The sequence below is a fragment of the Streptomyces albofaciens JCM 4342 genome (assembly GCF_008634025.1).
GTDB lineage: Bacteria > Actinomycetota > Actinomycetes > Streptomycetales > Streptomycetaceae > Streptomyces > Streptomyces albofaciens.
On record NZ_PDCM01000002.1, the window covers coordinates 3,251,013 to 3,306,877 of the forward strand.

The window sequence follows — 55,865 nt, forward strand, 5'->3', positions numbered from 1 at the left end:
GAAGAGACCGGGCGCCCGCACCCGGCCACCGCACTTCGGGCAACTGGGTTCGCCCCTCATAGAGCCCCACGGTCCTCCGGGCCGGGCGCCGCGTCAAGGACGATCACCCATCCGGAGCCGCGGCCGGGCCTTCACCGCGTTAGTTGTAGCTTGCACTCTTTAGATGAGCTAACTTATTGTGTGTATACAGCAACGTTTCCTCGGGCCCCGGCCCGTTGGAGCGGGAAGCCCACGAGCAGGAAGGGACAGCGGCATGCGGTCAAGCGACACCGGCGGCCACGGCGGCGCCGGAGAGGATCCGTTCGACGAGGGCGGCCGAAGCATCCTGCGCCAGCCGATGGCCGTCTGGGCCACGGCGGGCGCCTCGGTCGTCGCGTTCATGGGCATCGGCCTCGTCGACCCGATCCTCCCCTCGATCGCCAAGGGACTGCACGCCTCCAACAGCCAGGTCTCCCTGCTGTTCACCTCCTACTTCCTGATCACCGCGATCGCGATGCTGGTCACCGGCTTCGTCTCCAGCCGGATCGGCGGCCGCAAGACGCTGCTGGCCGGACTGGCGCTGGTGGTCGTCTTCGCGGCCCTGTCCGGCACGTCCTCCTCGGTGGGCGAACTGGTCGGCTTCCGGGCCGGCTGGGGCCTCGGCAACGCGCTGTTCGTCTCCACCGCGCTCGCCGTCATCGTGGGCGCGGCGCATCCCATAGGGGCATCGCGAAGCGATTCGGCTCGGGGCGGTGGCGAGCGACGGGAGGGCGGAAGCGCCGCGGCGATCCTGCTGTACGAGTCGGCGCTCGGCCTCGGCATGGCCTGCGGGCCGCTGCTCGGCGCGGTCCTCGGCGACATGAAGTGGCGCTACCCCTTCTTCGGCACCGCCGTCCTGATGGCCATCGGCTTCGTCGCGATCACCGCGTTCCTCAAGGAGCAGCCCCGCCCGGCCCGCAAGACGTCCGTACTGGACCCGGTCAAGGCGCTCGGCCACGGCGGCCTGGCCTCCACCGCCGTCTCCGCTTTCTTCTACAACTACGCGTTCTTCACGGTGCTGGCCTTCACGCCGTTCGTGCTGGACATGAGCCCGTACAAGTCCGGCGGTGTGTTCTTCGCCTGGGGCGTGCTGCTCGCCGTCTTCTCCGTGCTGGTGGCGCCGCGCGTCCAGGAGCGCTTCGGGTCGCTGAAGGTGCTGGGCGGCTCGCTGGTGCTGCTCGCCGTGGACCTGCTGGTGCTCGGGTACGGCAACCACACCACCGCCGTCGTCTGCACGATCCTGTCCGGCGCCTTCATCGGCCTGAACAACACCGTCTTCACCGAGCTGGCCCTCGGCGTCTCCGACGCGCCGCGGCCGGTGGCGAGCGCGGGCTACAACTTCGTGCGCTGGTTCGCCGCGGCGGCGGCGCCGTTCCTGGCGCCGAAGATCGAGGAGTGGACCGACGCGCATGTCCCGTTCGTGGTCGCGGCGCTGGCGGCGCTGGTCGGCGCGGCCATCGTGGCCGTACGGCGCCGGGCGCTGACCCTGCGGGCGCACGAGCTGGCGCCGCGGCACGCCACCGAGGACGGGGTGTCCGCCTTCGCCGGCTGACGGGCCTTCAGCACCACGGTACGGTGCGCCGCCCACCCGGGCGGCGCGCCGCACGCCGTCACGCCGCCCGTACGCCGTCACGCCCGCCCGTACGCCGGAGCGCCCGCCCCACGGCACGCCGGTCCTGTCCCTGCCAGCCCCAGGCAGCGCCGATCCTGTAAACCTCCGCCCCGCCCCCGCCCGCGCCGATCCCGTACGGCACCCGCCCTACGCCAGCGAAACCCCCGCACGCAGCGGATCGCGCAGATCCGTCCCGCTCTTGAGCCACCGCTCCTGGAGCGCCTCCGCGCCGTGCACCCGCTTCCAGGCGGCCTCGTTGGGCGTCATCGGCAGCAGCGGCAGGAAGCGGACCGGGTCCAGCGGCTCGTCCAGCTCCAGGTCCTCGATCAGGCCGCCGGACTCCGCGACCAGTACGGATGTGAACGGCGCGCCCGGCCACAGCGGCTCCCCCACGTCCAGTGCCGCGCCCGGCGCCACGATCACGCCCTCGACCTGCGGGGACGCGGCGAGCACGGCGAGCGCGCGGAGCGCCTTGTCGGTGTCGGCGCGGCCGGCCCGCACCGAGAGGACCAGTTCGGCGCGCGGGCCGCGCACCGGGTCGGCCAGTACCGCCGTGGGGTCGGTCATCGGCCGGTCCGACATTCCGAGGGTGACATAGCGCACGAGATCACCGTCCGGGCCGCCGCCGAGGAAGCGCAGCACCTCGATCCGGTCGGTGCCGAGGAAGGTGACGGCGGCGCGCGCGTCCGGCTCGCCCAGGGTCGTACGCAAACGGGCTTCGACCAGCTCAAGAACGTCAGACATGCCGCGAGCATAGGCCGGGGCGCGGGCCCGGCCGCCGCCGCCCGGCGAACGGGCGTACGCGTCGCCGGGACGTGCGCGGGGGCGTTCGTATGGAACGGGCAAAGGCGCGCCGGATCGGTTCCGACGGCTGATAGCCTTGCCGTCTGGTCAGGGAATGACGTTCGTCCCCCAGCGGGGACCGGCCGGAGGAGGTGGGGCTGCGGTGGATCCAAGTCGACCGTGCAGTACCGACAGTTCTCCCGTCATCTCCCCGCGCGCCCAGCGGCTTTCTTGATCCAGGGGCTTCCGTACCCCCGCCGCCCGCGGTGAAACCCGCGAAGTGCCTTCGCGCCGGAAGCAGATGACGGAAGAGCGCCTTCGACTCTCGTTTCCGTGTTTTCTGCGAACTGCCGTCAGACCTGCGCACGGAGCGCCGCCCGCTTTGCGGACGTATGGCCAGCGCCGACGCGTACGTCCACGTTCCGGGCAGCGTTACGCCGCGCGCCCGCGGCTGGCGGCCGGCCCGTGAAGGAGCCTGCCCATGTCGATGATCCGCGACCTGCGTGCCGCCGTCCGCCCGTCCCGGCGGCGCGAGGACTCCCCGTCGTACAAGTACGAGGCCGGCCCCCGCCAGGCCGCCCACGCCAACAGCGCCATCGTGGACTGCGGCGTCTACCGCGACGGCCGGCGCGTCAGCGACCACGTCACCCCGTCCCAGGCGATGACCTCCGTCCGCGCCGACGGCGGCTTCGCGTGGATCGGGCTGCACGAGCCCACCGAAGCGGAATTCGCCGAGATCGCGCGGGAGTTCGGGCTGCACCCGCTGGCGGTGGAGGACGCCGTCCACGCCCACCAGCGGCCCAAGCTGGAGCGCTACGACGACACCCTGTTCACCGTCTTCAAGACGGTCCACTACGTGGAGCACGCGGAGCTGACCGCCACCAGCGAGGTGGTGGAGACCGGCGAGGTGATGTGCTTCACCGGCCGGGACTTCATCGTGACCGTGCGGCACGGCGGCCAGGGCTCGCTGCGCGCGCTGCGCCACCGCCTCCAGGACGACCCCGAGCTGCTCGGCAAGGGCCCCTCCGCGGTGCTGCACGCCATCGCCGACCAGGTCGTGGACGGCTACATCGCGGTGGCCGGGGCGATGCAGGACGACATCGACGAGGTGGAGATCGACGTCTTCAGCTCCGGGTCGGACGGCAAGGGCACGGGCGGCAAGGGCTCGGCGAAGGGCGGCGACGCCGGGCGGATCTACCAACTCAAGCGCGAGGTACTGGAGTTCAAGCGGGCCGTGTCGCCGCTGCTGCGGCCGATGCAGGTGCTCAGCGAGCGGCCGATGCGGCTGATCGACACCGACATCCAGAAGTACTTCCGGGACGTGGCCGACCACCTGGCCCGGGTCACCGAGCAGGTGCTCTCCTTCGACGACCTGCTCAACTCGATCCTCCAGGCCAACCTGGCGCAGGCGACGGTGGCGCAGAACGAGGACATGCGCAAGATCACCTCATGGGCGGCGATCTTCGCGGTGCCCACGATGATCGCCGGGATCTACGGCATGAACTTCGAGTACATGCCCGAGCTGAAGTGGAAGTACGGCTACCCGCTCGTCCTCCTGGTCACGGTCGCCATCTGCTTCGGCATCCACCGCGGCTTCAAGCGCAACGGCTGGCTGTGACGCCCGGCGGTCCGGGCGGCCCGCCCGGACCCCGTCGACCCCATTAGGCTGGCCCCATGACGGAGACCGTGTCACAGGCGCTGCTGGACCGCGCGCTCATCGAAGAGGCCACGAAGAAGTCCGGCCTCATCTGGGTACAGGGCGCGAGCGGCCCGGCGCGGGCGCTGTGGCACGTCTGGCACGACGGCGCCGCGTGCGTCGTCGGCACCGCCTCCGGCCGTGCGGACCGGGCCGCCGACCCCGCCGACGAGCAGCCGCTGCACGACCTCGGCCTGGTGGACGGCGGCACCGCGACCGTCACCGTACGCAGCAAGGACAAGGGCGGCCGGCTGGTCAGCTGGCAGGCCCGGGTCGGCGAGCTGGCCCCGGACGGCGAGGCGTGGCAGGCCGCCGTGGAGGACCTCAAGGGCAAGCGGCTGAACGCGCCGGACGCGGAGACGATGCCGGAGCGCTGGGCACGCGAATGCCGCGTCCTGAAGCTGACCCCGGTCGCGGAGGCCGCGGCCCACACGGATTTCGACGGCTCCTCCCAGGCGGCCACGCCCCTCCCCACCCCGGCCACCACACGTCAGCCGATCCCCGCGGCCCTTCCGAAGCTTCTCCGGAGGAAGCGGAAGGGGTGAGGGCCGGCGGGCCCCCTGGCCCGGGCTTGCGGCGCCCGGCTGATCCGGAGGACGACGTCCGGCTGTTCCGGAAGATCCGCCCTAGTCGCCGATCGTGATCGACTTGCCGTAGTCGATCACTTGGCCCGCCTCCGGCGCCCGCAGGTCCACCGGCTTGTCCCAGTCGGTGAGCCGCACCTCCCCGGCGCCGCCCGCGCGGCGCAGCCGCAGCGGGTACGGCTTGCCTTCGAGGGAGACGTCGAGCGTGCCGCCGGAACCCTGGGCGGCGGCGATGCGGATGGAGCGGGTGCCGTCGACGGTGCCGCGCTCGCCGGTGGTCAGCTTGCCGTGCAGGCCCAGCAGGCTGCTCAGGAGCGTGCTCTTGTCCGTGAAGCCGCTGAAGCGCTGGTAGACCGGGTCGGAGGCGGGCACCTTCACGTACTTGCCGATGAGCTTGGAGGCGGCCGTCCCGTCGCTCTTCGACGGGTCGGCGCTCTTCTCGCGCTCCCAGAAGCCGGCGTCCGCCTTCAGGTACAGCGCGTCGCCGACCCGCAGCAGCTGGAAGGTGGCGGCCTTGGTGGACAGCTGGCCCTGGGCGCCGTTCCGCCCGAGCCGCATGTCGAACTTGTACGTACGGCCCTGGCTGACCAGGTTGCCGGCCAGCCGTACCGTTCCGGCACCGCGGGCGGCCGTCTGCGCCTTGGTCTGGATCTGGTCGGCGGGCAGCTTGCCGACCCCGTTCGTGCCGGCGTCCGGGTCCTCGGCCGCACAGCCCGCCAGCACCCCGGCGAGCACCGCGCACACCGCCGCCGTCAGCGCCGCCCCGCGCCTGCGGTGCGGTACGGCCGGGCGGCGGGAGCAGGCCCGGGCGGGGCCTGCCGGGGGGAATGTGGTCACGACGGCTCTGCTTCCTGGTGCGGATGACCTCGGCGGCAGTACGGCAGCGTACCCGGGGCGGGCACGCCGTACGGCGGAGTACGTGGTGGACACCGTACGGCCCTTCCCACCCGGGCGGCACCGGCCGGTGCACGTTAGCCTGAATTCGGATCAAGGCTCCGCGGGAGGCTTCACCTGCGGCGAAGCGGCAACACGTAACGCGAGGCAGGAACGGGCGCGACCGTGGCGACGCGGCGGCCCGGACACGGCGGCGGCGGAACGGAAGCGGAGGCACTCGGCATGGCGGTGGTCACCCCCCGGGTGTTCGTCTCGCACCTCTCGGGCATCGCCGTCTTCGACCCCAACGGCGACCAGGTCGGCCGGGTACGCGACCTGGTGGCGCTGCTGCGGGTCGGCGGCCGGCCGCCCCGGCTGCTGGGCCTGGTCGTCGAGGTGATCAGCCGGCGCCGGATCTTCCTGCCGATGACCCGGGTGACGGGTGTGGAGTCCGGCCAGGTCATCACCACCGGCGTGGTCAACATGCGGCGCTTCGAACAGCGCGCCTCGGAGACGCTGGTCCTCGGCGAGCTGCTGGACCGCCGGGTGCGCCTGGTCGAGACGGGCGAGGAGGCCACCGTCCTCGACATCGGCATCACCCAGCTGCCGGCCCGCCGCGACTGGGAGATCGAGAAGGTCTTCGTGCGGAAGGGGAAGGGCGGGGCGCTGCGTCGCAAGGGAGAGGTGCTGACGGTCGAGTGGTCGGCGGTCACCGGTTTCTCGCTGGAGGAGCACGGGCAGGGCGCGGAGAACCTGCTCGCCACCTTCGACCAGCTGCGCCCGGCCGACCTGGCGAGCGCCCTGCACCACCTGACGCCGAAGCGGCGCGGCGAGGTGGCGGCCGCGCTGGACGACGCCCGGCTGGCGGACGTCCTGGAGGAGCTGCCGGAGGACGACCGGGTCGAGATCATGGGCAAGCTCGCGGAGGAGCGGGCCGCCGACGTCCTGGAGGCGATGGACCCGGACGACGCCGCCGACCTGCTCTCCGAGCTGCCGGAGGAGGAGAAGGAACGTTTGCTCGGTCTGATGCGGCCGGACGACGCGGCGGACGTACGGCGCCTGATGGCGTACGAGGAGCGCACCGCGGGCGGCCTGATGACGACCGAGCCGATCGTGCTGCGGCCGGACGCGACGATCGCGGACGCGCTGGCCCGGGTGCGCGACCCGGACCTCTCGCCGTCACTGGCCGCGCAGGTGTACGTGTGCCGGCCGCCGGACGAGACGCCGACCGGCAAGTACCTGGGCCTGGTGCACTTCCAGCGGCTGCTGCGCGACCCGCCGTTCACGCTCGTCAGCTCCGTCGCCGACACCGACCTGCCACCGCTTCCGCCGGACACCCCGCTGAACGACGTGACCAGCTATCTGGCCACCTACAACATGGTCGCGGCGCCCGTCGTGGACGAGAGCGGCTCCCTGCTGGGCGCGGTGACCGTCGACGACGTACTGGACCACCTGCTGCCCGAGGACTGGCGCGAGGCGGAGATGCACGGCCCGCCCGGCGCAGCGGCGGACCGGGAGGGAGAGCCGGACGATGGGCGCTGAGGAACGGGACGGTGTCAAGGAGCGCGCGCGGGCGCTGAGCGCGACGCCCGGGTCCGGAGTGGGCGGCGGGCGCCCCCGCGTGCGCCTGGACCAGCCGCGCGCGCCGCGCCGCAGCCTGCTGCCGGAGTACGACCCGGAGGCGTTCGGGCGGCTGTCGGAGAAGATCGCCCGCTTCCTGGGGACCGGCCGCTTCATCGTCTGGATGACGGTGATCATCGTGGTGTGGATCATCTGGAACGTCGCCGCGCCCGACCATCTGCGCTTCGACAAGTACCCGTTCATCTTCCTGACGCTGATGCTCTCGCTCCAGGCGTCCTACGCGGCCCCGCTGATCCTGCTCGCGCAGAACCGGCAGGACGACCGGGACCGGGTCACCCGCGAACAGGACCGCAAGCAGAACGAGCGCGCCATCGCCGACACCGAGTACCTGACCCGGGAGATCGCGGCGCTCCGGCTGGGCCTGGGCGAGGTGGCCACCCGCGACTGGATCCGCTCCGAACTCCAGGACGTGCTCAAGGAGCTGGAGCTGCGTCAGCTGGTGGACGCGGAGAGCGAGGGGGAGTACCGGCGGCGGGAGTAGCCGGGGGCGGGCCGAGGAGGGGACCGGCACGCCGGGAGTGACGAACACGACCGCCGACCGGCCTTTCCGGAGGCCCCCTCAAGCGCCGTACCCTTGGCACATGGCTACCGACACGCCCCGAAGCGCAGCGCCCAGCGAGGACGCGGTCCGCGCCGCGCTCGCCACGGTGAACGACCCCGAGATCCACCGCCCCATCACCGACCTCGGCATGGTCAAATCGGTGGAGATCGCGGCGGACGGCACGGTCGCGGTGGCGGTCTATCTGACGGTCGCGGGCTGCCCGATGCGCGAGACGATCACCGCGAACGTGCGGGACGCCGTGACGCGCGTCGAGGGCGTCACCGGCGTCCAGGTCGAGCTGGACGTGATGAGCGACGAGCAGCGCAAGGAGCTGGCCTCCGCGCTGCGCGGCGGCACCGCCGAGCGCGAGGTGCCGTTCGCCAAGCCCGGCTCGCTGACCCGGGTGTACGCGGTCGCCTCCGGCAAGGGCGGCGTCGGCAAGTCCTCGGTGACGGTCAACCTGGCCGCGGCGATGGCCGCCGACGGCCTGAAGGTCGGTGTGGTGGACGCCGACATCTACGGCCACTCGGTGCCCCGGATGCTGGGCGCGGACGGCCGGCCCACCCAGGTCGAGAACATGATCATGCCGCCGTCGGCCAACGGCGTGAAGGTCATCTCCATCGGCATGTTCACCCCGGGCAACGCCCCGGTGGTCTGGCGCGGCCCGATGCTGCACCGCGCGCTCCAGCAGTTCCTGGCCGACGTGTACTGGGGCGACCTGGACGTGCTGCTGCTCGACCTGCCCCCGGGCACCGGTGACATCGCCATCTCGGTGGCGCAGCTGATCCCGAACGCGGAGATCCTGGTCGTCACCACCCCGCAGCAGGCCGCGGCGGAGGTCGCCGAGCGGGCCGGCTCCATCGCCGTACAGACCCACCAGAAGATCGTCGGCGTGGTGGAGAACATGTCCGGGCTGCCCTGCCCGCACTGTGACGAGATGGTGGACGTGTTCGGCACCGGCGGCGGCGAGCGGGTCGCCGAGGGCCTGACGAAGACGACCGGCACACAGGTGCCGGTGCTGGGCGCCATCCCGATCGACGTCCGGCTGCGCGAGGGCGGCGACGAGGGCAGGCCGGTGGTGCTGACCGATCCGGAGTCCCCCGCCGGCGCGGCGATCCGCGCCATCGCGGGCAAGCTGGGCGGCCGGCAGCGCGGCCTGGCGGGCATGTCGCTGGGCATCACGCCGCGCAACAAGTTCTGAGCCGGTCCGGGCGCCGCGCGACGCGGTGGCCGGAACGCGCGGAGGGGCGGGCCCGACGGGCTCGCCCCTTCTCGGTGCTGCCGTCCGGGCCGGCCGGGCCGGTCTCCGGCCGCTCGGGTGGCCTCCGGCCCCGCCCTCAGTCCGCGGTCACGCCCTCCGCGGGCACGTCGTCCGCCCGCGCGTCCTCCCTGGCCGCGCCGCGCCTGCCGTGCTCGTACACGCTCAGGTCCTTGACCACGGCGAAGCCCAGCCCGTACGCGCTCATCCCGCGCCCGTACGCCCCGATGTGCACGCCCCCGGGGCCGTCACCGGCCGAGCCGGCCAGCACCCAGCCGTACTCCGACTCGCGGTAGCGGAACGGTGTCGGCACGCCGTCCACCGGCAGCGTCAGCGCGCTCCAGCCCTCGCCGCCGAGGTCGTCGGCCAGCTCCCAGGCGAGCATCGTCTGCTGGTCCAGCCAGTCCTGGCGCAGCGAGCGGTCCATCTGCGTCGGCCACGTACGGGAGAGCAGGCCCGACCCGGCGAGCCAGGCCGCCGTGGCGACGGAGGTGGCCTCCAGGACTCCCGTGCCGTCGGCGCTGCGCCGCACCGGCCGGCTCGCGACGGTCACCACGATCGCGAAGCGTTCCGCGTCCGGCGCGGTCTCCACCCTTATGGTGGGTTCCTGGCCGTGGCCGGTGGCGCCGTGCTCGACCGTGCCGTCCGCCGCCGCGCCGACCTGCATCAGCCAGCGGGGGCCGGTGAACGCCTCGTCGAGTCCGTACCACGGGAACGCGGCCATCAGATAGCCGTCCACCTTGCGCGCGGCGTCGGCGGTGACCGCCTGCACTCCTGCCCGACCCGTCGTCTCCATCTGCGCGGAGCCTCCTAGTTGCCCAATGTCGTGGGCGGCCCGCCCCCCTCAGGCGACCTCACCCCGGACACGGGGAGCATAGTCAACCCGGTCGGCACCAGCAGGCATAAGGCTTGCATAAGACGAGTCAGGTGGCATCAGGGTCGAACGGCGGGCGCTCGCCCGGCGAGGACTTCGCGCCCTTCTTGAACAGGTCGGGCGCCGCGGACCCGCCGCCGGAGCCCGTGTCCGGCCCGCCCTTGTCGAAGCTCACCCGGGACGCGGACCCCCGGTCGGCGGAGGAGGCGCTGTCGGTGCCGTGCACGGCGTCCGTGACCTCGGCCATCTCCTTCTTCAGGTCGAAGCCGTTACGGATCTCCTGAAGGCCGTACTGGTCGTTCTCCAGCACGTGCTTGCGCACGAAGTTGCGCGGCTTGAGGTCCTCGAACTCGAAGTCCTTGAACTCCGGCCCCAGCTCGCTGCGGATGTCCTCCTTGGCGTTGTCCGAGAACGCCCGCACCTTGCGCACGAACCCCATGACATCCGAGATCACCTTGGGCAGCTTGTCCGGCCCGAAGATCAGAACCGCAAGGATCACGAGCGCGACCAGCTCTAGGGGTCCTATGTCGAAGAACACCTTGCAGCTCCTTGGGGTAATCCGCGGCCTACCGGGACCTGAGGGTCGAGGGGGACATGTCCGGCCTATGGGCCAGGCCGCCTATCACGGTACCTGGCCCCGGGCGTCCGGCGGGAGTCGCCCGCCCCAACACCGCGCAAACGCTCCCGGCGGGTGCCCGGGGCCGCGCTCATTCCTGGCTGGAGGCGCCCAGCGTGAGCTGCGCGGTCTGCTCCCTGCCGTCCCGGCGCAGGGTCAGCGTGAGCCGGTCGCCCGGCCGGTGGCTGCGGATCTTGATGATCAGCTCCTCGCCGCTGTGCACGGGCTGCCCGTCCACCTTGGTGATCACGTCGCGTGGCTGGATGCCCGCCTTGGCGCCCGGGCCGCCGGGGGTGACGGGGGCCCCGCCGTCCTTGCTCTTGGAGCTGACCCGCGCGCCGTCGCCCGCGTACTCCATCTCCAGCGTGACCCCGATCACCGGGTGCATGACCTTGCCCTTGTTGATCAGCTGTTCGGCCACCCACTTGCCCTGGTTGATCGGTATGGCGAAGCCCAGGCCGATGCTGCCGCCCTGGCCGCCGCCCTCCAGGCCGCCGCCGGAGTTGCCGGCCGCGCGGATGGCGCTGTTGATGCCGATCACCCGGGCCCGGGAGTCGACGAGCGGGCCGCCGGAGTTGCCCGGGTTGATCGGGGCGTCGGTCTGCAGGGCGTCCACGTACGAGACGTCGCTGCCGTCGCCCTTCTTGCCGCCCGCGGTGATGGGCCGCTGCTTGGCGCTGATGATGCCCGCGGTCACCGTGTTGGCCAGGTCGTACGGGGCGCCGATGGCCACGACCGGGTCGCCGACCCGTACGGAGTCGGAGTCGCCGAGGGCCAGCGGGCGCAGCCCGGAGACGCCCTGGACCTGCACGACGGCCAGGTCGTAGCCGCCGTCCCGGCCGATGACCTTGGCCTTGGCGGTCTCGCCGCCGCTGAAGGAGACCGATATCTCGCCGCCGGTGCCGGCCGGCTCGACGACATGGTTGTTGGTGAGGATGTGGCCCTGCTTGTCGAGGACGAAGCCGGTGCCGGTGCCCTGCTCGGCGTTGCCGCGGACGTGCAGGGTGACCACGCTAGGCAGGGCCGCCTGAGCGATGCCGGCGACGCTGTCCGGCTTGCGGCCGCCGCCCTGGTCGCCGGTGTCCTGCGGCAGCTCGATGGAGCCCAGGCCGCCGTTGCGCTCGATGTACGCGCCGACGCCGCCGCCGACGCCGCCCGCCAGCAGCGCCAGCGCGACCGCTCCGGCGGCCAGCGCGCCGCGGCGGCTGCGCCGGGGAGGCGCCGGGGGCGGGGGCGGCGTGCCCAGCGGCATCGCCGCGCCGTGCTGCGGCGTGCGCCACGGGTCGTACTGCTGCCAGTGGCCCGTCGCCCCGCCCTGCTGGTGCATCCCCGGCGGCGGTACGGGCGGCGGCCCCGGGTGGGTCCCGCTATGCGCCTCGGGCGGGAGCGGCGCACCGGACGCGTCGTGCGCCACGGCGGGCAGCCGCGCGCCGTCGCCCTTGGCGAGCACGGTGGTGTCCGTGCCGGAGGACGGGGTGGCCGCGGGATCGTACGGGGCGGCCGTGGCGTGCGCGGAAGGGTCGTGCGCGGTCGGCTCGGCCTGCGGCATCGGCGTACGGACGGAGTCGGCGTACGGCTGGGGCTGGGCCGCCGCCGGGGCCGCGGCAGGCTGCGGCTGGGCCGGGTACGGCTGCTGGGGCGGTACGGGCGCGGCGGTGCCGTGGGCCGGGGTGGCCGTCGGGCGCTGCACCGGCGGCGCGGGTGCCCAGGGCCCGGGGTCGCCGTACGGAGGCGTGCCGTACGGGTCCTGGGGGTGCAGCGGCTGCCGCGGCGGGGCGGACGGCGGCGCGGGGACCCGGTCGGCCGGCGGCGGTACGTCGGAGGGCGCGCCGGAGGCGGCCGGTCCCGATGCCGCGCCAGGGCCGGACGCACCGCCCGGTGCGGGCGCATCACCCGACGTCACATCATCCCCCGAAGCCCCGGGCACCTCACCGCTTCCGCCCCCAGCCCCCGCCGGGAACTCCCGCGTCGGGGCGTCCCGTTCGGGACCCGGCGCCGCGTCACCGGGCACGGCCCCGGAGTCCGCCGCCGGATGCGCGGGCCGCTGCCCCGGCCGGCTCCACCAGTTCCGCTTCGGCCCGGCGGCCGTCCCCTCGTCCATGATCTCCCCACCGATTCGCCCGCTGTGTCACGCGGGCATCGCCACCTCACCGGCGGCGCGTCCGGCAAGAGCCCGGCGAAAAGCGCCACCCGGACAGCGATTCAACCAGGTCCGCGCGGCCGCGCGCAGGGTCCGGTCAGCGCGGGGCGGGGCGGTGGGCGGTCAGCGCCTCCCGGGAGGCGGGGGCGGGCGGTCCGAAGGCCCCGGCCAGGGGGCGCCCGGCGTCCGCGGACGGCGACGGCGGGCCTTCGGCACGGGCGCCGGGCGGCGGGGACGCGACGGCCGGTGCGAGGTACGGCAGGCTCTGACCGCTCAGCACCGTCAGGGCGGAGCGGCCGTCGGACGGCCGGACGGGCAGCGGTGGGGCGGGGCGCGCGGCCGCCGGCGCGGACGGCCCGGTCAGCCCCAGTGAGCTGGGCGCCGGCTCCGCGGTGATGCCCGCGACCGGGAGCGTACGGGACCAGGGGGTGCCGGTGGCGGACATCGGCGCGCCCTGGCCCGGGCCGGGCCGGCCGTAGAGGCCCGGGGTGGCGCTGAGCGGTGTCGTCTGGCTGCCCGTACCGTCCGTACGGCCGCCAGGGGTGTCGACCGCGGCCTCCAGCGGCAGCGCGCCGCCGAGCGCGAACGCCGCCAGCGAGACCGCGCCGGCCGCCGCGGCGGCGAACCGGCGGCGCTGCGGCGCGGACCGCTCCGCCTCGTGGATACGGAACCCCCGCGAGCGCGGCTGCCGCGGCACCGCGCCGATGGCGTGGGCGCCGGACGGGGCGTAGCGGATCGAGCCGCCGCGCGCCTCGAAGTCGCCGCCCGCGGCGAGGTCACCGCCGAACGCGCCGCCGCCGAGGCCGCCGCGGCCCAGCCGCCTTCCATAGCCGTCGGCATCACCTCCGGGCAGGCCCTGGAGACGCGCCAGCAGCCCCTCGGAGGGTCCGGGGGGCGCGGTTTCCGCGAAGACGTTCTTCAGCTGTCGCTGGTCGTCGGCCTCCGCCTTGCACTTTCCACACGTAGCGAGATGCGCGAGCACCCGCTCGCGCGCGTCATGCCCCAACTCCCCGTCGACCAGAGCCGCGAGGCGGTCGCCGAGATGATGCTCGGCGGGGGACGGACCGCCTGTACCGCTCACGCGATTCCGACCTCCCCTGTAGTGAGCGAAGTGAGCGTCCGCTGTTCGCGCTCGCGCTCCTCGGCGCGGGCGGCCGGGGAGCGGTGCTTGAGCGCCTTGCGCAGGTGGGAGCGGCCGCGGTGGATCCGGCTGCGGACCGTGCCCAGCTTGACGCCAAGGGTGGCGGCGATCTCCTCGTACGACAGGCCCTCGATGTCGCAGAGCACCACGGCGGCGCGGAACTCGGGCGCGAGGGTGTCCAGCGCCTGCTGCACGTCGGCGTCGAAGTGGGTGTCGTTGAAGTGCTGCTGCGGGGAGGGCTCGCGGCTGGGGAGCCGCTCGGCCGCGTCGTCGCCGAGCGCGTCGAAGCGGATGCGCTGGCGGCGGCGGACCATGTCCAGGAAGAGGTTGGTCGTGATGCGGTGCAGCCAGCCCTCGAAGGTGCCGGGGGTGTACGTCGACAGCGAGCGGAAGACGCGGACGAACACCTCCTGCGTCAGGTCCTCGGCGTCGTGCTGGTTGCCGGTGAGGCGGTAGGCGAGCCGGTAGACACGGGTGCTGTGGGTGCTGACGATCTCCTCCCAGCTGGGCGGGGACCAGACCTGCGCGTCCGCTTCGGCGGCGAAGGTCGCTGTCGTAGCGGTGTCGGCGGCCCCTGCCCGGCCCTTGAGGCCGTGGGAGCGGGAACGGTCAGCGGTGTCTGTCACGGATTTCGGCTCGACGGCCGACCGCCTGAAGCGCCTGCGCGCCCATCGGTCACCCGTCGCAGCCGCACCTCCCCTGGTGGCTCTGGTGGTGTCCAGTAGAGCCCCTACCATATCCACCTCGCCCGTTAGCTCCGGATAAGCAGATTTGACCTGCTTTTGGTCTGGCTTCGTGTCATCCCGCACATCTCGCTGGGTCTTCACCGACGCATCCCCCCTGCAGTGCCTCAACGCCCGGTCCCATCTGCGGGTTCCCGCACGCAGCGGATACAGTCACGGTTGCGTCAACTACGGGGACAGGAGAGGGCCATTACCGGCAACCGGCAGACGAGCTTGGCATTCGCCGAGGCGTACGGCGCCGGGACCATCGACGACAAGGCCGACGCCGCCCTGCACTGGTCCCGCGAGCGCGCGCGGGAGGCGGGCATCCGCGCGGTCTCCACGGGCACCGGCACCGCCCTGCGCCTGCTGGCCGCGACGGCGGACGCCAAGGCGGTCGCCGAGATCGGCACCGGCACCGGAGTGTCGGGTATCTACCTTTTGCACGGTATGCGGCCGGACGGCGTCCTGACGACGGTCGATCTGGAACCGGAACGGCAGCAGTTCGCGAAGCAGGCGTTCCGGGAGGCGGGCTTCGCCGGCAACCGCGCGCGCTTCATCCCCGGCCGCGCCCTGGACGTCCTGCCCCGGCTCGCGGACGGCGGCTACGACCTCGTCTTCTGCGACGGCGACCGCATGGAGTGCCTCGACTACCTCGCTGAATCGTTGCGGCTGCTGCGCCCCGGCGGCCTGGTCTGCTTCGAGGGCGTCTTCGCCGACGGCCGTACCGTCGACTCCGCGGCCCAGCCCGCCGAGGTGCTGCACCTGCGGGAGCTGCTGCGGACGCTGCGCGAGAGCGACGCGCTGGTCTCGTCCCTGCTGCCGGTGGGCGACGGGCTGCTGTGCGCGGTCAAGCGCGGATGATCACGGGCGGGCGGCGGGCGGGCGGCGCCCTGGAACGAAAACGGCCCCGGCAGGCGTCGCGCATGCGCGCGAGCACCGGCCGGGGCCCGGGTATTCGGCTGGGGGTCCAGGGGTCAGCCCCGGGAAACCGCAGCATCAGGGCGGCTGCCCTGTCAGACGGTGACCTTTTCCAGGGCCTCGCCCAGGGCCTTGGCTTCGTCGGGAGTCAGCTCGACGACGAGTCGACCGCCGCCTTCGAGCGGAACGCGCATGACGATGCCCCGCCCCTCCTTGGTCACCTCGAGCGGGCCGTCGCCCGTCCGCGGCTTCATGGCCGCCATGCTCGTTCCCCTTCCTGAAACCAGCTCACGCAGCCGACAACCCAGGTGTCACCGGCATCGAACACATTGCTTCCAGGCCATTATCCCGCATCGCACGACCCGATGACCAACATCGGGGAGCATCCCTTCGGCAACGCGCTCTCGCAAAACCACCCAATTCGGGGAGTGGGCTGCGATACTTCGCCATCGACCGGTGTCCGGTCCCGGCCGGTTGTTTGACGTACGTCACATGACGGGCGCCGATGATCTCCGGCATCCTGAGCGACGGCTGCCACAGCCGGGCAGCCCGAGCCGCGACGGAGGGACCCCTCACCATGGCCGACACCGTGCTCTACGACGTCACCGACGGCGTCGGGACGATCACCCTCAACCGTCCCGACGCGATGAACGCGATGAACACGGAGGCCAAGGCCGCCCTGCGGGACACGCTGCGGGAGGCCGCCGCCGACCCGGCCGTACGGGCCGTCCTGCTGACCGCCACCGGGCGGGCCTTCTGCGTGGGACAGGACCTCAAGGAGCACGTCGGGCTGCTGGCCGAGGACCGCGCGACCGGCTCCGGGCAGACCATGAGCACCGTGCGCGAGCACTACAACCCCATCGTCACGGCGCTCGCCGGGATGCCGAAGCCGGTGGTGGCGGGGGTGAACGGGGTCGCGGCGGGCGCCGGCGCCGGCTTCGCGCTGGCCGCCGACTTCCGGGTGGTCGCCGACACCGCCTCCTTCAACACCTCCTTCGCGGGCGTCGCGCTCACCGCCGACTCCGGGATCTCCTGGACGCTGCCCCGCCTCGTCGGCCACGGCCGCGCCGCCGACCTGCTGCTCTTCCCGCGCAGCATCACCGCCCAGGAGGCCTACGGCCTGGGCATCGCCAACAAGGTCGTCCCGGCGGCGGACTTGGCGGCCGAGGCGGCGGCGGTGGCGCGCACGCTGGCCGCGGGGCCGACCGCCGCCTACGCCGCGATCAAGGAGTCCCTGGCGTACGGGGCCGCGCACACCCTCACCGAGACGCTCGCCAAGGAGGAGGAACTCCAGACGCGGGCCGGCGCCTCGGAAGATCACCACATCGCGGTGGAGGCCTTCGTGAAGAAGGAGAAGCCGCGCTTCCTGGGGCGCTAGCCGGGAGAAACCCCGGGCCCGGCAGCCCGGCCGGACCGCGGTTCCCGTACGGCCCGGCCGGACGCCCGCCGCCCGGCCGGGTCATGGCACGGGCTCTCAGCCCACCGCCGCCGCCTCCACCGCGTCCCGCACATGGCAGTCCGCGAGGTGGTCGTTGACCAGGCCGCACGCCTGCATGGTGGCGTACGCCGTGGTGGGGCCGACGAAGCGGAAACCGCGCTTCTTCAGATCCTTGGCCAGCGCCGTGGACTCCGGGGTGACCGGCGCGACGTCGGCGAGGGTGCGCGGCGCGGGCCGGGCGGCGCGCTCGGGAGCGTACGACCAGATCACCCGGTCCAGCTCGCCCGGGGCCAGTCCGGCCGCCACCCGGGCGTTGTTGATCACCGCATGGATCTTGGCGCGGTTGCGCACGATCCGGGGGTCGGTGAGCAGCCGCTCGGCATCCGCCTCGGTGAACCGGGCGACCGCCTCGATCCGGAAGTCCGCGAACGCGGCCCGGAAGCCCTCGCGGCGGCGCAGGATCGTGATCCAGGACAGCCCGGACTGGAACGCCTCCAGGCTCATCCGCTCGAACAGCGCGTCGTCGCCGTGGACCGGCAGGCCCCACTCGGTGTCGTGGTACGTGCGGTAGTCGGCCATCTTCTCCGACTCCATGCCCCAGGGGCAGCGCGGCACCCCGTCCGGGGCCGTGATCACTGAAGTCATCGGGTGGTCTTCCCCTCTTCCTCGTCCCCGGACGCCGGGGCCTCCCCCTGGGCCGGCCGCTCCCCGGACGGGCCGGCGGGCCCGCCCTCGACCAGGCCGGGCGCGCCCATCGCCGCGGCGTGCGCCCCCGCGAGGGCGGACTCCAGCTCGGCGATCCGCGCGTCCCGCTCGGCCAGCTCGGCGCCGAGCCGGTCCAGGACGTCGTCGACGTCGTTCATCCGGTAGCCGCGCACGCACACCGCCAGGCGCAGCGCCTCCACGTCGGCCCGGGAGGCGGGCCGGTCGGCGGGCAGCGGGTCGTACAGCCGGTCCGGCGCGGCCTCGCCGAGACCGCCTTGCGCACCGCCGCCGACCACGGCGAGCGTGACCGCGGCGACCACCGCGACCATCGCGATCAGCAGGAACCAGAACACGACCATCTCCCCGAACTATGTGTTGCCCCTGATCGTGCCATGCGGGTGTGACGGTTAGGGTCGCTGCCGGACCACGAAGAGGGAGAAGCGATGCTGCGGCTGGGCCATCGGGAATTCACTGCGCACGAACCGGTGATCATGGCGATCGTGAACAGGACCCCGGACTCCTTCTACGACCAGGGGGCCACCTTCAGCGACGAGCCCGCGCTCGCCCGGGTGGAGCAGGCGGTGGCCGAGGGCGCCGCGATCATCGACATCGGCGGGGTCAAGGCGGGACCGGGCGCGGAGGTCAGCGCCGAGGAGGAGGCCCGGCGCACGGTCGGCTTCGTGGCCGAGGTGCGCCGGCGCCACCCGGACGTGGTGATCAGCGTGGACACCTGGCGGCACGACGTGGCCGAGGCGGTCTGCGAGGCCGGCGCCGATGTGCTGAACGACGCCTGGGGCGGGGTGGACCCGAAGCTGGCCGAGGTCGCGGCCCGCTACGGCGCCGGCCTGGTGTGCACCCATGCGGGTGGTGTGCAGCCGCGGACCCGCCCGCACCGGGTGGCGTACGAGGACGTGATGGCGGACATCCTCCGGGTGACGCTGGGCCTGGCCGAGCGCGCGGTGGAGCTGGGCGTCCGCCGGGACGCGATCATGATCGACCCGGGGCACGACTTCGGGAAGAACACCCGGCACAGCCTGGAGGCGACGCGCCGGCTCGGCGAGATGACCGCCGCCGTCCCCGGCGACCTCGGCTTCGACCGGGCGGGGAACACCCCGTTCCCGGTGCTGGTCTCGCTGTCGAACAAGGACTTCGTCGGCGAGACGCTGGACAAGCCGGTCAAGGAGCGGCTGCTCGGCACGCTGGCGACGACCGCGGTGTCGGCGTGGCTGGGCGCGCAGGTCTACCGCGTCCACGAGGTCGCCGAGACCCGGCAGGTGCTGGAGATGGTGGCCTCGATCGCCGGACACCGGCCCCCGGCGGTGGCCCGCCGGGGACTCGCCTGACCCGTACGGGCGTGTCGCCCGTACGGCTACTTCCCGGTCTCCTTGGAGACCAGCGCGACCGCCTCTTCCACGTCGTCGGTGACGTGGAAGAGCAGCAGGTCGTGCTCGGAGGCCTTGCCCTGGGCGACGACCGTGTCGCGGAGCCAGTCGACCAGGCCGCTCCAGTACTGCGTGCCGAAGAGCACGATCGGGAAGCGGGTCACCTTGCGCGTCTGGACGAGGGTCAGCGCCTCGAACAGCTCGTCGAGGGTGCCCATGCCGCCGGGCAGGACGACGAACCCTTGCGCGTACTTCACGAACATCGTCTTGCGGACGAAGAAGTAGCGGAAGTTCACGCCGATGTCGACGTGCGGGTTCATGCCCTGTTCGAAGGGCAGCTCGATGCCCAGGCCGACGGAGACGCCCTTGGCCTCCCTGGCGCCCCGGTTCGCGGCCTCCATCACACCGGGCCCGCCACCGGTGATCACCGCGAAGCCGGCCTCCACCAGCGCCCGGCCGAGGGCCACGCCCGTCTCGTACTCGGGCGAGCCGACGGGCGTACGGGCCGAGCCGAAGACGCTGATGGCGCTCGGGAGTTCGGCCAGCGCGCCGAAGCCCTCCACGAACTCCGACTGGATGCGCATGACCCGCCAGGGGTCGGTGTGCACCCAGTCCGTGTCGCCCTCGGCGGTGTCCAGCAGCCGCTGGTCCGTCGTCCCCCGCTGCACCTGATCGCGCCGGCGCACCACCGGTCCCAGCCGCTGTTCCTCCCACGCCCGCTCTTCCTCGGGGATGGCCATATCGTGCTCCCTCCGCTGCCGGTCGGTGTCCGGCAAGGGTAGATCGACACAGGTGACGGGCAGGGCAATTCCGGCTGCCGGGAGCCGGCCGCGACAGGTGTGCCGCCCGGGTCAGGCGGTGAGCCAGGCCCGCAGGCGCTCCTCGCAGTGCCGGATACGGTCGGTGGCGACCCTTTCGTCCTTCTTGTGCGCCAGCAGCGCGTCCCCGGGGCCGTAGTTGACGGCGGGCACGCCCAGCGCGCTGAACCGCGAGACGTCCGTCCAGCCGAACTTGGGCTTCGCGGTGCCGCCGACCGCCTCCATGAACGCGACGGCCGCGGGGTGCGACAGCCCCGGCAGCGCACCCGGCGAGTGGTCGTCGACGATCATCTCGGCGACGCCGCAGTCCGCGAAGACCTCGCGGACGTGGTCGAGCGCCTCCTGCTCGGAGCGGTCGGGCGCGTAGCGGAAGTTGACGGTGACCGTGCAGGCGTCGGGGATGACGTTGCCGGCCACGCCACCCTCGATCCCCACCGCGTTCAGGCCCTCGCGGTATTCGAGCCCGTCGATCACCGCGCGCCGCGGCTCGTAGGCGGCCAGGCGGGCCAGGATCGGCGCCGCCGCGTGGACGGCGTTGCTGCCCATCCAGCTGCGCGCCGAGTGGGCCCGCTCGCCCGCGGTGCGCAGCAGCACCCGCAGCGTGCCCTGGCAGCCGCCCTCGACCTGGGTGTCCGAGGGCTCCAGCAGGACGGCGAAGTCGCCCGCCAGCCAGTCCGGGTGGTCCTCGGCCAGCCGCCCGAGCCCGTTGAACTCGGCGGCGATCTCCTCCGCGTCGTAGAAGACGAAGGTCAGGTCGCGGTTGGGCGCGGGGACGGTGGCGGCGATGCGCAGCTGTACGGCGACGCCGGACTTCATGTCGGTGGTGCCGCAGCCCCACAGGACGCCGTCCTCGTCGAGCCGCGAGGGCACGTTGCCGGCGATCGGCACGGTGTCCAGGTGGCCCGCCAGCACGACCCGCTCGGCGTGGCCCTGGTGCGTGCGCGCGACCACGCAGTTGCCGTCCCGCTCCACCGTCAGGTGCGGGAGCGCGCGCAGGGCGTTCTCGACGGCGTCCGCGAGGACCTTCTCGTCCTGGCTGACCGACGGGATGTCGACGAGCTGCGCGGTCAGCTCGGCCGCGTCGCGGGAGAGGTCCAGTGCGGGGGTCTGCGTAGCGGGCTGCATGGGTCCGACCCTACCGGCGGCCCTCCAGTACCGTTGGGGCGTGTCCCCCCAGCCCACCGCTCCCGCCCGCAGCAAGCGCCTCCTGCGTATCGGCGCCGCCTTCGCCGTGCTCGTCGGGCTGGCCGTGTACCTCGTCGTCCAGTACGTCACCGGCGGCCCGGGGGCGCCCCGCTGTTCGGTGCGGTCCGCGGACGGCGGCGCCCCGTACGAGATCTCGCCCGAGCAGGCCGCGAACGCCGCCACCATCGCGGCCGTCGGCTCCGCGCGGAAGCTGCCGGAACGGGCCGTGACGATCGCGCTGGCGACCGCGATGCAGGAGTCCGGGCTGCGCAACATCGGCTTCGGCGACCGGGATTCGGTCGGCCTCTTCCAGCAGCGCCCCTCCCAGGACTGGGGCACGGTCGAGCAGATCATGGACCCGGTCTATTCGGCCGGGGAGTTCTACACCCACCTGGTCAAGGTGCCGGGCTATTCGCGGCTGCCGCTGACGGTGGCCGCGCAGAAGGTGCAGCGCAGCGGCTACCCGCAGGCGTACGCCAAGCACGAGCCGAACGCCGCGCTGCTGACCGGCGCGCTCACCGGGCGCGACGGGGCCGCGATGACCTGTTCGGTGAACCGCCCGGCGGACGGGAAGCACCCGGGCGGCACGGCCCAGGTGCGCGAGAAGCTGGTGCGCGAGTTCGGTCCGGACGTGCTGCCGCGCACGGACGGGACCGCGCCGGGCGGCGGCCGGGGCGACGAGGACGGCGGCCGGGTGCTGACGGTGCCCGCGCTGCCGGGCCCGTCCGGCGGCGAAGGGGACGAGGACGCGGTGACGCGCCGCACGCCGGGCGCCGGGCAGGCCGGCGGGGCGGCGTCGGACGCGATCGGCGCCGGCGGCGAGCGCCGCGGCTGGGAGCTGGCCACCTGGGCGATGGCCCACTCCGGCGAATTGGGCATCGAGCAGATTTCCTACGCCGGGAAGATGTGGTCCGCGGCCGATTCCGGGAAGGGCTGGCAGCAGGCGACCGGCGCGGCGGCGCGGGCTTCGGGTACGGACGTACGGATCGTCACCGGGCGGTGAGTGCGGCGGCGCGGTGCCGCCGGGGCCGGGACGCGGCCGTGACGCGGCCGTCCGGCGGTCGCGGGAGCCGTTGCCGTGCGCCGCGCCGGTAACCCGGACGGCCGTCCCGCCGTCAGCCCCGGCGTCACCGAGCAGCCGTCCGGCGGGTCGCTCGTTCGCGTTAACGCCGTCAATCCGGCGCAGAGGTACGACATCGCCGTGGACGGGGTCACCCGATCGGCGTGGAAGCCGCTTGAACACGGGGGCGTGACGTTTCCGCACCGTACTGCGTACGGCGGCCTTTGCCCGGTTTCCTCCGGAGCAGATTATGTGACACCCCACCGATTCTTTACCGGCGGCGCCGCAACCTTCCCGGGGCTGGCGCGGTAGTCACGTCGTGCGCCCGGCAGCCTCCGCGCCCCGCCCGGCGGACACGGCACGTCTGTCAGAAGAACCAGTCCCTCTCCGACAAGGAGCACCATGTCCCTCCCCCTTCGCCGGATCGCCCGAGCCGCGCTGCTGGTCGCCGCCGGCGCAGCCCCCGTGGTCGGTGCGGCAGGCTCCGCGAGCGCCGTGGAACTGCCGAAGGCCACCGAGCTGGGCGGTCTGACCGCGGTGGACACCGCCAGCCTCGCCGACGCCGCGGACGGCGCGGTGCAGGGTGCCGGCGACCTCGCCGGCGAGACCGGCGGGAACGCCGCCGAGGCGGGCAGCAAGGTCGTCCGCAAGGCCGTCCCGGCGCTGAGCAAGTCGGCCGGCAAGACCACCGGCAAGACGCTCAAGGAGACCGCCCCGGCCGCGAAGGAGGCGGCGAGCAACGCCGCCGGCGACACCGCGGACAGCGCGGGGGACATCCTCACCGACACCCTGCACACGGCCACCGAGGACGGCCTGCCGACCGACGGCCTCACCGAGACGCTGCCCGGCGACGGCCTGTCCACCGACGGTCTGACCGACTCGGTGTCCGCCGACGGCCTGGCCCAGGGCATCAGCGACAGCGGTCTGGCCTCGGACCTGCTGCCGTCGAACGGGCTGCCGATCAGCTGACGAGCCGCAGCGCACGAAGCCCGGGGCGGACGCCGTACGGAAGGCGTCCGCCCCGGGCTTTCGTGCGCGCGGGGTCCTCGTACGCGCAGGGCTTCCCGCGTACGCGCGCTTACTGCGCCAGGCGCCGTACGGCCGCGTCCACCCGCTCGTCGGTGGCCGTGAAGGCGACCCGTACGAACCGCTCCCCCGCCGTGCCGTAGAAGTCGCCGGGCGCGACGAGGATACCGCGCTTGGCGAGGTCGGCGACGGTGTCCCAGCACGACTCGTCGCGCGTGGCCCACAGGTAGAGGGACGCCTCGCTGTGCTCGATGCGGAAGCCGGCGGCCTCCAGGGCCTCGCGCAGGGCCGTACGGCGGCGGGCGTAGCGCTCGCGCTGCTCGCCGACGTGCTCGGTGTCGCCGAGCGCCGCGACCGTGGCGGCCTGCACGGGCGCGGGGATCATCATGCCGCCGTGCTTGCGGATCTGGAGCAGCTCGCCGAGGACGGCGGCGTCGCCCGCGAGGAACGCGGCGCGGTAGCCGGCCAGGTTGGAGCGCTTGGACAGCGAGTGGACGGAGACGATGCCGTCGTACGAGCCGCCGCAGACGTCCGGGTGCAGGACGGAGACCGGGTCGGTCTCCCAGCCCAGCTCGATGTAGCACTCGTCGCTGAAGACCAGGACGCCGTGCTCGCGTGCCCAGGCGACGGTGCGGCGCAGTTCCTCGGCGCCGAGCACGCGGCCGGTGGGGTTGGACGGCGAGTTGAGCCACAGCAGCTTGAGGCCGGCCGGGTCCAGGTCCCAGGGGTCGTCGTAGACGACGGGCTCGGCGCCGGCCAGGCGCGCGCCGACCTCGTACGTCGGGTAGGCCAGGCGCGGGTGGGCGACGCGGTCGCCGGCGCCCAGGCCGAGCTGGGTCGGCAGCCAGGCGACCAGTTCCTTGGAGCCGACGACCGGCAGGACGTTCGTGTGGGCCAGGCCGGTGGCGCCCAGGCGCCGCTCCGCCCAGCCGGTGAGCGCGTCGCGCAGCGCTGCGGTGCCCCAGACCGTCGGATAGCCGGGGCTGTCGGCGGCGTCCGTGAGGGCCTTTCGGACCAGCGCGGGCACGGGATCGACCGGAGTGCCCACGGACAGGTCCACGATGCCGTCGGCATGCGCGGCCGCCGTGGTCTTGTACGGCTCCAGCCGGTCCCAGGGGAAGACCGGAAGACGGGACGAAACGGTGCCCACGTTGCTCTCTTTCCTCACGTTCCTCAGGACCCACAGGGCCGAAAACGCCTCGGCCCCGTGCGGCGTCGGCACCCCGTCGCGCGTCCTACGCGCGGGGGCGGCCGGCCGTACGGGACCGGGGCGGCGCCATGCGGCCGCTCAGCCGTTCTGCGGCGGCAGCGCTGCGATGAAGGGGTGGTCGCGCTCGATCAGGCCCAGCTTGCTGGCACCACCGGGCGAGCCGAGCTCGTCGAAGAACTCCACGTTCGCCTTGTAGTAGTCCTTCCACTCCTCCGGGGTGTCGTCCTCGTAGAAGATCGCCTCGACCGGGCAGACCGGCTCGCAGGCGCCGCAGTCGACGCATTCGTCCGGGTGGATGTACAAGGACCGGGAGCCCTCGTAGATGCAGTCGACGGGGCACTCCTCGATGCATGCCTTGTCCTTGACGTCGACACAAGGCTGCGCGATGACGTAGGTCACGCTGTCGTTCCTCCTCGGTAGGGCTGGCGGACCGATTGGCAGTTCCGCCGCGGGGCGCGCGGGAGCGCGGCGTCGTCGATGCCCGCACCTAGTATCTCCGTTCCCGGGCACGAGACGAACAAGAGGGGCGGGTAGAGCCGTGGAATTCACTACCGGCGGACGGCTGGAGGTCCACATCACCCGTGCTGACGTGGGCAAAAGGGTATCTGTCCGGCGTCTGGACGGTGCCGGCGAGGGGTCCGCGAAGTTCACCGACACGGTGGGTGTTCTCACATCCTGGGACAAGGGTGTGCTGAGCATCACACGCCGGAACGGAGAGACCGTCCGGATTCCCGAGGCCACGCTGGTCGCGGGCAAAACGGTGCCCGCCGCTCCGGCCCGCCGCCGCTCCCCCGCGACGAGCGCCCCGGAGCTGGAGCGGGTGGCCGCCCGCGGCTGGCCGCCGGTGGAGAGCGCGTGGCTGGGCGAATGGCGGTTGCGGGCGAGCGGCGGCTTCACCCGGCGGGCCAACTCGGTGGCGGCCATGGGCGATCCGGGACTGCCGCTGGACACCGCGCTGGAGCGGGTCCGCGCCTGGTACGCGGAGCGCTCGCTGCCCGCGTACATCCAGGTCAGTACGGGTGCGCCGGGCACCCAGGAGCAGCTGGCGGCCGAACTGGACCGCCGTGGCTGGACGCGCGAGGTGACGGCGGAGCTGCGGATCGCGGCGCTGGCCCCGGTCGGCGACCTGGACGCGGACGTCTCCCGGGTGGCCCTCTCTCGGGAGATCGGCGCCGGGTGGCTGCGCCGCTACCAGCGGTCCGCCGAGCCGGGACCCGACGTGCTCAAGGTGCTGCACGGCGGCCCGTCCGTGTGGTTCGCGAGCGTGCCGGACGAGGCGGGCGAGGTGATCGCGATCGGGCGGTGCGTGGTGGACGGGCGGTGGGCCGGGTTCGCGGCCGTCGAGGTGGCCGCGGAGCACCGGCGGCGCGGGCTGGCCTCCGCCGTGATGGCGGCGCTGGCCCGCAAGGCGCTGCACGAGGGCGCTTCGGCCGCGTACCTCCAGGTGGAGACGGACAACCGGGACGCCCGCGCGCTCTACGACGGGCTGGGCTTCGTCACCCACCACCACTACCACCACTGGCGCGCCACTCAGGGAGGCCCGAGCTGAACGGGTACGAGCCGCGCGGGCATCCGGAGCCGGACGGGGACGGCGCGTCCGCCGAACGGCGGCGGCGGTTCGCCGAGGCCGCGCGTGACGAGCGCCCCGACCTGGCCCGGCTGTGTCTGCTGATCGCGGCGGAGGCCGACCCCGCGCTCGACGAGGCGGGCGCGGACGCGGTCCAGATCGAACTGGACGCGCTGGCCGGGCAGCTGCCGTTCGCCCCGGCCGGCGGCCCGCGCCCCTGGGCCCGCAACGTCGCCGAACTGCTCGGCGCGCGCCTCGGCTTCCGGGGCACGCCCGCCGACTACCGGCGCCTGGAGTCGTCGCTGCTGCACGAGGTGCTGCGGCGCCGGCGGGGCCTGCCGATCCTGCTGTCGGTGGTGTGGCTGGAGGTCGCGCGGCGGGCCGGGGCGCCGGTGTACGGGGTGGCGCTGCCGGGGCACTTCGTCGTCGGCTTCGGCGATCCGTACGGCGCGCACGTCCTCGTCGATCCCTTCGACGGCGGGCGGCTGCTGACCGACGAGGACGCGGGGGTGCTGGTCGCGGGCGCGACCGGGGCGCCGCTGACCGAGCAGATGCTCGCGCCGGCCGAACCGCTGGAGATCGTGCTGCGCATCCTGAACAACATCCGGGCGTGGGCGGCGGCCCGGCCGGAGCACAGCGCCGTACAGCTGTGGGCGATCGAGCTGTCCCTGCTGCTGCCCAGCCATCCGGCGCGGCTGCGGCACGACCACGCGCAACTGCTCGTCCAGCGCGGCGACTTCCTGGGCGGCGCGGCCGAGCTGGAGGAGTACGCGCAGGTGGTCGAGGCGGTCGATACGGCCGCGGCCGCGGCGCTGCGCCGTCAGGCCGCGGCGGCCCGGGCCATGCTCAACTGATCCGGAGTGTCCCGGTCCGCGGCGGCCCGCGCGTCGTCGCGCGGCGCGGTGTGCGGGCCGCGGCGCACGATCAGTACGGTCGCGTCGTCCTTCAGCCGCCCGCCGGTGAACCGCTCCAGGTCGGCGCGGAGCGTACGCGCCAGCTCGTCCGGTTCCAGGTGCGTCCAGCGGGCCAGGCGGTCGGCCAGCGGGTAGAACGCGCCGTCCGCGCCGCGCGCCTCGGTGACGCCGTCGGTGCACAGCACGACCCAGTCGTCCGCCAGCGGCTCGACGGCCACGCTCCGCCGTGTCTCGCCGGTCAGCCACCCCAGGCCCAGGGGCAGGCCGCCCTCGCCGTCGGTGCGCTCGGTGACCTGGCCGTCCCGTACGAGGTAGTACGGGATGTGACCGCAGGAGAGCACCTTCGCGCCGTCCTCCCCGCGCACCTCCAGCAGCAGGGCGGTGACGAACCGCTCCTGGCCGCCGCGCTCGGCGGAGCGGGCGTTGTAGCGGGACAGCGCCTGTTCCATGCGCTCGGCGACGGCTTCGAGGGTGTCCTTGTAGTGGGCCGCCTCCCGGAAGGAGGCCAGCACCTCGTGCCCGGCGCCGATCGCGGGCATGCCCTTGCCCTGGACGTCGCCGATCACCAGCCGCAGCCCGTGCGGTGTCTCCACCGCCTCGTAGATGTCCCCGCCGACCCGCGCGCCCTCCTGGGCCGAGACGTAGAAGCCGTAGGCCTCCAGCGGCCCGGCGGTCAGCGGCAGCTCGCGCAGCATCTCCCGCTGCACGGCGTCGGCGACCATGCTCGTACGGGCGTACAGCGCCTCCCGCTCCAGCCGCGTCCGGCACAGCACCAGCGCGAAGACGGCGACCAGCACCACCCCGAAGATCCCGACGGCCTTGCTGGCCAGGGACCAGTCCGGCACCAGCCGGGCGTGGATGTACGCCTGGCACAGCACGTACACGGCGGCCACCGCGGCGGTCCACCGGTAGGGGCAGCGCAGCGCGGCGATCAGCGGCGCGATGCCCATGAAGAGGGCGAAGTGCAGCTGCGGGCCGGACACCGCGTCCGCCAGCGTGATGGCCAGGGTCACGATGACCAGCAGCAGCGCCACACCGCGGTCACGCGCCGGGGTTCGCTGGAGAGTCGTCACCCCTCCAGCGTGCGCCCGTCCGACCGGTCGGCCCAGGGTCGAAAGTCCTGGTGGGAGCCGTGGCGCGGGTGAGACTCCTTACAGCGGCCGGGCCTTTACGGTGCCGGTGGGGCCGCGGTGGGGCTACAGCCAGCCCTTGTCGCCCGCCGTACGGACGGCTTCGGCGCGGTTGCGGGCGCCCGTCTTCTGGATGGCGGTGGACAGGTAGTTGCGCACGGTGCCCTGGGAGAGACTCAGGACGGCGGCGATCTCGGCGTTGGTGGAGCCGTCGGCCGCCGCGCGCAGCACATCGCACTCGCGGTCGGTGAGCGGGTTCGCCCCGTCGGCCAGGGCCGCCGCCGCGAGCGCCGGGTCGATGACCCGCTCGCCGCGCAGCACCCGCCGCACGGCGTCCGCCAGTTGCGCGGCCGGTGCGTCCTTGACCAGGAACGCGTCGGCGCCGCACTCCATCGCGCGGCGCAGGTAGCCGGGCCGCCCGAACGTGGTCAGGATGACGACCTTCAACTTCGGGAACTCGGCGCGCAGCAGGGCGGCGGCGTCCAGCCCGCTGATACCGGGCATCTCGATGTCGAGCAGCGCCACGTCCACAGGCTGCGCACGCGCCGCGGCAACGACCTCGTCACCCCGCGCGGCCTGCGCCACGACCTCCAGGTCCGGCTCCAGCCCCAGCAGCGCGGCCAGCGCTTCGCGGACCATGGACTGGTCCTCGGCGAGGAGGAGACGCACTTTCTGCGGGGGCTGGTCGTTGCTGGGGTCAGTCATGCGCCAACCCTAGCCAGCGGGCGGGACGTGCTGGTCAGCGCGCGGTCGGAGCGGGCGGCGGAGACCGTCCCTAGGCCCCGGACGGGCTGTGGTCCGTGGCCGGGCTGTGCGTGCCGTGGGCGGCGGTGCCGGTCAGCGGCGCGGCGCCGAGCGGGACGTAGGCGCGCAGGGCGAAGCCACGGCCGCGGTGTGCGGTGCCCGTCTCCAGGCGGCCGTCGGCCAGGGCGAGGCGTTCGCGCAGGCCGCTGAGGCCGTTGCCGTCGTGGCCGCCGCGCTTCGGGCCGGTGCCGTCGTCGATGACGGACAGGCACAGATAGCGCCGTTCGTCGGCCTCCCACTCCTCGGTGAGCAGCAGTTCGCAGCGCTCGGCGCCGCTGTGCCGTACGACATTGGTGACGGCCTCGCGCAGCGCCCAGGCCAGGGCGCCCTCGCCGTCCGCCGTCAGGCCCCGGTGCTCCTGTTCCAGGGCCGGGTCGATGTCCGCCGTGATCGCGGCGGTGCGCAGCGCGGCGCGGGCCCCGGCCAGTTCGACGGCGAGCCGGGGACGCCGGTAGCCGGTGACGGCCTCGCGGACGTCCACCAGGGCCTGGCGGCTGACCCGCTCGATGTCGGCGACCTGCTGGGCGGCGGCGTCCGGGCTGCCGGGCAGCATCCGCCCGGCCAGCTCGCTCTTGAGCGTGATCAGGGAGAGCGAGTGGCCGAGGAGGTCGTGCAGGTCGCGGGCGAGCCGCAGCCGCTCCTCGTTGGCGGCGAGCCGGGCGACCTCCTCGCGGGCGGCGCGCAGCTCCCGCATCGTACGGACCATGTGCTGCACGCCGACCATCGCGAACCCGCTGAGCAGGCAGGGCAGGGCGTACGCGAAGAGGTAGACCTGCACCTGCGAGTAGCGGAAGCCGATCACTACGAGCGTCGCGGTCAGCGCGGGGATGGCCCACCGCGAGATGCGGAACGGCTGGGTGACGCCCACCGAGACGCACGCGAACGTGAAAAGCACCAGCCAGTTCGGGCCGATCTCCCAGGACAGCAGGGCGGCGAGCGCCACGATGGCGAGCACGGCCGCCCGGACCAGGCCGCTCGGCAGCGGCCGGTGCGTCATGTGCCGGAAGAGCAGCGCGAAGTACAGGCTGATGAACGCCAGGAGACCGGCCCAGCCCAGTGCCTCGTCCGCCGGGGACAGGTCGCCCTCGGCCAGGTCCCCGATCGGACCCGTCAGGTACAGGAACCAGATGACGATCCAGATGCACTTGGTCAGCATCTGCTTGCGCGTGCGGGGCGCCACCCCGAACATCGCCGGGTTGGTCTCGGTCTCCGGCTCGGTCATGCCGTGCGCGTGTCCTTCCGATAGAGCCAGGCCGCGCTCCCGGCGAAGATGATCAGGTAGCCGGCGAGGATGGCCACGTCCTTGAGGTGCGGGGCGCTCCCCGCCTCGACGGCGGTGCCGAGTGCGGCGTACGCGTGGGTGGGCAGCCACTCCGCGATGTTCTGCACCCACTGCGGCAGGATCGTCAGCGGCATCCACAGTCCGCCGAGGAACGCCAGCACGAAGTACACCATCATCGCAATGGGGCGGACCGCGTCGCCACTGGCCAGGTAGCCGATGGCCACCCCGAGCGCGGCGAAGACGAAGCTGCCGAGCCAGGTGCCGACGGGGATGGCGATCCACTGCCAGGCCTCCAGGCGTACGCCCTTGACCGTGGCGCCGACGAGCAGGACGAGCAGGATCGACGGCAGGCTGATCGTCGCGGCGGAGGCCATCTTGGCGGCGACATAGCCACGTCCGGGCAGCGCGGTGAGCCGCAGCTGGCGCACCCAGCCCTTCTCGCGCTCCTTGGCTATCGCCTCGCTGTTGCCGAGGAGCACGGCGGTCATGGCGCCGAACGCGGACATGGCGACCATGTAGTACAGCCCCATGTCCAGCTTCATGCCCGGGATCGGCGTGCTGTCGGCGCCGCCCGCGATGATCAGGTAGAGCGCCGGCGGGTAGATCACCGAGAAGAACATGAACTTCTTGTTCCGCAGGGCGCGGACGATCTCCAGCTTGATCAGGGTGGTCATCGTGCCGCCTCCTCGGCGGTCGCTGCGTCGGTGATGGCGATGAACGCCTGCTCCAGGCCGAGTCCGGCCACTTCCAGGTTGCGCGGGTACAGACCGAGGCCGTAGACGGCGTGCACGGTCGCGTCCGCGTCCTGGGACTGGATGCGCACGGTGTGCCCGGAGACCTCCAGCGAGGTCAGGGACGGCAGGCCGCGCAGCGCCTCGCGGTCGGCCGGGGCGTCCAGGTCGAAGGCGATGCGGCGGGCGCCGGCCCGCGCCTTGATCTCGGCGGAGGTGCCGTCGGCCAGCACCCGGCCGCGGTGCAGCACGATCACGCGGTCCGCGATCTCGTCCGCCTCTTCGAGGTAGTGGGTGGCGAAGAGCACCGTACGGCCCTGCCGGGCCTGGGCGCGCATGGTGCCCCAGAAGGTCTGCCGGGAGGAGACGTCCATGCCGGTCGTCGGCTCGTCCAGCACGATCAGGTCGTTGGCGCCGGCCGTGGCGAGCGCGAACCGCACCCGCTGCTCCTGGCCGCCGGAGAGCTTGTCGACCATCCGGTCGGCGATCTCGGTGATCCCGGCGGTCTCCAGGATCCGGTCGACCGGATAGGCGTGCGGGTGCAGGTCGGCGGCGAGCCGGACCAGTTCGCGGACCTTGACGCCGGCCATCAGGCCCCCGCTCTGCAGCATCGCGCCGACCTTGCCCTGCTCGATGGCGCGCTGCGGGGTGGTGCCGAACAGCGAAACGGAGCCGGTGTCGGGATTGCGCAGGCCCAGCAGCAGGTCGAGGGTGGAGGACTTGCCGGCGCCGTTGGGGCCGAGCAGGGCGACGGTCTCGCCCGGGTACAGCTCCAGGTCGAGGTCGGCCACCGCCTTCACGGAACCGTAGCTCTTGCTGACTTCACGGAAGCTGACAACGGGCGCCGCCCCCGTGCGGCGCCCGGTGGCAGGTGGTGAGGTGGTGGCTGTGCTCGTCATGTGCACCAGCTTGCCGGTGCGGGGGTCCGCCCGGCAGTGTCGGGTGTCGTGACTCCGGCATGACAGATGTCATGGGTGGGGCCCCTAGGGGCCGCCCGGGGTCAGGGGGCGCCCTGACCGTTCCGCGCGCCGCAGAACTCGGCCTCCACCACTCCCACGTACGAGGAGGCGTCGCCCAGCCAGTCGCCGTTGATGTTGAACGTCAGCTGGTGCCGGCCGTCCGCGGTCCCGACGGCCCCGGACACCGAGCCGTTGGCGCGGCCCGTCTTGCCCACCACCGTCACGCCGCAGGAGAGGGTGACGGACTCGATGCCGAGCCCGTAGCGCCAGCCGGCGGCGTCCGCGGGCACGGTGGTGAACATCTTGCGGGTCGCCTCCGGGCCCAGCAGCCGGCCCCCGGTCAGGGCCCGGAAGAACGTGTTCAGATCACCGGTGGTGGAGATGATCTCGCCCGCGGCGCCGAGCCACGACATGTTCTGCTCGGTCGCGTCGACGACGGGCGCGTCGGGCTGCCGCTGGTGCAGCCGTGAGTAGGCGGTGGGGTGCGGGAGCGGCATCCGGGGGCGCGTGCCGGGGAAGGAGGTCTCGCGCAGCTTCAGGGGGGTCAGGATGCGCCGCCGCACCTCGTGGGCGTACGCGTGTCCCGTCACCTTCTCGATGACCATCCCGGCGAGGACGTAGTTGGTGTTGCTGTACGAGGCCGTGCCCGATGTGTCGCGCGGCGGCCGCTTCATGGCGAGGGCGACCAGTTCCGCGGGGCGGTAGGTGGTGTAGCGGTGGGCGGGGAATCCGGGGCCGGAGGTGCGGTCCGCGAACTCGGGGTCGCTGGTGTAGTTGAAGAGGCCGCTGGTGTGGTTCAGCAGCCTGCGCAGTGTGATGGCGCGGCCGTCGTTGCCGTTGCCGCGCACCACCCCCGGCAGCCACTTCTCGACGGTGTCGTCCAGGCTCAGGGCGCCCTCCTCCTCCAGTTGGAGGAGGACGGTGGCGATGAAGGTCTTCGTGATGCTGGCGGCGCGGAAGTGCTCGGCGCGGGTGCGTTCCCGGTGCGTCCCGGTGTCCGCGTGGCCGGCCGCGCCGAACCACCGGCCGCGCCCGTCCCAAGCCTCGGCGGCCACCCCGGGCAGACCGCCCTTTTCGACGACGGCGCGCAGCGCGTCCTGGGTGGCCCGGTGACCGTCCGAACGGAGGCCGTTCGCGCGGTGGCCGTCCGAACGGTGGTCGGGGGCCGTGGCCGCGGCGGCGGGCCCGGTGGCCAGGACGGCGGTGAGCGCCAGGGCGAGGGCGGTGGTGCGGGTGGTGGCGCGGGTGGTGCTGCGCAAGCGGCTGTTTTCGAAAGGCATGGCCGGGACGCTATGGCGCGCCGGGTACCGCCCAGTAGCGACGAAAGTAAGGGCCGCGACCCCACCTTCGGCAGGCGTCCGGCCGGGGCCGGTCGCGTACGGCACGACGTCGAGCCGGCTCCGTACCGTCGTACGGCACGACGTCGAGCCGGTCCCGTACCGTCGTACGGCACGCCGTCGAGCCGGTCCCGTACCGTCGTACGGAACCGGCTCGACGTGACGCTCCCGGAGCGACGCTCCGACGGCGTATCAGCCCGTGACCGCGCCCTCCACCTTGGCGACGCGCTTCTGCGGCGCGGGCGGCGCGGGCTTGCGCAGCGCCTGCTGAAGGGCCGCGGCGGCGTGCTTCGGGGCCATCTTGACCTTGCCGGAGCCGCCGTCGATCGACACGTTGTCGAAGGCGTGGCCGTACTTCTCCTCCAGCTTGGCCAGGTCGATGACCGGCTGGAGCGAGCCGTCCTGGGCGACGGTGAAGGACAGCAGCTCGCCGATGGAGCGCTGGCTGAACGGCACCTCGACACCGCCCGCCGACAGGTAGACCCAGCCGGAGACGGCCGGCTCGGCCACCTCCTTCATCGCCCGGTCGACCGCCGCCTTGTCCGCCTTCGGCCGCTGTTCGACGGCGGCCAGCACCACCGGGGTGTTCTTGCCGGTGGTGGCGCGGTCCAGGTACGCCTGCTCGATCTTGCTCTTGGACGCCTTGACGTCGACCGCCTTGTAGGGCTGGCCGTAGTGCGGCACGGCCTTGCCGTTCTCGAAGGTGATGCCGCCGTCCTTGGCGGCGCCCGCCGGCCCGGCGACCGCCTTGAGCGCGTTGTCCAGCTTCTCGTCGTCGGTGATCATCGCGGGCTTGGCGGTCCGCGTGCCGCCGAACAGCGAGCTGATGACGGAGACCGGGTTGTAGTCGCGGCCGGAGGCGTCCCGGACCGTGGCCTGGACGTCGATGTTCAGCCCGGCCTTGGCGGGCACGAGCGTCTGCTCCTTGCCGTCCACGGTCAGCTTCAGCGGCTCGGTACGGGCCTTCTGGACGGCCGCTTCGAGCTTCTTGACGGCCTCTTCCTTCGTGGTGCCGCCGATGTCCACGCCCAGCGCGGTGGTCCCGGTGGGGACGTCGGCGTGGTCGAGCAGCAGCCCCGCGCCGTACGCGACACCCGCGAGCACGACGACCGCGACGCCCAGCAGGACGATCTTGTTGCGGCCCTTCTTCTTCGGGTTTATCGGCTCGGGGATCTTCGGGCGCGGCGGGGCCGGGGTGTCCTGGTCCGCGCCCGGCCCGGGCGGGAAGGCCGCGCCGGACGCCGGGGCGGCGTCGGCGGGCACCGCCGGGATGCCGCCGACCAGGGTGTCGCCGGCCAGCTGGTCACGGTCGCCGCGGCCGGTGCCGGCGGGCGCGCCGCCGGAGAAGCCCCCGCCGTCCGTGCCGCCGCCCGGCACACCGCCCGCGATGCCGCCGGTCACGCCGAGGCCGCCGCCCGCTCCGGCGGGCGGGGCCGGGGGCTGCGGGGTCAGGACGGCCGTGTCGTCGGTCGCGGCGGGCCCGCCGGGCGTGCCCAGCGCGCCCGGGGCCTGGAAGCCGGACGGCCGGTCGAACGACGCGCCGCCGGTGGCCGGGCCGGCCGTCGGGCCGCTGGGGCCGGCGGGACCGGTGGGGACGCCGCGGCCGTCCGTACGGCCGGAGCCGCCGGGAGTGTCGAACGGGCTCGCCCCGCCCTGGCCCGCGGGCCCGTCGAACGGGGCGGCGGGCGCGTCGAACGGCGACGACGGGGCCGCGTCGAACGGCGAGTCGCCGCCGGGCGCGGGCGCGTCGGAGAAGAACGGCAGGTCCGGGCGCTGCTGCGAACCGGGGGCCGGGGCCTGCGGCGCCGTCGCGCCCGGCCGGTCCGGCGAGGCCGCCGGAGCGGCGGGCGGCGCGGCCGGGGAACCGGCGGCGGCCGTCGCGGGCTTACGGGGCGAGAACCAGTCACTGGTCTTCTCGGCCGGGGCGCTCTTGCCGCCGCCGGAACCGGCCGCCTCGGGCTTGCGGGTGCTGCCCGTGCGCTCGGCGCCCTTGGACCCGCCGTCGGAGGCGCCCTCACCGGAAGCGCGGGACACACCAGACGTACCGGATGCACCGGACGCACCGGAACCGGCCGCTCCGTTCGTGCCGGACTCCTCGCCGACGGGCTTGCGCACGACGACCGGCGGGATGGGGCGGGACCCCGGAATGTTGATCTTGATCCGCGTGGTCAGCGTGGTCTCGGTCTTCGGCTCCTCCGGCTTCGCCGCGGCGTCGGCCGCCGCCACGTCGTCCGCCTCGGAGTGAGGCGTGCCGTACGGCGGTGTCCCCGACGGGTACGCGGCACCGCCGCGCCCCTGGGCGCCGGAGGACGAACTGTCAGATTCACGACTCAAAGCAGGTTCTCCCGGTTGGCTCCGCCGCTCGTCAGTAAGGTGCTTGGGCGGCTCGGCGGCGCGCACCACCATACTGTCCACCGTGGGCGGGTACCCCGGGAGCGGCCCAACGCCCCACTCCCGGACCGCCGTGCGGTTCCGAAAATGATCTATCCGACCGGCTCCTACCTGCCAAGTCGGGCCGCTTGCGCACCGTTGGCCCGCATCTGCGAACCGGTGGCACAGATCACAGCCAGCGCGATGCCGCCGACGAGGAAGACATACGTGCCCGGGCTCGCGCCGAAGAGGAAGTCGCCCTCGGGACGGGAGTCGCTGAGCAGGATCACCGTCACCAGCCAGCCCGCGCCGGGCGCCAGCACACCACCCGTCCGGCCGAGCGCCCGCGCGCCCCCGTAGAAGAGGCCGCCGGCCCCCGCCAGCGCCAGCAGCAGTCCGCCGGGGAACCACGCGGCCTGGACGAGCCCGCCCGCGATGGCCACCACCGCGCCGAGGACGAGCAGCAGGACGTAAGCGGCCACCCGGCCGGGGCTCAGCGGCGCGGCGAGGCCGGTGCCGGGCGCCCTGCCCGCCGTGCCGCCGTCCGCCGCCGCTTTCCGGCCACTCCCGGCGGCGGCCGGAGTGCCCGCCGCGGGCCCCTTGCCGCCCGTCGTGGCCCTGGTCCGCTTCTTCGCGCCGCTCATACCGCCTTCTCCTTCTCGTCCGCGTTGCGCTCCTCGTCCCCCTCGTCGTCCGGTACGCCCGCGAAGAGATCGTCCTCGCGTTGCCCTTCCGCGGCGCCGGACACACCTCGCACCAGCTGGTAGTGCTCGGTGGCGAACAGCGGCTGCCCCAGGTCGTTGGAGAGCGCGAAGAAGGGCCCCTCGACGGCGATCTGCGTCGCGTGCGCCCGCATCGCCGCCGCTTTGGCGGCCCCGTACCGCTCACCGCCGGCGACCGAGGCGGTCACCACGGCGTCGTCCACGACCCCCGGCACATCGTCCACCTCGGCGACGCCGGGGAAGGACAGACCCGCCGCGCGCAGCCGCGCGAAGCCCGCCTCGACCGCCGAGCGCGGGTTGCGGTTCCAGTAGATCTTGGCGATCCGGTGCGGCGCGCCCAGCTCCGGGCGGAAGGCCGGGTCGGCGGCGAGGTCGGCGGCGCGCATCGCGACGCGGTGCGCCTTGATGTGATCGGGGTGGCCGTAGCCGCCGTTGTCGTCGTAGGTGACCAGCACCTGCGGCCGTACCTCGCGGACCACGGCGACCAGGTGCCCGGCGGCCTCGTCGAGGTCGGCGCCCCAGAAGGCGCCCGGCCGCCCGTTCTGCGGCGCGCCCATCATCCCGGAGTCGCGGTAGCGGCCCGCGCCGCCGAGGAAGCGGTGGTCGGTGACCCCGAGCGCCGCCATGGCGGCGGCCAGTTCCTCGACCCGGTACGGGCCCAGCGTGTCGTCGCGGTCCGGCGCCAGGTGGGCCAGCTCCGGCGGGATGACCTCGCCCTCCTCGCCCCGGGTGCAGGTCACGAGCGTGACCAGGGCACCCTCGTCCGCGTACTTGGCCATCGTGGCGCCATTGTTGATGGACTCGTCGTCCGGGTGCGCGTGCACGAGCAGCAGCCGGCGGGCGGGAAGGTCGGTCATGGGAACAGCGTACGAGCCGGGTGGCCGGGACTCAGCATCCGATCCGGCCCGCCCGGCCCGCCCCCCGGCAGGAGCGCCCGCTCACCGCCCGTGACCGGCGGGCACCGGCGGAAGGGGTGCGGAAGCGGCCGGAACGCGCCGGGTGGCGGCCGGAACGCGCGGCGGAGCGGCTAGAACTTGATGCCGTTGAGCATGCCCGCGATGTTCGTCGTCATCTGCTTGATGGTCGGGCCGATCGACGAGCTGGCCAGATAGAACCCGAGCAGCATGCACACCAGCGCATGCCCCGTCTTCAGCCCGGACTTCTTGACGAGCAGGAAGACGATGATCGCCAGCAGCACCACCGCCGAAATCGTCAGTGCCACGGCGGCTCACCTCCAAGTACGCACGGTCCGGACAGCGTTGGGACGGTGCGGGACCGACGGCCGACGGCCCCGCGGGCACGGGGAAGTCACGCTCCACTCCCTTACCCACTCCGCGGAAGGGATCATAACTTTCCACGCTCGCGCATATGTCGGTGCACGGGAGCAGAACGGGGGCGCACGCGATCATCGCGAGTCCCGCCGCGCCCGCGTCCCGCCCCGTAGGCTCGTCCGCATGACCGGACAGCTCTCCTTTCCCCGGCAGCACGCCCGGACCCAGCGCTTCTCGCTGGGCGCGCCACGCGGCTTCGCGGTCGCGCCGGACGGCTCGCGCGTCGCCTTCCTCCGTTCCCGTACGGGCACCGATCGAGCGAATCTGCTGTGGGTGCTGGATCTCGACGAGGGGCGGGAGTACGCCGCCGCCGACCCCCGGACGCTGCTCGCCGGCGCGGACGAGGAGCTCTCCGCCGAGGAGCGGGCGCGCCGCGAACGCACGCGCGAGGGATCGTCCGGGGTGGTGGGGTACGCCGTCGACGCCGCCGTGGAACTCGCCGCCTTCACCCTCTCGGGCCGTCTGTTCACCGCCGAGCTGCGCGCCGGCACGGCCCGTGAACTGTCCGTGCCGGGGCCGGTGGTGGACCCCCGGCCGTCGCCCGACGGGCGGCACATCGCGTATGTGTCGCAGGGCCGGCTGCGGGTCGTACCGGCCGACGGGCCGGAGCGGCAGGCGGACGGCGCGGGCGACCGTTCGCTCGCCGAGCCGGACGGTCCGCACGTCACCTGGGGTCTGGCGGAGTTCATCGCGGCCGAGGAGATGGGCCGGTACCGCGGCTTCTGGTGGTCGCCGGACAGCGACCGCGTGCTGGCCGCGCGGGTGGACGACGCCCCCGTACGGCGCTGGTGGATCGCCGACCCCGCGCACCCGGACCGGGAACCGGCGCAGGTCGCCTATCCGGCGGCCGGCACCCCCAACGCCGGGGTGGGCCTCGCCCTGCTCGGCCTGGACGGCTCGCGCACGGACGTGACGTGGGACCGGGAGCGTTACCCGTACCTGGCGCGGGTGCACTGGTCCGCCGCCGGTCCGCCCCTCCTGCTCGTCCAGTCCCGCGACCAGCGCGCGCAGCGCTACCTGACCGTCGACACCAAGACCGGCGCCACCAGCACCCTGCACGCCGACGAGGACCCGCGGTGGGTCGAACTGGCCGCCGGGGCGCCCGCCTGGACGCCGGACGGCCGCCTGGTGCGCATCGCGGACGAGGGCGGCGCGCGCCGCCTGTTCGTCGGCGACCGGGCGCTGACCGCCGCGCCGCTGCACGTCCGCGCCGTCCTGGACATCGGCGAGGACGACGTGCTGTTCACGGCGAGCGCGGAGGACCTGCACGACATCGGCGTCTACCGCGCCTGGTACCGGGGCAGCGGCGACCAGGGCGGCTGGGAGCGGGTCGGGCGGCGCCCGTACCCGTCGGTGTCCTCCGCGGTGCGCGGCGGCTCCGTCGCGGTGCTCTCCCACGTGTGCCTGGAGCGGCCGGGGGCGCAGACGGAGGTGGTGCGCCTGGAGGCGGACGGCGGCGAGACCTGGCTGGCCGGGATCGGCTCGTACGCCGAGGTCCCGGTGCTGGCCACCAGCCCGCGGCTGGTCCTCGCGGGCGAGCGGCGCATCCCGTGCGCGGTGGTGCTGCCGACCGGTTACGAGGAGGGCGACGGGCCGCTGCCGGTGCTCATGGACCCGTACGGCGGTCCGCACGCGCAGCGGGTGGTGGCCGCGCACAACGCCCATCTGACGTCGCAGTGGTTCGCCGACCAGGGTTTCGCGGTGGTCGTCGCGGACGGGCGCGGCACCCCGGGCCGCTCCCCCGACTGGGAGAAGGCCGTCCACCACGACCTCGCCGCGGTGGTCCTCCAGGACCAGATCGACGCGCTGCACGGGCTGGCCGGGCGGTTCCCGCTGGACCTGGACCGGGTGGCGATCCGGGGCTGGTCGTTCGGCGGCTACCTGGCGGGGCTGGCGGTGCTGCGCCGCCCCGACGTCTTCCACGCCGCCGTCGTGGGCGCCCCGGTCACCGACCAGCGCCTGTACGACACCCACTACACGGAGCGCTACCTGGGCCACCCGGACGAGGACCCGGCCCGCTACACCGCCAACTCGCTGGTCGGCGACGACGGCCTGGTGGACGCGGCGGAGCCGCACCGCCCGATGATGATCGTGCACGGTCTCGCCGACGACAACGTGGTCGTGGCGCACTCCCTGCGCCTCTCCTCGGCCCTGCTGGCCGCCGGCCGCCCCCACGAGGTGCTGCCACTGTCGGGCGTCACCCACATGACACCGCAGGAACAGGTCGCCGAGAACCTCCTGCTGCTGCAGGTCGACTTCCTCAAGCGGTCGCTGGGCATGCGGTGAGCCCGGCGGGCCGCCCGTAGCGCGCTCACCAGTGCGGCGGCAGCTTCGACGGCGGGGCCGGTGGCGTGAAGCCCGGCGGCACCGGCCCCGCCTCCGGACCGCGAGAGCGTCTGCCGTCGACCGCGCGCGCCAGTACGGCCAACGCCACCAGCCCGGCCAGGGCTATGAACGCCGAACTGGCGACCTCCAGTTGGCGTGATGCGGGCAGGGTGGAGAGACGGCCGAGCAGTCCCGCGCGCTGCTCGGCCGCCAGTCCCGCGGCGCCGTGCGCCAGCAGCAGCGCAGCGGTCAGCATGCCCAACGGGCGCACCGATACGGCACGTTGGGCGACACCGACGGCCGACACCAGGGCCAGCAGCACGAGTGACAGCAGGTACCAGTTGGGCGGCGGCTGTAGCAGGGAGCGGAAGGTTCCGGTGCTTCCGATGACGTCGGCCCAGTACAGCGGCCACCCCAACTCGCGTATCCAGTACGCCTGCCGGCCTGCCAGTACCAGTCCGGCGCCGACCAGCAGCAGGGCGGCCGACACGGCGGGACCGAGGCGCAGGCGGCCGGGCGGGCGGCCGGTGCCGTGCCGGCCGGCCGAGGCGGCGATCAGCAGGAGCACGCTCAGCAGAAGTGCGGCACCGGCCGTGATCAGCACCCATTCCCTGACGCCCGGTTCCGGGCCGGACAGCCGCTCACCGCCCAGGGTGCGCAGCAGCGGCAGGCGGAACAGCAGCGTCACGGCCGCCATCGCGGTCAGCGCGCAGGGGGCGGACGGCGCCCGGCGCAGCACGGCCGCCGCCACGCAGAGGTAGCCGAGCAGCAGCAGCGGGTCGAGCAGCGTGGTCGCCCACGTCGGCGGCCCGTGCGGCCGGACCGGCTCCCCGGCCCACAACCACCATACGTCCACGGCGCGTTCGGCGATCCACAGGTCACGAGCGGCCCACGCGGCACACGGCAGGGCCAGTAACGCGCACAGCAGTACGGCGAACCCCCCGGCGCCGCGCGCGCGAGCCCTTCTCCGCCCCATGACGTGGCCCACCCCCTGCCCCCGCACGGACAGGTCTACTCCACTCACCGCACCGGGACAACAGTGCGGCAGCAGACGGCGGACGGCGGCCCGGCACGCTCCCGGCCGGGGTGGGCACGGGCCCGCCCCGGCCGGTTCACGGCACCCGCACGGCCGTACGCTTTCGAGAATGGCGCGTCCGTATATCGGCGCGACGTCCGTCAAGTTGCCCCGACGTTAAAGACGTTGGGCACGATATGTCACCCATGCCGTACACCGCGCATGTCTGTCAAGCACGCTGTGGCGTCAATCTGCACACCCTTCGCTCAAGAAGCGGACACCGCCCGGCCGGGCCCCCACCGTCCTCTTGACTGCGACATAAATCACTTGCCAAAGTCCGCTCAACCAGCGGTGCCTATCAGCTCGGCTTCCTGTTCCAGGTGAACTCCGTGCGGGGGAACTTCGCGATGACCAGTCCGTCCCAGACCGCGGTGACGCAGACCGATCCCTCCGGACTCGGGCCCGAGGGCACCGGAAGAATCAAGGGCAGCAAGATCGGGGAACTGGCCGGCCGTTCCCCCGGCCAATTGATGTGGATCAGATTCCGGCGCGACCGGGCCGGAGTGATCAGCGGCTGTGTCGTGCTGGCCTTCTTCCTGATCGGCCTGCTGGCCCCGGTGATCTCCAAGCTCTACGGAAAAGACCCGTACACCCGCTACGGGCAGATCACCCCGGGCCTGCTGGTCAACGGATATCCCGCGCAGCCGAACGGCGGGATCTCCGGTGATTTCTGGTTCGGCATCGAACCGGGCCTCGGCCGCGATGTTTTCATGCAATTGATCTACGGCATCCGCACGACGCTCTACCTCTCGGTCGCCATCACCCTGGTATCGGTGCTGACCGCGATCGTGATGGGTGTGGCGGCCGGATACTTCGGCGGCCGGATCGACTACTTCATCGGCCGGCTCATCGACCTGCTGATGGCCTTTCCCAACCAGCTGTTCTTCGTCGCGTTCGTCCCGGTGGTCGGCGCGATCTTCGTGGCCCCCGAGGACGCGATGGCGACCTGGATGCGCTGTCTCATCCTGATCCTGGTGCTGTGGTTCCTGGGCTGGATGAGCCTGGCCCGGCTGCTGCGCGGCACCGTCCTGTCGCTGCGTGAGCGGGAGTTCATCGACGCGGCCAAGGTCAGCGGGGCCTCCCCGGCCCGCATCATCCGGCGCGAGCTGCTGCCGAACGTGATGACGCCGATCCTGGTGCAGACGACGTACATGCTCCCCAACTTCGTCACCGCCATCGCCGGTCTGTCCTTCCTGGGTGTCGGCCTGGTCGAGCCCACGCCCGACTGGGGCCGGATGTTCGCCAACGCCGCCGACTACTACCGCAACGACATCACGTACTTGTTCTTCCCCGGCGTCGCGATGGTGATCTTCATCGTGGCGTTCAACCTCCTCGGGGATTCCGTCCGGGACGCCTTCGACCCGAAGCGCGCCCGGTGAAACGTGTTCCACGGGGGGTGCTGCCACCCCAGCACCGCACACGTCAGGCAGCGGCCACGGAACTACGACAGGCAGGTGCATCCACCACCATGAAGACAGTCCGTACGCACAGAGCGCGCGCCACGGTCGTGGCGCTGTCCGCGGGGGCACTGGTCCTGACCGCCTGCAGCAGCGGGGCCGGCAAGGGGGCGGGGGACGACGAGGGCCGCAAGCAGGCCGAGAGCCAGCGCGCCCAGATCACCTTCGGGGACGCCAAGGCGTCCACGGGCCCGGCCGAGGCGGTGCCGGGCGCCACGTCCGGCGGCACGATCAAGGTCTACCAGCGGGACACCTACGACCACCTGGACCCGGCCCAGATCTACGTCAGCGACGAGGGCACCCTGTCCACGCTGCTGTTCCGCCGGCTGACCTCGTACCACCTGGACAACAAGGGCAAGTACACGGTGGTCGGCGACCTGGCGACGGACAGCGGCAAGTCCTCCGACGGCGGCCGGACCTGGACCTACACCCTGAAGAAGGGGGTGAAGTTCGAGAACGGGCAGCCGATCACCTCGAAGGACCTGCGGCACACCTTCGAGCGCCAGTTCGCGAGCTTCATCTCCAACGGGCCGACGTACGTCCAGCGCTGGCTGGCCGACGCGGAGGGCAACGAATACCGCAAGCTGCTGCCGGACGGCCCGTACAAGGGCAAGCACCTGCCCGACAGCGTGCTGGAGACGCCGGACGAGAACACCATCCGCTTCCACTTCAAGAAGCCGGTCGGTGACCTGCCGTACGCGCTGGCCATGGCGGGCTACGCCGTCGTCCCGGAGAAGGGCGACACCAAGGAGAGGTACGACAAGGCCCCGGTCGCCTCCGGCCCGTACAAGATCCAGCCGGGGTCGTTCAAGTCCGGCAAGGGCATGCAGCTGGTCCGCAACCCCAACTGGGACCCGAACACGGACATCACCCGGCACCAGTACGTCGACCGGTTCGACATCCAGTTCGGGGTCTCCTACCCGGACTCCACGCAGCGGCTGATGTCCGACAGCGCCGACAACAAGACCGCCATCAGCTTCAACAACCAGGTCGACGCCGCCAGCCTCCAGCAGGTGGCGGGCGAGCCGGACATCAAGAAGCGCTCGACCTCCGGCTACCAGCCCTACGTCGGCGTCATGAACTTCAACATGAAGCGCTTGAAGGACAAGAAGGTCCGCGAGGCCATCGCCCACGCGCTGCCCATCCAGGCCATCCTGGACGCGTACGGCGTGCCGGGCGGCGGCGAGCTGGCGGGCAGCTACATCAGCCCGACGCTCACCGGCCACAAGGACATCGACCCGTACGGCAAGCTCAAGAAGCCGATGGGCGACGTGGAGAAGGCCAAGCAGCTGCTCAAGGAGGCCGGCAAGGTCGGCATGAAGCTGACCTTCGCGTACACCAACGCGCCGGAGCCGCAGAAGTACTCGGTCGCGGTCGCCGACAACCTGCGCAAGGCCGGCTTCAACGTGCAGAACAAGGACCTGCCGTCGGACACCTACTACGACATCATCGGCAAGGTCGACAACCAGTTCGACATCTACCCCTCCGCGTGGGGCGCCGACTGGCCCAGCGCGCTGACCGTGATCCCGCCGGTCTACGACGGCCGGCAGATCCAGGACAACGCGCCGAACTACTCGCACTACAACAACCCCGCGGTCAACAAGGAAATCGACCGGATCTCCCAGCTGACCGACCAGACGAAGGCCGCGCACGACTGGTTCGCGCTCGGCGAGAAGATCCTCAAGGAGGACCTGCCGCAGCTGCCGACCTTCTATTACAAGCAGGTCCAGCTGCACGGCTCCAAGGTCGGCGGGGTCGTCAACAACGACATCATCAGCTCGGTCGACCCGACCAAGCTGTACGTGAAGAAGTAGCGGAGCCGGCGCCCCAGGCGCCCACGCGCCGCCCGCGCCCGGTGTGCCCGTCGTCCCGGACGGGCACACCGGCCCGGCGCACCCTTCCACCCTCCGGCTGCCCACGAGAGCTGCGACTGCCATGCTGCGTTTCCTCTTCCGCCGGTCCCTCGGCGCGATCGTGATCCTGCTGATCATCAGCGCGTTCACGTTCTTCCTCTTCTTCGCCGCCCCCCGGGATCCCGCGCTGCTGGCCTGCGGAAAGAACTGCACGCCCGACGCCATCGCAGTGATCCACAAGAATCTCGGGCTCGACAAGCCGGTTCCGGTCCAGTACTGGGAATTCATGTCCGGCATCGTCACCGGACGGGATTTCGCCCAAGGCCCGTGCCCGGCCCCCTGCTTCGGCTATTCCTTCGCCAACGGCGATCCCGTCTGGGACACGATCGTGGACCGCTTCCCGACCACCGTCTCGCTGACCATCGGCGCCGCCGCGGTCTTCCTGACGGTGGGCGTCGGCACCGGAATGATCGCGGCCTGGAAACAGGGCAAGCTGATCGACAAGATCTTCAGCTCGGCCTCGCTGGTGCTCTCCTCGATGCAGATCTATTTCGTCGGGCCGATCGTGCTGGCCCTGCTGGTCTACAACCTCGGCTGGTTCGGACAGCCGAAGTACGTACCGTTCTTCGACGACCCGGTGGGATGGTTCCTGGGGCTGATCATTCCCTGGTGCGTGCTCTCCATCATCTTCACCGCGCAGTACACCCGCATGGCGCGCTCCTCGATGATCGAACAGCTTCAGGAGGATCACGTACGGACCGCGCGGGCCAAGGGAATGGCCTCCCGCAGGGTCTTCTTCCGCTACGCCTGGCGCGGCTCGCTCATTCCCATCGTCACCATTTTCGGCATCGACCTGGGGTCCCTCTTCGGCGGCGCGATGATCACCGAATACACCTTCGCGCTGCCGGGCCTCGGCACCCTCGCCGTGAAGTCGGTGCAGAACACCGACCTGCCGATGACCATGGGCGTGATGCTGTTCGCCGCGACCTTCATCATCCTGTTCAACATCGTGGTGGACGCCTGCTACGCGTTCATCGACCCGCGTGTGCGGCTGTCCTAGGAGAAGACCCCGTGTCCACACCCACCCAGCCCGCGGCCGCACCGGGCCCGGCCGCGCCGGCACCCGCCCCGCCCTTCCTGTCCGTACGGGACCTGTACGTACGGTTCGCCACCGAGGACGGCGTGGTCCAGGCGGTCGACAACCTCTCCTTCGACCTGGAGCGCGGCCGCACCCTCGGCATCGTCGGCGAGTCCGGCTCCGGCAAGTCGGTGACCAACCTGGCGATCCTGGGCCTGCACAACCCCAACTACACGGAGATCGCCGGGGAGATCCTGCTGGACGGCGACGAGCTGACCGGGGCCCGGGAGAAGGACCTGGAGAAGCTGCGCGGCAACAAGCTGGCGATGATCTTCCAGGACCCGCTGACCTCGCTGTCGCCGTACTACACGGTGGGGCGGCAGATCGCCGAGCCGTTCATCAAGCACACCGGCGCGAGCAAGCGCGAGGGCCGGCAGCGGGCGGTCGAGATGCTGGCGAAGGTGGGCATCCCGCAGCCGACGCTGCGGGTGGACGACTATCCGCACCAGTTCTCCGGCGGGATGCGCCAGCGCGCCATGATCGCCATGGCGCTGGTGTGCAACCCGTCCCTGCTGATCGCCGACGAGCCGACCACGGCGCTGGACGTGACCGTACAGGCACAGATCCTGGACCTGCTCAAGGACCTCCAGCAGGAGTTCGGCTCCGCCATCATCCTGATCACCCACGACCTGGGCGTGGTCGCCAACACCGCCGACGAGCTGCTGGTGATGTACGCCGGGCGGGCCGTGGAGCGCGGCACCGTCAAGGAGATCCTCACCGAGCCGCGGCACCCGTACACCTGGGGCCTGCTGGGCTCGATGCCGCGGCTGTCGTCGAACGTCGACGAACCGCTGACGCCGATCCCCGGCACGCCGCCGAGCCTGCTCGCGCCGCCCTCGGGCTGCCCCTTCCACCCGCGCTGCGCCTTCCCGCCCGAGGTGGGCGGCTCCCGCTGCCAGGACGAGCGGCCGCTGCTGGCCCCCGGACGCGCCGCGGCCTGCCATCTGACCCTCGAACAGAAGCACACCCTGTTCACCGAACAGATCAAGCCCCGGCTGGGCTAGGAGCGACGACCATGAACGCACCCGAAGACGTCATCGTCCCCGCTCCCCGTCCGGCCGCCGCCGGGCCCGGCGAGGTGCTGCTGACCGCCGAGGGCCTGACCAAACACTTCCCGATCATGGCGGGGTTCCCCTTCAAGCGCCGGATCGGCGCGGTGCAGGCGGTCGACGGCATCGATCTGACCGTGCACACCGGTGAGACGTTCGGCCTGGTCGGCGAGTCGGGCTGCGGGAAGTCCACCACCGGGCGGCTGCTGACCCGGCTGCTGGAGCCGACCGCGGGGTCGATCACGTACCGGGGCCGGGACATCACCCACGCCGGGCGCAAGGAGCTGGCCCCGGTCCGCTCCGAGATCCAGATGATCTTCCAGGACCCGTACTCGTCGCTGAACCCCCGGCAGACGGTCGGCACCATCATCGGCGGGCCGATGGAGATCAACGGCATCGAGCCGCCGGGCGGCCGGGAGCAGCGGGTCCGGGAGCTGCTGGAGACCGTCGGCCTCAACCCGGAGCACTACAACCGCTTCCCGCACGAGTTCTCCGGCGGCCAGCGCCAGCGCATCGGCGTGGCCCGGGCGCTCGCGCTGGAGCCAAAGCTGATCGTCGCGGACGAGCCGGTCTCCGCGCTGGACGTCTCCATCCAGGCCCAAGTGGTCAATCTTCTCCAGGAGTTGCAGCGCGAACTGAACATCGCGTTCCTGTTCATCGCACACGACCTGGCGATCGTGCGGCACTTCAGCCAGCGGGTCGCGGTGATGTACCTGGGCAAGATCGTCGAGGTCGGCGACCGGGACTCGATCTACCACCGGCCGCGCCACCCGTACACCCACGCGCTGCTCTCCGCCGTCCCGGAGGCCCGGCTGCTGGACGCGCAGGAGGAGCCGGACGACCGCGAGCGCATCCGGCTGGCCGGGGACGTGCCGTCGCCGATCGATCCGCCGTCCGGCTGCCGGTTCCGTACCCGCTGCTGGAAGGCGCGCGACAAGTGCGCCACCGAGGTACCACCGCTGGTGCAGATCACCGGCAACCGGTCGGGCCATCTGACGGCGTGCCACTTCCCGGAGGAGCCGACGACGGCGGCGCGGGACGAGGACATCGTGCTGGACCCGGCGCTGGCGGCGATCGAGGACGCGGTGCCGGGGCCGGACGCGCGCTGACCGGGGGCGGGTGCGGGCCGCCCGTCAGGCCTCCGGCACCACCTGCCGCTCCTCCGCGAAATGGCAGGCCGAGGCGTGCCGGGCGGGCCCCGTCACCTCTTCGAAGCCTTCCGGTACGGCCAGCGCCGGCACCTCCAGGGCGCAGCGTTCCCGCGCCTTCCAGCAGCGCGTGCGAAAGCGGCAGCCGGACGGCGGATCGGCGGGCGAGGGCACGTCCCCGGCCAGCAGGATGCGTTCGCGGCGGGCGCGCGCCCCGGGGTCCGGTACGGGTACGGCGGACAGCAGGGCCTGGGTGTACGGGTGCGTCGGATGGCCGTAGATCTCCTCCTCCGTACCGGTCTCGACGAAGCGGCCGAGGTACATCACGGCGACCCGGTCGGAGATGTGCCGCACGACCGACAGGTCGTGCGCGATGAAGACGTACGACAGGTCGAACTCGTCCTGGAGGCGTTCCAGCAGGTTGACGACCTGCGCCTGGACCGACACGTCCAGCGCGGAGACCGGTTCGTCCGCGACGATGATCTCCGGGCGCAGCGCCAGGCCGCGGGCGATGCCGATGCGCTGGCGCTGGCCGCCGGAGAACTGGTGCGGGTAGCGGTTGATGTATTCGGGGTTGAGGCCGACGACATCCAGCAGTTCCCGCACTCTTCTGCGCCGGTCGCCCTTCGGGGCCACCTCCGGGTGGATGTCGTACGGCTCGCCGATGATGTCGCCGACCGTCATCCGCGGGTTGAGCGAGGTGTACGGGTCCTGGAACACCATCTGGATGTTGCGGCGCACGGCCTTCAGCGCGCGCCCGGACAGCTTGGTGATGTCCTCCCCCCGGTACAGGATCCGGCCGCCGGTCGGCTTCTCCAGCCCGACCAGCATCTTGGCGACCGTCGACTTGCCGCACCCGGATTCGCCGACGATGCCCAGCGTCTCCCCTTTGCGCAGCGTGAAGGAGACGGTGTCCACCGCCCTGACCGAGCCGATCTGCTTGCGCAGCACGATGCCCCGGGTCAGCGGGTAGAGCTTGGCCAGCTCCCGTACGTCGAGGACGGGCTCCCCTGCGCCCGCCGCCACCTCAGCGCTCATGGGCGCTCTCCCTGCTCACTGACGGTCTCCTCCCAGAAGTGGCACGCGCTGGCCCGGCCCGGGGCCACGTCGTACAGCGGCGGCCGGTCCGTACGGCAGACGTCCCGCGCCTTGGGGCAGCGCGGGTGGAAGGGGCAGCCCGGCGGGATCGCGGTCAGGCTGGGCGGCAGGCCCTTGATCGCGTACAGCTCCCGGCCCTTGCGGTCCAGGCGCGGGATGGAGTCGAGCAGACCCCGGGTGTACGGGTGGGCCGGCGCCCGGTAGAGGTCGTGGACGGGGGCGGTCTCCACGATCCGGCCCGCGTACATGACGGCGATCCGGTCGGCCACGTCCGCGACCACGCCCAGGTCGTGGGTGATCAGGACGAGGCCCATGGCGTACTCCCGGCGCAGCTCCGCGAGCAGGTCCATGACCTGCGCCTGGACGGTCACGTCGAGGGCGGTGGTGGGCTCGTCCGCGATGATCAGGTCCGGCTCCAGGGCCAGCGCCATCGCGATCATGATGCGCTGGCGCATACCGCCGCTGAACTGGTGCGGGTAGTCCCCCACCCGGCTGCGGGCGGCCGGGATGCGCACCCGGTCCATCAGCTCGGCGGCCCGGTCGCGGGCCGCCGAGCGCGACGCGCCGCGGTGCACCTCGAACATCTCCCCGAGCTGCGCGCCCACGCTCAGCACCGGGTTGAGCGCCGACAGCGCGTCCTGGAAGATCATCGCGAGCTTGCTGCCCCGGACCCGGCGCCGTTCCTCGGCGCCCATCCGCAGCAGGTCCCGGCCGTGGAAGAGGATCTCGCCGCCGGTGACGTACCCGGGCGGGGTGTCCAGGATGCCCATCACCGCCTGCGCGGTCACCGACTTGCCCGATCCCGACTCGCCCAGCACGGCCAGCGTCTCACCCGCGGCGACCGTGTAGCTGACACCGTTGACCGCGCGCGCGATCCCGTCCCGCGTACGGAACTCGACCTGCAACCCGCGTACGTCCAGCAGCGCGCCGCCGTCCGCGGGGGCGGCCCCCCGCGTGCCCTCAGCCGTCATCCACCGTCTCCTCAGCGCAACTTGGGGTCGAGGGCGTCGCGCACCGCGTCGCCGAGCATGATGAACGCCAGCACGGTCAGGCTGAGCGCGCCCGCCGGCCACAGCAGCATGTGCGGCGCGTTGCGGATCTGTTTGGACGCCTCGGAGATGTCGATGCCCCAGGAGACCGTCGGCGGCTTCAGGCCGACGCCCAGGTAGGACAGCGTCGCCTCCAGCGCGATGTACGTACCGAGCGCGATGGTCGCCACGACGATCACCGGTGCGACCGCGTTGGGCGCCAGATGCCGCAGCAGCAGCCGGGTGTTCCCGGCCCCCAGCGCCCGCGCGGCCTGCACGAAGTCGGCCTGTTTGACGGTCAGTACGGAGCCGCGCGCGATCCGCGCCAGCTGCGGCCAGCCGAGCAGCACGATGAACCCGACGACCGGCCACACCGACCCGGACGGCACCACGGACAGGAAGACCAGGCCGCCCAGCAGCATGGGAATGGCGAAGAACATGTCCGCGACACGGGAGAGCAGCGCGTCCCACCAGCCGCCGAAGAACCCGGCGAGGCCGCCCAGCACCCCGCCGAGCAGCGCGGCTCCGGCCGTCGCGCAGACGCCGACCGCCACCGAGGCGCGGGCCCCGTGCACCGTACGCGCGAAGACGTCGCAGCCCTGGGTGTCGAAGCCGAAGGGATGGCCGGACCGCGAGCCCTCCTGGGACCGGGTGATGTCGCAGTCCAGCGGGTCGGTGCCGGTCAGCAGGGACGGCCAGACGGCGATCAGCACGAAGAAGACGATCAGCAGCCCGGAGACCAGGAAGACCGGGTTGCGGCGCAGGTCGTGCCAGGCGTCCGACCACAGGCTGCGGGCCCGGCCGGTGGCGGGCTGCACGCCGGTGCCCTGCGGCGCTCCCGGTGCGCCGGGCACCTCGGGCGGCCCGGCGAGCCCGCCCATGGTCTCCGCCTCGACGGCGGGCAGTGGCGTGCCGCCGCCCGCCGTCTGGAACGGCTCGGGGCGCTCGGGTTCAGGCATAGCGGATCCTCGGGTCGAGCACGGCGTACAGGAGGTCGACGATCAGGTTCGCCAGCAGGAAGACGATGACCAGGACGGTCACGAAGCCGACGACGGTCGGGGAGTTCTGGCGGACGATGCCCTGGTACAGCTCGTAGCCGACGCCGTGCACATTGAAGATCCGTTCGGTGACCACCGCGCCGCCCATCAGGGACCCGATGTCGGCGCCGATGAAGGTGACCACCGGGATGAGCGAGTTGCGCAGCAGGTGCCGCACGACGATCCGCCGCCGGGGCAGCCCCTTGGCGACGGCCGTACGGACGTAGTCGGCGCGGGCGTTCTCCGCGATCGACGTACGGGTGAGCCGGGTGACGTACGCCAGCGACACCAGCGCCAGCACGCAGCCGGGGAGCAGCAGCGCGTCCAGGGGCGCGCCGATCGGGACGGCCGGGGTGACCCACCCCCACTTCACGCCCAGCAGGTACTGGAGGACATACCCGCTGACGAACGTCGGCACGGACACCACGACCAGCGTCAGCACCAGCACCCCGGTGTCCAGCAGCCGCCCGCGCCGCAGCCCGCTGAGCACGCCCAGCGTCACCCCGACGACGATCTCCGCGACGACGGCGACCGCGGTCAGCCGCAGGGTGACGGGAAAGGCGGTGCCCATCTTGTCCAGGACCTGCAAGCCGTCGAACGTCGTACCGAAATTCCCGGTGAAGATCTGCCCCATGTATTGCAGGTACTGCTGCCACAGCGGCTCGTCCAAATGGAGTTCGCGGCGGATCTGCGCGGCGGTGGCGGGGTCGGGGGCGCGGTCGCCGGAGAGCGCGGCGACCGGATCGCCCAGCGCGTACACCATCACGAAAATCAGGAAGGTGGCCCCGATGAAGACCGGCACCATCTGTAGCAGCCGCCGGATCACATAACGCCCCATGGCCGTCCCCCGCCCTCAGTCCTTGATCGTGATCTGGTCGTACACCGGAACGCTGAAGGGGTTCAGGGCGACATGCTCGACCCGGTCCGTGTAGCCGCCGCTGCCGTTCTGGTACCAGAGCGGAATCGCGGGCATTTCCCGGGCGAGGATCCGCTCGGCCCGGTGATAGGTGTCGTTGACCCGGCCCACGTCGCGTTCCGCGTTCGCGCGGCTCACCAGCCCGTCGAATTCCTTGTTGCTCCAGCCGGAGTCGTTGGACGAGGCCCCGGTGAAATACTGGCTCTGCAGGAACGTCTGGATCAGCGGATAGTCCATCTGCCAGCCGGCCCGGAAAGGGCCGCTCATCTTCTTCGCGCTGACCTTGGACCGGTAATCGGCGAAGGTGCCCATCGGGCTCCCGTCGCACACATGCCGGCCCAGCGCCTTGTTCACGCTGTTGCACAGGGCGTCCACCCACAGCTTGTGCGATCCGGTGTCCGCGTTGTACGTCACCTTCATCGACCCGCCGGGAATCCCGCCCCCTTCCTCGACCAGCTTCCGGGCCGCCGCCGGGTCGTACGTACACGCCGTACCGCACAGTCCCGCCTGGTAGCCGCCGTGCTCGCCGAGGGCCATGGCGGTCCAGTCGGTGGCCGGCGTCCGCGTGCCCCGGAAGATCTGCCGGGTGATGGCCGCCCGGTTGATGGCCATCGAGATGCCGCGCCGGACCTTTTCCACGCCCGGCTTCGCCCAGGCCTTGTCGTACATCGGGAACGACAGCGTCTGAATGATCCCGGCGGGCTGGTTGATGTACCGCCCTCGCAGATCCTTCTGCACATGCTTCAGCTGCGAGGCCGGCACATCGTCCACGAGATCGAGATTGCCCGCCATCAAGTCGGTGTAGGCGGTGTCATTGTCCGTGTAGACCTGGAGATCGACCCCACCGTTCTTCGCCTTGTCGGGCCCCGGATAGTCCTTCCAGGTCCGCAACCGCATGATCCCGCCCTTGGCGTACGACTGCACGGCGTACGGACCGTTGCCGACCGGCTTCGCCAGCCAGGCGTCGTGGTCGGTGAAGAACTGCCGGGGCAGCGGCAGAAAGGCGCTGTAACCGAGCATCTCCGGCCACAGCCCGAATTTCTGGTTCAGCCGCACCGTGAACGTCAGCTCGTCCTTGACCCGCAGACCGCGCATCGTCCGCGCGGTCGGCTTCGCGCCCTCCCCCTCCGGGTGGACCTCCTCGTACCCCTCCACATAACTGAAGAAGGGCGCCCCCAGCTGCCGATTGCTGACCAGCGCCCCGTAATTCCAGGCATCGACGAAAGACCGGGCCGTCACCTTCTCCCCATTGCTGAAGGACCACCCCGGCTTGAGCTTCACCGTGAAGTTCCGCGCGTCCGGTGATTCGACCGACTCGGCCACCATGTTCTCGGCCACGGCGGTCCGCGGGTTGTACCGCTTCAGCCCCCGAAAAGCCAGGTCGAGCACCTTGCCGCCCTGTACGTCGGTGGTGTTGGCCGGCTCGACCGGGTTCTGCGGGTCGCCCCAGGACGCCCGTACGACGCTGGGGTCCTGCCCGCCCCCGCCGCACCCGGCGGCCGCCAGGGCCACCGCGGTGGCCGCGAAGAACGCCGAACCGACGCGCAAGGCTCCGCGCAACGAGCTGCCTCCTCAGAGCTGCGGCCCGATGCACCCACGACCCGGCCTGCCGGCCCCAACCTGGCATCCCGGACCCGCCGGATCCCGTCAGCCGGGCCCGACACGGAGGGAATCCCCTCGTACGAGCGACTTTCACGGACCGACGCGGGGCATCACTCGTCGTTCGGCTCGCAGCCGACTCCGTCGCCGTCGCGGTCAAGGTGGTGCGGGTCGGAGGTCCCGACGTGCGTCGGCCCGTCGAGGTCCGAACAGTCGAGGTCGGGCCCGCCCGACGACGGCCTCGGCGCCGGCGAGCCGCCACCCCCGCCACTCGGCGACGGCCCCGCCACCGCCCGGATGTCCGCGCCGACGATCACCCCGTCCCGGACGGTGTACGTCCCGGCGAAGGACCGCACGGCCCCGTCCCGCTGCTCGGCGTCGAGCGCGACCGAGACGGTGTCCCCCTGGACGCCGGTCACGCGGACGGCGTCGTGCACGGTGTCCGCGAAGCCCGCCACGAAGGCCTCGTATGAACCCCCGAGGTGCCGGCCGCCCAGGTCCCAGGCGCGACGGAAGTCGCGGGCGTTGACGGCCGCGTAGTAGTCCTCGACGACGGAGGCGGCGTCGCGGGCCTCGACCGTCCCCTCCGGTGCGGTACTGGGGGCGGCCGTCCCCGTACCGGAGGGCGAGGGCGCCTCGGTAACCGTACGGGTGCTCGTGACCGTCGCCCCCGAGCCGCCCTCCCCGGAGGAACCGCACCCGGCCAGCACAGCCGCCGACAAGGCGGCACCCACTGCGACACCACTACGGCGCATCGGCCTCACCCCAACAGGCGAAACGTCCCTGCCCCCAGTCTGCGCCGTCCGCCCGGGCTCCGCCCGTGGATCACCCGGCCCGCCGCCCGAGCCCTCCGGCCCGCACCACGCGCACCAGCCCGCCCAGCGCCGCCGCGGACACCCCCATCACCGTCTCGGGCTCCGCGCTCTCCCGCATCCACCGCGCCTCGCCGGGCCCGGCCGCCACCTCGACACACGCCTCGGTGTGCCCCTCGCTGAAGCTGGATTTCCGCCACTCGAACCGGGACATGTACACCTTCCTAGAGCAGGGGATACAGGATTCGTTCGATGAGCCCGACGGTGTCCTTCGAACGCCGCGCCTCGGGCGGAAGCGCGGCCTCCGCCAGCCTGGCGAAGGTGCGCGCGTACCGCTCGACAGCCTCGACTTCGCCCAGGTACAGGGAATTCCCGACGTGCGGGACGACCACCGTCGACAGTTCCCGCACGGGCGGCATCAGCACGGTGAAGGCGGCCCCGAAAGGCAGCGGGCCGTCGAACGGCAGTACTTGGAGCGTCACGTTCGGCTGGTGACACGCGTCGATCAGGCGCAGCAACTGGTCCCGCATGAGCTCGCGGCCCCCGAAGGAAGCGCGCAGCGCGGCCTCGTGGACGACCGCGTGCACCCGCGGCGCCCCCTCCCCCGACAGCACCCGTTGCCGCTCCATCCGGAACTCCACCGCGGCCGCCTCCGTGCTGCGGGGCACTTCCACGTACCCGCCGCGGTGTACGGCCGTGGCGTACGCCCGTGTCTGCAACAGGCCGGGGATGAACAACGGCTCGTAGCAGGCGATGGACTCGGCTCCCGCCTCCAGCTCGGCGAAGTCGAGCAGGGGTGCCCGGACGCTGTTCCGGTACAGGCTCCACCACCCTTTGCCGGACCGCTGTCCGAGGTCGATCAACGCTTCGAGGTAGGTAGAACGTGTACCACTCGCGGTCTGGGCCAATTCGCGCAGCCTGGCCGGGGCCAAGGACGTACGTCCGGCTTCGGCGTTGCTGACGTGCGACTGCCGCATGCCCATGACGCCCGCGGCCTCGCTGACGGTCAGGCCGGCCCGCTCCCGCAGCCTGCGGACCTCCGCCCCGAAACGCCGCTGCCGGTACGTGGGATTCGCCCTCAGGCCCATGCGTCCCTCCCAGTTCTCCCATTGGCAGTATGACCCAACTCGCCCTTTCTGTGAGTTGGTTGCACGTATATGTCACGCGCCCTTACCTTACGTATGTCGCCAGTCACAGACTGCATTCACCTGGAGGCTGCCTCATGAGCACGCCCAGCGAGACCTGGTCCTACGGCTTGTTCATTCCGCACGACCCCCGGGCGGTCGGTGTCGTCAGAGCCGCGCTGCGGCAGATCCTGGCCGGGGCCGGGCTGAACTGCCTGGTCGAGACGGCGGAGCTGATGGTCTCGGAGCTGGTGACCAACTCGTACCAGTACGGGAGAACCGACGCGTACGTGAGCGTGGACCGTTCGCCGTTCGACCTGACCATCGCCGTGTGGGACACCGGACCCGGCGTGCCGGAGCAGCAGAAGGCGGCCGTGGACGCCGAGTACGGGCGGGGGCTGGGGATCGTGGACGCCTGTGCGGACAGCTGGGGAGTGCGGGACTATCCGAACGGGAAAGCGGTGTGGTTCACGCTGGCGCAGCGGGAGCCCGAGGAGACGGTGGCGAAGTGGGGCTGAGGCACACCGGGGCTGGTGTCCTGTGCGGCGGCAGGCGGCCTCTGGTCCGCGGAATCGCGGCGTGTTCGACCGCGCGGCGACGGTGGGGCCGACAGCAGGCGGACATGGCGAACGGGTACCTGCACGCGGGCGCCCGGACCGATCCGGTCCGGGCGCCCGCGTATTCAGGCCCGCGTGTTCAGGAGGGGGACGGCCCTACGCCGCGCCCACCACGTCCTTCTCCTCCGCGAAGTGGCAGGCGGACTCATGGGCGGCCAAGGAGTCCGTGCCGGCGAAGCGCTCGGGGATCGCCAGCAG

The 55,865-nt window shown here is 72.5% G+C and carries 55 protein-coding genes (2 of these 55 cut by a window edge); 20 read left to right on the forward strand and 35 right to left on the reverse strand.

From position 1 onward, the window contains the following. Positions 1-60, reverse strand: partial view of a DUF6758 family protein gene (locus tag CP973_RS33990; RefSeq protein ID WP_150247684.1) — the start only. 579 nt of this gene lie to the left of the window's left edge; the window shows 60 of its 639 coding nt (coding positions 1-60); it begins with the start codon at positions 58-60; the stop codon falls past the left edge of the window. A gap of 193 nt (positions 61-253) precedes the next feature. Between CP973_RS33990 and CP973_RS33995 the strand changes: the two genes are divergently transcribed. Continuing rightward, on the forward strand, positions 254-1,570 hold the full coding sequence (locus CP973_RS33995; protein WP_150247686.1) for an MFS transporter: 1,317 nt from the start codon (positions 254-256) through the stop codon (positions 1,568-1,570). A 207-nt stretch (positions 1,571-1,777) separates the two neighbouring features. Here the strand turns inward: CP973_RS33995 and CP973_RS34000 are convergent, their stop codons facing one another. After that, positions 1,778-2,374, reverse strand: coding sequence for a suppressor of fused domain protein (locus tag CP973_RS34000; RefSeq protein ID WP_150247688.1), 597 nt, complete (start codon positions 2,372-2,374; stop codon positions 1,778-1,780). A gap of 520 nt (positions 2,375-2,894) precedes the next feature. Here CP973_RS34000 and CP973_RS34005 point away from each other — a divergent pair. Continuing rightward, positions 2,895-4,031 (forward strand): magnesium and cobalt transport protein CorA, encoded by a 1,137-nt coding sequence (locus tag CP973_RS34005; protein WP_150247690.1) that lies wholly within the window; start codon positions 2,895-2,897, stop codon positions 4,029-4,031. Positions 4,032-4,087: 56 nt separating this feature from the next. After that, positions 4,088-4,654 (forward strand): hypothetical protein, encoded by a 567-nt coding sequence (locus CP973_RS34010; RefSeq protein WP_150247692.1) that lies wholly within the window; start codon positions 4,088-4,090, stop codon positions 4,652-4,654. Between the two features lie 81 nt (positions 4,655-4,735). On the opposite strand, the gene CP973_RS34015 is transcribed toward CP973_RS34010, so the two are convergent. After that, positions 4,736-5,449, reverse strand: coding sequence for a hypothetical protein (locus CP973_RS34015; protein WP_150250677.1), 714 nt, complete (start codon positions 5,447-5,449; stop codon positions 4,736-4,738). A 360-nt stretch (positions 5,450-5,809) separates the two neighbouring features. On the opposite strand from CP973_RS34015, the gene CP973_RS34020 reads away from it, so the two are divergent. The 3 genes from CP973_RS34020 to CP973_RS34030 all read left to right on the forward strand — a co-directional run bounded on the left by CP973_RS34020 (position 5,810) and on the right by CP973_RS34030 (position 8,949). Then, entirely contained in the window at positions 5,810-7,108 is a 1,299-nt protein-coding gene (locus CP973_RS34020; protein WP_150250679.1) for a magnesium transporter MgtE N-terminal domain-containing protein, read from the forward strand. Next, positions 7,098-7,688 (forward strand): DUF1003 domain-containing protein, encoded by a 591-nt coding sequence (locus CP973_RS34025; RefSeq protein WP_150247694.1) that lies wholly within the window; start codon positions 7,098-7,100, stop codon positions 7,686-7,688. Before CP973_RS34020 ends, CP973_RS34025 begins: the two co-directional genes overlap by 11 nt. A 100-nt stretch (positions 7,689-7,788) precedes the next feature. Further along, a complete protein-coding gene (locus CP973_RS34030; RefSeq protein WP_150247696.1) occupies positions 7,789-8,949 on the forward strand; it encodes an Mrp/NBP35 family ATP-binding protein in 1,161 nt (386 codons plus the stop codon). Between the two features lie 136 nt (positions 8,950-9,085). Here the strand turns inward: CP973_RS34030 and CP973_RS34035 are convergent, their stop codons facing one another. The 5 genes from CP973_RS34035 to sigE all read right to left on the reverse strand — a co-directional run bounded on the left by CP973_RS34035 (position 9,086) and on the right by sigE (position 14,403). Then, positions 9,086-9,802, reverse strand: a complete 717-nt coding sequence (locus CP973_RS34035) for a hypothetical protein (protein ID WP_150247698.1) — start codon at positions 9,800-9,802, stop codon at positions 9,086-9,088. A 127-nt stretch (positions 9,803-9,929) separates the two neighbouring features. Next, a complete protein-coding gene (locus CP973_RS34040) occupies positions 9,930-10,418 on the reverse strand; it encodes a sec-independent translocase (protein ID WP_150247700.1) in 489 nt (162 codons plus the stop codon). 169 nt (positions 10,419-10,587) lie between these two features. Next, positions 10,588-12,597: a trypsin-like peptidase domain-containing protein gene (locus CP973_RS34045; RefSeq protein ID WP_150247702.1), complete on the reverse strand. Its 2,010-nt coding sequence runs from the start codon at positions 12,595-12,597 to the stop codon at positions 10,588-10,590. A 136-nt stretch (positions 12,598-12,733) separates the two neighbouring features. Further along, positions 12,734-13,717: a zf-HC2 domain-containing protein gene (locus CP973_RS34050; RefSeq protein WP_150247704.1), complete on the reverse strand. Its 984-nt coding sequence runs from the start codon at positions 13,715-13,717 to the stop codon at positions 12,734-12,736. Next, a complete protein-coding gene (sigE, locus tag CP973_RS34055; RefSeq protein ID WP_150247706.1) occupies positions 13,714-14,403 on the reverse strand; it encodes an RNA polymerase sigma factor SigE in 690 nt (229 codons plus the stop codon). The genes CP973_RS34050 and sigE overlap by 4 nt, the downstream gene beginning before the upstream one ends. 276 nt (positions 14,404-14,679) lie before the next feature. On the opposite strand from sigE, the gene CP973_RS34060 reads away from it, so the two are divergent. Continuing rightward, the gene (locus CP973_RS34060) at positions 14,680-15,363 is read left to right on the forward strand and encodes an O-methyltransferase (RefSeq protein ID WP_150247708.1); all 684 of its coding nucleotides are present in this window, start codon (positions 14,680-14,682) and stop codon (positions 15,361-15,363) included. Between the two features lie 152 nt (positions 15,364-15,515). On the opposite strand, the gene CP973_RS34065 is transcribed toward CP973_RS34060, so the two are convergent. Then, entirely contained in the window at positions 15,516-15,683 is a 168-nt protein-coding gene (locus CP973_RS34065; RefSeq protein ID WP_003985072.1) for a DUF3117 domain-containing protein, read from the reverse strand. Between the two features lie 314 nt (positions 15,684-15,997). Here CP973_RS34065 and chcB point away from each other — a divergent pair, with 314 nt between their 5' ends. Beyond that, positions 15,998-16,798 (forward strand): 2-cyclohexenylcarbonyl CoA isomerase, encoded by an 801-nt coding sequence (gene chcB / locus CP973_RS34070; RefSeq protein WP_150247710.1) that lies wholly within the window; start codon positions 15,998-16,000, stop codon positions 16,796-16,798. A gap of 96 nt (positions 16,799-16,894) precedes the next feature. On the opposite strand, the gene CP973_RS34075 is transcribed toward chcB, so the two are convergent. Both CP973_RS34075 and CP973_RS34080 read right to left on the reverse strand, forming a co-directional pair. Continuing rightward, positions 16,895-17,503 (reverse strand): DNA-3-methyladenine glycosylase I, encoded by a 609-nt coding sequence (locus tag CP973_RS34075; RefSeq protein WP_150247712.1) that lies wholly within the window; start codon positions 17,501-17,503, stop codon positions 16,895-16,897. Further along, a complete protein-coding gene (locus CP973_RS34080) occupies positions 17,500-17,922 on the reverse strand; it encodes a cell division protein DivIVA (protein WP_150247713.1) in 423 nt (140 codons plus the stop codon). Before CP973_RS34080 ends, CP973_RS34075 begins: the two co-directional genes overlap by 4 nt. 84 nt (positions 17,923-18,006) lie before the next feature. On the opposite strand from CP973_RS34080, the gene folP reads away from it, so the two are divergent. Next, positions 18,007-18,906, forward strand: coding sequence for a dihydropteroate synthase (gene folP, locus CP973_RS34085; protein ID WP_150247715.1), 900 nt, complete (start codon positions 18,007-18,009; stop codon positions 18,904-18,906). Between the two features lie 26 nt (positions 18,907-18,932). On the opposite strand, the gene CP973_RS34090 is transcribed toward folP, so the two are convergent. After that, a complete protein-coding gene (locus tag CP973_RS34090; RefSeq protein ID WP_150247717.1) occupies positions 18,933-19,685 on the reverse strand; it encodes an LOG family protein in 753 nt (250 codons plus the stop codon). Between the two features lie 111 nt (positions 19,686-19,796). Further along, positions 19,797-20,888, reverse strand: coding sequence for a succinyl-diaminopimelate desuccinylase (gene dapE, locus CP973_RS34095; RefSeq protein WP_150247719.1), 1,092 nt, complete (start codon positions 20,886-20,888; stop codon positions 19,797-19,799). Between the two features lie 40 nt (positions 20,889-20,928). On the opposite strand from dapE, the gene CP973_RS34100 reads away from it, so the two are divergent. Beyond that, on the forward strand, positions 20,929-21,951 hold the full coding sequence (locus CP973_RS34100; RefSeq protein WP_208853350.1) for a VldE C-terminal domain-containing protein: 1,023 nt from the start codon (positions 20,929-20,931) through the stop codon (positions 21,949-21,951). 459 nt (positions 21,952-22,410) lie between these two features. After that, a complete protein-coding gene (locus CP973_RS34105) occupies positions 22,411-22,977 on the forward strand; it encodes an ATP-binding protein (protein WP_150247723.1) in 567 nt (188 codons plus the stop codon). A gap of 109 nt (positions 22,978-23,086) precedes the next feature. Here CP973_RS34105 and dapC read toward each other — a convergent pair whose 3' ends face one another. Continuing rightward, complete coding sequence (gene dapC, locus CP973_RS34110) at positions 23,087-24,184, reverse strand: succinyldiaminopimelate transaminase (RefSeq protein ID WP_150247725.1); 1,098 nt, start codon at positions 24,182-24,184, stop codon at positions 23,087-23,089. 138 nt (positions 24,185-24,322) lie between these two features. Next, complete coding sequence (gene fdxA / locus CP973_RS34115) at positions 24,323-24,643, reverse strand: ferredoxin (RefSeq protein ID WP_003985062.1); 321 nt, start codon at positions 24,641-24,643, stop codon at positions 24,323-24,325. A 139-nt stretch (positions 24,644-24,782) separates the two neighbouring features. On the opposite strand from fdxA, the gene CP973_RS34120 reads away from it, so the two are divergent. After that, entirely contained in the window at positions 24,783-25,793 is a 1,011-nt protein-coding gene (locus tag CP973_RS34120; RefSeq protein ID WP_150247727.1) for a GNAT family N-acetyltransferase, read from the forward strand. Beyond that, positions 25,790-26,665: a transglutaminase family protein gene (locus CP973_RS34125; RefSeq protein ID WP_150250681.1), complete on the forward strand. Its 876-nt coding sequence runs from the start codon at positions 25,790-25,792 to the stop codon at positions 26,663-26,665. The genes CP973_RS34120 and CP973_RS34125 overlap by 4 nt, the downstream gene beginning before the upstream one ends. Here CP973_RS34125 and CP973_RS34130 read toward each other — a convergent pair. The 10 genes from CP973_RS34130 to CP973_RS34175 all read right to left on the reverse strand — a co-directional run bounded on the left by CP973_RS34130 (position 26,632) and on the right by CP973_RS34175 (position 37,282). Further along, positions 26,632-27,798, reverse strand: coding sequence for a PP2C family protein-serine/threonine phosphatase (locus tag CP973_RS34130; protein WP_244410185.1), 1,167 nt, complete (start codon positions 27,796-27,798; stop codon positions 26,632-26,634). The genes CP973_RS34125 and CP973_RS34130 overlap by 34 nt on opposite strands. A 123-nt stretch (positions 27,799-27,921) precedes the next feature. Further along, positions 27,922-28,560, reverse strand: a complete 639-nt coding sequence (locus CP973_RS34135) for a response regulator transcription factor (protein WP_150247729.1) — start codon at positions 28,558-28,560, stop codon at positions 27,922-27,924. 70 nt (positions 28,561-28,630) lie between these two features. Beyond that, the gene (locus CP973_RS34140) at positions 28,631-29,881 is read right to left on the reverse strand and encodes a sensor histidine kinase (protein ID WP_150247731.1); all 1,251 of its coding nucleotides are present in this window, start codon (positions 29,879-29,881) and stop codon (positions 28,631-28,633) included. Continuing rightward, positions 29,878-30,615 carry an ABC transporter permease gene (locus CP973_RS34145; RefSeq protein WP_150247733.1) on the reverse strand — a complete coding sequence of 246 codons (738 nt, stop codon included), beginning with the start codon at positions 30,613-30,615 and terminating at the stop codon, positions 29,878-29,880. The genes CP973_RS34140 and CP973_RS34145 overlap by 4 nt, the downstream gene beginning before the upstream one ends. After that, positions 30,612-31,571, reverse strand: coding sequence for an ABC transporter ATP-binding protein (locus CP973_RS34150; RefSeq protein ID WP_150247735.1), 960 nt, complete (start codon positions 31,569-31,571; stop codon positions 30,612-30,614). The genes CP973_RS34145 and CP973_RS34150 overlap by 4 nt, the downstream gene beginning before the upstream one ends. Before the next feature lie 101 nt (positions 31,572-31,672). After that, a complete protein-coding gene (locus CP973_RS34155; RefSeq protein WP_150247737.1) occupies positions 31,673-32,911 on the reverse strand; it encodes a serine hydrolase domain-containing protein in 1,239 nt (412 codons plus the stop codon). 249 nt (positions 32,912-33,160) lie between these two features. Further along, the gene (locus CP973_RS34160) at positions 33,161-35,302 is read right to left on the reverse strand and encodes a hypothetical protein (RefSeq protein WP_150247739.1); all 2,142 of its coding nucleotides are present in this window, start codon (positions 35,300-35,302) and stop codon (positions 33,161-33,163) included. A 164-nt stretch (positions 35,303-35,466) separates the two neighbouring features. Then, on the reverse strand, positions 35,467-35,982 hold the full coding sequence (locus tag CP973_RS34165) for a DUF6113 family protein (RefSeq protein WP_150247741.1): 516 nt from the start codon (positions 35,980-35,982) through the stop codon (positions 35,467-35,469). Next, a complete protein-coding gene (gene mshB, locus CP973_RS34170) occupies positions 35,979-36,917 on the reverse strand; it encodes an N-acetyl-1-D-myo-inositol-2-amino-2-deoxy-alpha-D-glucopyranoside deacetylase (RefSeq protein WP_150247743.1) in 939 nt (312 codons plus the stop codon). Before mshB ends, CP973_RS34165 begins: the two co-directional genes overlap by 4 nt. 170 nt (positions 36,918-37,087) lie before the next feature. After that, complete coding sequence (locus CP973_RS34175) at positions 37,088-37,282, reverse strand: hypothetical protein (RefSeq protein ID WP_003982289.1); 195 nt, start codon at positions 37,280-37,282, stop codon at positions 37,088-37,090. A gap of 232 nt (positions 37,283-37,514) precedes the next feature. Here CP973_RS34175 and CP973_RS34180 point away from each other — a divergent pair, with 232 nt between their 5' ends. Then, a complete protein-coding gene (locus tag CP973_RS34180; RefSeq protein ID WP_150247745.1) occupies positions 37,515-39,677 on the forward strand; it encodes a S9 family peptidase in 2,163 nt (720 codons plus the stop codon). A gap of 25 nt (positions 39,678-39,702) precedes the next feature. Here the strand turns inward: CP973_RS34180 and CP973_RS34185 are convergent, their stop codons facing one another. Beyond that, positions 39,703-40,692, reverse strand: coding sequence for a hypothetical protein (locus CP973_RS34185; RefSeq protein ID WP_150247747.1), 990 nt, complete (start codon positions 40,690-40,692; stop codon positions 39,703-39,705). Positions 40,693-41,138: 446 nt separating this feature from the next. On the opposite strand from CP973_RS34185, the gene CP973_RS34190 reads away from it, so the two are divergent. The 5 genes from CP973_RS34190 to CP973_RS34210 all read left to right on the forward strand — a co-directional run bounded on the left by CP973_RS34190 (position 41,139) and on the right by CP973_RS34210 (position 47,397). Further along, a complete protein-coding gene (locus CP973_RS34190) occupies positions 41,139-42,170 on the forward strand; it encodes an ABC transporter permease (RefSeq protein WP_150247749.1) in 1,032 nt (343 codons plus the stop codon). An 89-nt stretch (positions 42,171-42,259) separates the two neighbouring features. Continuing rightward, positions 42,260-44,062: an ABC transporter substrate-binding protein gene (locus tag CP973_RS34195; protein WP_150247751.1), complete on the forward strand. Its 1,803-nt coding sequence runs from the start codon at positions 42,260-42,262 to the stop codon at positions 44,060-44,062. 121 nt (positions 44,063-44,183) lie between these two features. Further along, the gene (locus tag CP973_RS34200; RefSeq protein ID WP_150247754.1) at positions 44,184-45,161 is read left to right on the forward strand and encodes an ABC transporter permease; all 978 of its coding nucleotides are present in this window, start codon (positions 44,184-44,186) and stop codon (positions 45,159-45,161) included. 11 nt (positions 45,162-45,172) lie between these two features. Then, the gene (locus CP973_RS34205; RefSeq protein ID WP_425282048.1) at positions 45,173-46,243 is read left to right on the forward strand and encodes an ABC transporter ATP-binding protein; all 1,071 of its coding nucleotides are present in this window, start codon (positions 45,173-45,175) and stop codon (positions 46,241-46,243) included. Between the two features lie 11 nt (positions 46,244-46,254). Beyond that, complete coding sequence (locus CP973_RS34210; RefSeq protein WP_150247756.1) at positions 46,255-47,397, forward strand: ABC transporter ATP-binding protein; 1,143 nt, start codon at positions 46,255-46,257, stop codon at positions 47,395-47,397. 24 nt (positions 47,398-47,421) lie between these two features. Here CP973_RS34210 and CP973_RS34215 read toward each other — a convergent pair whose 3' ends face one another. The 8 genes from CP973_RS34215 to CP973_RS34250 all read right to left on the reverse strand — a co-directional run bounded on the left by CP973_RS34215 (position 47,422) and on the right by CP973_RS34250 (position 55,014). Next, positions 47,422-48,474 carry an ABC transporter ATP-binding protein gene (locus CP973_RS34215; protein WP_150247758.1) on the reverse strand — a complete coding sequence of 351 codons (1,053 nt, stop codon included), beginning with the start codon at positions 48,472-48,474 and terminating at the stop codon, positions 47,422-47,424. Further along, positions 48,471-49,505, reverse strand: coding sequence for an ABC transporter ATP-binding protein (locus tag CP973_RS34220; protein WP_150247760.1), 1,035 nt, complete (start codon positions 49,503-49,505; stop codon positions 48,471-48,473). The genes CP973_RS34215 and CP973_RS34220 overlap by 4 nt, the downstream gene beginning before the upstream one ends. Positions 49,506-49,516: 11 nt before the next feature. Then, a complete protein-coding gene (locus tag CP973_RS34225; protein WP_150247762.1) occupies positions 49,517-50,521 on the reverse strand; it encodes an ABC transporter permease in 1,005 nt (334 codons plus the stop codon). Then, positions 50,514-51,437, reverse strand: coding sequence for an ABC transporter permease (locus CP973_RS34230; protein WP_150247764.1), 924 nt, complete (start codon positions 51,435-51,437; stop codon positions 50,514-50,516). The genes CP973_RS34225 and CP973_RS34230 overlap by 8 nt, the downstream gene beginning before the upstream one ends. Before the next feature lie 15 nt (positions 51,438-51,452). Beyond that, positions 51,453-53,075: a peptide ABC transporter substrate-binding protein gene (locus CP973_RS34235; protein WP_167538563.1), complete on the reverse strand. Its 1,623-nt coding sequence runs from the start codon at positions 53,073-53,075 to the stop codon at positions 51,453-51,455. 152 nt (positions 53,076-53,227) lie between these two features. Beyond that, positions 53,228-53,836: an excalibur calcium-binding domain-containing protein gene (locus CP973_RS40535; RefSeq protein WP_208853351.1), complete on the reverse strand. Its 609-nt coding sequence runs from the start codon at positions 53,834-53,836 to the stop codon at positions 53,228-53,230. Positions 53,837-53,939: 103 nt separating this feature from the next. Continuing rightward, on the reverse strand, positions 53,940-54,140 hold the full coding sequence (locus tag CP973_RS34245) for a DUF397 domain-containing protein (RefSeq protein WP_150247766.1): 201 nt from the start codon (positions 54,138-54,140) through the stop codon (positions 53,940-53,942). Between the two features lie 10 nt (positions 54,141-54,150). Further along, positions 54,151-55,014 carry a helix-turn-helix domain-containing protein gene (locus CP973_RS34250; protein ID WP_150247768.1) on the reverse strand — a complete coding sequence of 288 codons (864 nt, stop codon included), beginning with the start codon at positions 55,012-55,014 and terminating at the stop codon, positions 54,151-54,153. 134 nt (positions 55,015-55,148) lie between these two features. On the opposite strand from CP973_RS34250, the gene CP973_RS34255 reads away from it, so the two are divergent. Next, entirely contained in the window at positions 55,149-55,568 is a 420-nt protein-coding gene (locus CP973_RS34255; RefSeq protein WP_150247770.1) for an ATP-binding protein, read from the forward strand. Positions 55,569-55,763: 195 nt separating this feature from the next. Here the strand turns inward: CP973_RS34255 and CP973_RS34260 are convergent, their stop codons facing one another. Beyond that, positions 55,764-55,865: the 3' end of an ABC transporter ATP-binding protein gene (locus tag CP973_RS34260; RefSeq protein ID WP_150247773.1), read on the reverse strand. It continues 951 nt past the right edge of the window; 102 of the gene's 1,053 nt are visible here — the last part of the coding sequence; its start codon lies off the right edge, out of view; the stop codon is at positions 55,764-55,766.

Excerpts from the sequence above, each read along its gene's own strand:
- CP973_RS33995 (WP_150247686.1), top strand. The coding sequence starts at position 254 with ATGCGGTCAAGCGACACCGGCGGCCACGGCGGCGCCGGAGAGGATCCG.
- CP973_RS34000 (WP_150247688.1), bottom strand. The coding sequence starts at position 2,374 with ATGTCTGACGTTCTTGAGCTGGTCGAAGCCCGTTTGCGTACGACCCTG.
- CP973_RS34005 (WP_150247690.1), top strand. The coding sequence starts at position 2,895 with ATGTCGATGATCCGCGACCTGCGTGCCGCCGTCCGCCCGTCCCGGCGG.
- CP973_RS34010 (WP_150247692.1), top strand. The coding sequence starts at position 4,088 with ATGACGGAGACCGTGTCACAGGCGCTGCTGGACCGCGCGCTCATCGAA.
- CP973_RS34020 (WP_150250679.1), top strand. The coding sequence starts at position 5,810 with ATGGCGGTGGTCACCCCCCGGGTGTTCGTCTCGCACCTCTCGGGCATC.
- CP973_RS34025 (WP_150247694.1), top strand. The coding sequence starts at position 7,098 with ATGGGCGCTGAGGAACGGGACGGTGTCAAGGAGCGCGCGCGGGCGCTG.
- CP973_RS34030 (WP_150247696.1), top strand. The coding sequence starts at position 7,789 with ATGGCTACCGACACGCCCCGAAGCGCAGCGCCCAGCGAGGACGCGGTC.
- CP973_RS34035 (WP_150247698.1), bottom strand. The coding sequence starts at position 9,802 with ATGGAGACGACGGGTCGGGCAGGAGTGCAGGCGGTCACCGCCGACGCC.
- CP973_RS34045 (WP_150247702.1), bottom strand. The coding sequence starts at position 12,597 with ATGGACGAGGGGACGGCCGCCGGGCCGAAGCGGAACTGGTGGAGCCGG.
- CP973_RS34065 (WP_003985072.1), bottom strand. The coding sequence starts at position 15,683 with ATGGCGGCCATGAAGCCGCGGACGGGCGACGGCCCGCTCGAGGTGACC.
- chcB (WP_150247710.1), top strand. The coding sequence starts at position 15,998 with ATGGCCGACACCGTGCTCTACGACGTCACCGACGGCGTCGGGACGATC.
- CP973_RS34075 (WP_150247712.1), bottom strand. The coding sequence starts at position 17,503 with ATGACTTCAGTGATCACGGCCCCGGACGGGGTGCCGCGCTGCCCCTGG.
- CP973_RS34080 (WP_150247713.1), bottom strand. The coding sequence starts at position 17,922 with ATGGTCGTGTTCTGGTTCCTGCTGATCGCGATGGTCGCGGTGGTCGCC.
- folP (WP_150247715.1), top strand. The coding sequence starts at position 18,007 with ATGCTGCGGCTGGGCCATCGGGAATTCACTGCGCACGAACCGGTGATC.
- CP973_RS34090 (WP_150247717.1), bottom strand. The coding sequence starts at position 19,685 with ATGGCCATCCCCGAGGAAGAGCGGGCGTGGGAGGAACAGCGGCTGGGA.
- dapE (WP_150247719.1), bottom strand. The coding sequence starts at position 20,888 with ATGCAGCCCGCTACGCAGACCCCCGCACTGGACCTCTCCCGCGACGCG.
- CP973_RS34105 (WP_150247723.1), top strand. The coding sequence starts at position 22,411 with ATGTCCCTCCCCCTTCGCCGGATCGCCCGAGCCGCGCTGCTGGTCGCC.
- CP973_RS34135 (WP_150247729.1), bottom strand. The coding sequence starts at position 28,560 with ATGACTGACCCCAGCAACGACCAGCCCCCGCAGAAAGTGCGTCTCCTC.
- CP973_RS34140 (WP_150247731.1), bottom strand. The coding sequence starts at position 29,881 with ATGACCGAGCCGGAGACCGAGACCAACCCGGCGATGTTCGGGGTGGCG.
- CP973_RS34145 (WP_150247733.1), bottom strand. The coding sequence starts at position 30,615 with ATGACCACCCTGATCAAGCTGGAGATCGTCCGCGCCCTGCGGAACAAG.
- CP973_RS34150 (WP_150247735.1), bottom strand. The coding sequence starts at position 31,571 with ATGACGAGCACAGCCACCACCTCACCACCTGCCACCGGGCGCCGCACG.
- CP973_RS34155 (WP_150247737.1), bottom strand. The coding sequence starts at position 32,911 with ATGCCTTTCGAAAACAGCCGCTTGCGCAGCACCACCCGCGCCACCACC.
- CP973_RS34165 (WP_150247741.1), bottom strand. The coding sequence starts at position 35,982 with ATGAGCGGCGCGAAGAAGCGGACCAGGGCCACGACGGGCGGCAAGGGG.
- mshB (WP_150247743.1), bottom strand. The coding sequence starts at position 36,917 with ATGACCGACCTTCCCGCCCGCCGGCTGCTGCTCGTGCACGCGCACCCG.
- CP973_RS34180 (WP_150247745.1), top strand. The coding sequence starts at position 37,515 with ATGACCGGACAGCTCTCCTTTCCCCGGCAGCACGCCCGGACCCAGCGC.
- CP973_RS34185 (WP_150247747.1), bottom strand. The coding sequence starts at position 40,692 with ATGGGGCGGAGAAGGGCTCGCGCGCGCGGCGCCGGGGGGTTCGCCGTA.
- CP973_RS34190 (WP_150247749.1), top strand. The coding sequence starts at position 41,139 with ATGACCAGTCCGTCCCAGACCGCGGTGACGCAGACCGATCCCTCCGGA.
- CP973_RS34195 (WP_150247751.1), top strand. The coding sequence starts at position 42,260 with ATGAAGACAGTCCGTACGCACAGAGCGCGCGCCACGGTCGTGGCGCTG.
- CP973_RS34200 (WP_150247754.1), top strand. The coding sequence starts at position 44,184 with ATGCTGCGTTTCCTCTTCCGCCGGTCCCTCGGCGCGATCGTGATCCTG.
- CP973_RS34210 (WP_150247756.1), top strand. The coding sequence starts at position 46,255 with ATGAACGCACCCGAAGACGTCATCGTCCCCGCTCCCCGTCCGGCCGCC.
- CP973_RS34215 (WP_150247758.1), bottom strand. The coding sequence starts at position 48,474 with ATGAGCGCTGAGGTGGCGGCGGGCGCAGGGGAGCCCGTCCTCGACGTA.
- CP973_RS34220 (WP_150247760.1), bottom strand. The coding sequence starts at position 49,505 with ATGACGGCTGAGGGCACGCGGGGGGCCGCCCCCGCGGACGGCGGCGCG.
- CP973_RS34225 (WP_150247762.1), bottom strand. The coding sequence starts at position 50,521 with ATGCCTGAACCCGAGCGCCCCGAGCCGTTCCAGACGGCGGGCGGCGGC.
- CP973_RS34230 (WP_150247764.1), bottom strand. The coding sequence starts at position 51,437 with ATGGGGCGTTATGTGATCCGGCGGCTGCTACAGATGGTGCCGGTCTTC.
- CP973_RS34245 (WP_150247766.1), bottom strand. The coding sequence starts at position 54,140 with ATGTCCCGGTTCGAGTGGCGGAAATCCAGCTTCAGCGAGGGGCACACC.
- CP973_RS34250 (WP_150247768.1), bottom strand. The coding sequence starts at position 55,014 with ATGGGCCTGAGGGCGAATCCCACGTACCGGCAGCGGCGTTTCGGGGCG.
- CP973_RS34255 (WP_150247770.1), top strand. The coding sequence starts at position 55,149 with ATGAGCACGCCCAGCGAGACCTGGTCCTACGGCTTGTTCATTCCGCAC.